Raw genomic sequence first — 57,331 nt, 5'->3', positions numbered from 1 at the left:
TTCCTCGAGCAGCTTGAGCGTGTCTTGCGGGAGGATGCCGCGATCCCACAGCGAGCCGCGGTAGGTCGAGTAGCGGCCGCGCTCGGCTGCCAGCTCCGTCGACGCCCAGTACGCGTAGTAGCAGACGGCTTCCATCGAGCGGTCGGCGAACTCCACGGCCTCTTGCGAAGCAAACGGCGTGCGCAGAACGTGCAGGCAGTCCTGGAAGCCCATGATGCCCATGCCCACCGGACGGTGCTTCAGGTTCGAGTTGCGCGCCTTCGACACAGCGTAGTAGTTGATGTCGATGACGTTGTCGAGCATGCGCATCGCGACGCTGATGGTGCGCTTGAGCTTCTCGTGGTCGAGCGCGAACGTGCCGTCGGCCTGTTCGACCATGTGCGCGACGAGGTTCACCGAGCCCAGGTTACAGACGGCGATTTCGCTGTCGCTGGTGTTCAGCGTGATTTCCGTGCACAGGTTCGACGAGTGGACGACGCCCACGTGCTGCTGCGGCGAACGGACGTTGCACGGATCCTTGAACGTGATCCACGGGTGGCCCGTTTCGAACAGCATGCCCAGCATCTTGCGCCACAGTTGCGCGGCCGGCAGCTTCTTGAACAGCTTGATCTCGCCGCGCGCGGCCTTGTCTTCGTAAGCGACGTAAGCCTTTTCGAAATCGGCGCCGAACAGGTCGTGCAGATCCGGGCAGGTCGACGGCGAGAACAGCGTCCAGTCACCGCCTTCCATCACGCGCTTCATGAACAGATCGGGAATCCAGTTCGCCGTGTTCATGTCGTGGGTGCGGCGGCGATCGTCGCCGGTGTTCTTGCGCAGTTCCAGGAACTCTTCGATGTCCAGGTGCCACGTTTCCAGGTACGCGCAGACCGCGCCCTTGCGCTTGCCGCCCTGGTTGACCGCGACGGCCGTGTCGTTCACGACCTTCAGGAACGGGACCACGCCTTGCGACTTGCCGTTCGTGCCCTTGATGTGCGAACCGAGTGCACGCACGCGCGTCCAGTCGTTGCCCAGACCGCCCGCGAACTTCGAGAGCAGCGCGTTGTCCTTGAGCGCTTCGTAGATGCCGTCGAGGTCGTCGGCGACCGTCGTCAGGTAGCACGACGAGAGCTGCGAGCGGTGCGTGCCCGAGTTGAACAGCGTCGGCGTCGACGACATGAAGTCGAACGACGAGAGCACGTTGTAGAACTCGATCGCGCGCGCTTCACGGTCGATCTCGTTGAGCGACAGGCCCATCGCGACGCGCATGAAGAATGCCTGCGGCATTTCGATGCGCGTGCCGTGCACGTGCAGGAAGTAGCGGTCGTACAGCGTCTGCAGGCCGAGGTAGCCGAACTGCAGGTCGCGGTTCGCGTTCAGCGCATTGCCCAGACGCTTGAGGTCGAACTGCTGGAGCTTGTCGTCGAGCAGGCCGGCTTCGACGCCGCGCTTGATGAACTGCGGGAAGTAGTCGGGGTAACGCACGGCCATGTCGGCTTGCGTGACTTCTTCTTCCAGAATTTCGCGACGGATCGTGTGCAGCAGGATGCGCGACGTGACCTGGCTGTACGCCGGGTCCTTTTCGATCATCGTGCGGGCGGCGAGGATGGCCGAGTCGTAGACCTGCGTCATCGGCACGCCGTCGTACAGGTTCTTGATCGTTTCCGCGACGATCGGGTCGGCGTTCACGGCGTCGCCCAGACCTTCACAGGCCGAGACGATCAGCGCGCGCAGTGCGTGCATGTCGAGCGGACGCGTCACGCCGTTGTCGGTGACGTTGATGCCAGGCGCTGCGGGCGCTGCCGTTTCCGGCGCGTGCGCGCGTTCCTGGTTGCGCTTCTCGCGATACAGCACGTAGGCACGCGCGACGTTGTGCTCGCCGCCGCGCATCAGCGCGAGTTCGACCTGATCCTGAATGTCTTCGATGTGGAACGTGCCGCCGTTCGGGCGGCTGCGCACCAGCGCGCGCACCACGTTCTGCGTGAGCTGTTCGACGACTTCGCGAACGCGCGCCGACGCCGCACCCTGTCCGCCATTGACGGCCAGGAACGCCTTGGTCATTGCGATGGCGATCTTCGACGGCTCGAAGCCCACGACACTGCCGTTACGGCGAATGATCTTGTGGTCGGCGTATTGCGCCGCGCTGGCCTGGCCGTCCTGCGACTGACCACCCAGCGTGTGCGCGGCCGGCGCGCCTTCATACCGGGTCGAGACGTTATCGGTCGTTTGCATGTGCAAAGCTCCTGGTCCTGGAAATATGCGAAGGATTTCGCGAATTAATACGGGCGCCGCGCCCCCGTGTGCGCGGACGAATGGGCGGAGACAAAAAGCCAGCCTGGCGAGGCTGCCGGATGCGGCAATGCTGATGAACCACAGAGCGTGACGGTCTTCATCGTGGATGCCGCGATCATTGGCTGTACCTTTTCTCTCGATTACAGCCGGTGCGCCGGTTCTCGCCCGACTGCACCGCACAAAGTTCTTTTCCTATGCCGCTAATGCGTGCGGCGCCGTGCTCGGAGAGCGGGGCGCCGCGGAACAACACAACATATGGTGTAAAGCCGTGCTTCGGGTACGAAGTATAGTGGAACTTGCCGGACGTGCAACGGCTAAATTTCACGACCGAAGTATTGACAAAGAGGGCTGCGGCGCGAAGCCCAGACGGCGCGGGCATTCGGGCGAAACAAGGGTTTCGCTGCGTCAGAAAGCCCGCACGCGACGCAGCGGTTAGCGCGCCGCCGAGGCTTACTGTTTAGTTGCGCTTTGGCGCGTCACGCTGCGTCACGACGACGCTGGCGACGCCGAAACTGCCGCGCGCACATCACGCGCGCGCGTGCAGATAGGGAAAGAACGCGTCGCCCAGTTGCGTCTCGCGCTGCAGACGCGCCCAGTCGAAATGCGGACCCGGATCGGTCTTGCGTCCCGGCGCGATGTCCGAGTGACCGGCGAGCGCGTCGATCGGATAGTGCGCCGCGAGCGCGCGCACGAGCGGAGCGAGCGTGGCGTATTGCGCGGGTTCGAAGGGCTGCGTGTCGCTGCCTTCGAGTTCGATGCCAATCGAGAAGTCATTGCAGCGCTCGCGCCCGAAGAAGTTCGAGAGGCCCGCGTGCCACGCGCGCTCGTCGCAGGAGACGAACTGTTCGAGCGTGCCGTCGCGATGGATCACGAAATGCGCCGAGACGCGCACGCCGCGCAGATGCGTATCGAAGTACGGATGCACGTCGCAGTCGAGGCGATTGAGAAATAAATCGGCGATCTCGGGGCCGCCAAAGGTATCGGGCGGCAAGCTGATGTTGTGCACGACGATGAGCGTCGGCGTCGCGCCTTCAGGACGCGCCTCGAAGTTCGGCGACGGCAGGCGGCGCGCGCCATCGGCCCAACCTTGCGCGTCGATCGCGAAACCCGATGCCAACGCAGACGACGACGCAGGCGATGCAGCAGACTGCGCGTGATCGCTCATCGCGCGGCGCGGTCCTGGCCGGACTTGCGCGCATCATAGACGCGCGCGTGCTCGGCGCTGCAGAACGACTGCGCGCCTACGTTCACCGACTCGCTGCGCGGCGCGTGCACGCCGCACTCGGCGCAACGCACCATCGGCTCGGGCAGCGCGCCCTGGCCGCTTGCGCCATTCGCACCGTTCGCGCCATTCGAACCGTTGGTGCCACCGTTCGAACCATTGGCACCATTCCCGCCGAACGGACCCGCGGCGCCGTTCGTGCGCCACGCGCCGCCCTGCCCGGCCTGACGCGGATCGGCGCCCGGACGCGACTGCGGCGACTGCGTCTGCGCACGGCGCAGCGCCTTGACGAACCACTGCCCGACGACGAACAGCAGGATCAGAAGAAAAATCTGTCTCATGGAATCAATCTGGTTTCAGTGCGCCGCTCCGTGCACGACTCGGGTGCAATCACGGAATGGCGCGGCAACGAAAGCACATCGCACCGCATCGACTCGCCTCACACGGCGTCAAACGATCTGCCGATGCAGCAGCACCTCGAACACAAAGCGGCTGCCCACATACGCGAGCAGCAGCGCGATAAACGACGCGATCACCCAGCGCAGCGCCGAGCGCCCGCGCCAGCCGGAGATCTTGCGCGCGGTGAGCAGCGCGCCGAACATCAGCCACGACAGGAACGCGAACACCGTCTTGTGATCGAGCGACAGCGGACGGTCGATCAACTGCTCGCTGAACACGATGCCCGAAACGAGCGTGGCCGTGAGCAGCACGAAGCCCGCGCCGATCAGACGGAACAGCAGCTTTTCCATCGTCAGCAGCGGCGGCAGCGTCTCGATCCAGTTCGACAGCCAGCCGCCGCCTTTGTTGCCCGCGTTGCGCTGAAAACCCGCGCCCTTGAGCGCGTGCAGGCGGCGCTCGACGGCGAGCATCAGCACGGCGTGCAGCGCGGCGATTGCAAACAGCCCGTAAGCGACGTTGGCGATGACGAAATGCAGCTTGAACATCGGCGCGGCGGCGTAAGGCAGCACCCGCACGCCGCCGAACACGAGCGGCAGGATCGCGGCGAGCGCCGCGAGCGGCAGCAGCAGCAGGCGCAGACCGTCGAGCGCGAAGAAAAAGCTCTCGATCCAGTAGATCACCGCGCCGAGCCAGAACATCGCCGACAACGCGAACGCGAAGCCGAAAATCATCTCGTGGGCGGGGAAGATCGTCATGTGCAGCAAGACGCCGTGCGCCGCGAGCGCGACGAACAGCAGCGAGCGCGAGAGCACGCCGAAGCTGCGCGCGCGCGGGCCGACCGTCACCGGGACCGGCGGCACGCTGCCGAGGAGCGGCGGCGCGCCGGCGCGCCGCAGTGCATGCCAGTCGGCGGCGCACAATCCGCCGTACAGGAGCACGGTGAGGGCATACAGTACAATATCCATGTTCGAAGTTTACTATAGGCCCCCTTTCCACGACGCAGCGTGATAAAGCGGCGACGGAACCCGGCAATTTGCCGCATTCCTGCGCCACGCGCGACGTTCGGGAGCCGCACTGCTCACCGCCTCCCCATGCTCGACAATCTCACTCAACGGATGGCGCGCGTCGTCAAGACGCTGCGCGGCGAAGCCCGGCTGACCGAAGCCAATACGCAGGACATGCTGCGCGAGGTACGTCTCGCGCTGCTGGAAGCGGACGTGGCGCTGCCCGTCGTGCGCGAATTCATCGCCAAGGTGAAGGAAAAGGCGCTCGGCGAGGAAGTGATCAGCAGCCTGTCGCCGGGCCAGGCGCTTGTCGGCGTAGTGCAGCGCGAGCTGACCGCCGTGATCGGCGGCGACTACGAAGGCAAGGCCGCCGAGCTGAACCTCAACGTCACGCCGCCCGCCGTCATCCTGATGGCCGGTTTGCAGGGCGCGGGTAAAACCACCACGACCGGCAAGCTCGCCAAGCTGCTGCGCGAGAAGTACAAAAAGAAGGTCCTGACCGTTTCATGCGACATCTACCGCCCCGCTGCTATCGCGCAGCTGAAGACGGTGACGGAACAGGTCGGCGCCGACTTCTTCCCTTCGCAGCCGGATCAAAAGCCCGTCGAGATCGCCGCTGCGGCGGTCGACTGGGCCAAGCGCCACTATCACGACGTGCTGCTCGTCGACACGGCCGGCCGCCTCGGTATCGACGAGGCCATGATGAACGAGATCAGCGCGCTGCACTCGTACCTCAAGCCCGCTGAAACGCTGTTCGTGGTCGACGCCATGCTCGGCCAGGACGCGGTCAACACCGCGAAGGCGTTCAACGACGCCCTGCCGCTCACCGGCGTCGTGCTCACCAAGCTCGACGGCGACTCGCGCGGCGGCGCGGCGCTCTCCGTGCGCCACATCACCGGCAAGCCGATCAAGTTCGTCGGCGTCGCGGAAAAGCTCGACGGTCTGGAAGTGTTCCACCCCGACCGCATGGCCAACCGTATTCTCGGCATGGGCGACATTCTCGCCCTCGTCGAGGAAGCGCAGCGCGGCGTGGACGTGCAAGCCGCGCAGAAGCTCGCCGACAAGGTCAAGAAAGGCGGCGACTTCGACCTCAACGATTTCCGCGCGCAGCTTTCGCAGATGAAGAAAATGGGCGGCCTCTCGTCGCTCATGGACAAGCTGCCCGCGCAGTTCCAGCAGGCGGCCTCGGGCGCCGACATGGGCGTCGCCGAAAAGCAGATGCGCCGCATGGAAGGCATCATCAATTCGATGACCGCGCAGGAGCGCGCCAAGCCCGATCTGATCAAGGCCACGCGCAAGCGCCGTATCGCGGCGGGCGCGGGCGTGCAGGTGCAGGAAGTCAATCGCCTGCTGAACCAGTACGACCAGATGCGCACCATGATGAAGAAGCTCAAGGGCGGCAATCTGCAGAAGATGATGCGCGGCATGAAGGGCATGATGCCCGGCATGCGCTAATCGAATCGTCACGATTGGCGGGCCGCGCGGCGTAGTGCGCACGCGGCCCAACACGACGCGGCGCGCGAGCTGGACAATGAAGCGCGGGTTTTTGCTGTAGCGCGCGCCGTCGTTATTTTCCACACTGAATAGCTACAGCCACTGCCCCGCCAGAGTCATGAATCGCGAAGAAGCCCTCCATATTTTCCGCCACTCCGAAGAAATCGTTTCGGAGAGCGATGTCAATGCGTCGATCGGCCGGATGGCCGAAGCCATTCGCGCCGATGTCAGCGAGGACTTCCCGCTCGTGCTGTCGGTGATGGGCGGCGCGGCCGTGTTCACCGGCATGCTGCTGCCGCACCTCGACTTCCCGCTCGAGTTCGACTACATCCACCTCACGCGCTACCGCAACGCCATCAAGGGCAGCGCGGAAATGCAGTGGCGCGTGGCGCCGCGTGAGTCGGTCAAGGACCGCGTCGTGCTCGTGCTCGACGACATCCTCGACGAAGGCGAGACCATGGCCGCGATCCGCGACCGCATCATGGACATGGGCGCAAAGCGTTTCCTCTCGGCCGTGCTGTGCGAGAAGATCATTCCGAAGACCAAGCCGCTGCACCCGGACTACTGCGGTTTTTCGGTGCCGGACCGCTATGTGTTCGGCTGCGGCATGGACGCCAAGGGTTACTGGCGCAACCTGCCGACGATTCGCGCGCTGACCGAAGGCGCGTAAGCGCGGGCCACGCCGATAAAAAAAGCCGCTTCGAACGAAGCGGCTTTTTTGTTGCCTGCGACAGCTTGCTGTCGAAGAACGCGGCGTCAGAGGTGATGCACGAACGCGGCGATGCCCGCGAGGATCATCTCGACCGAAATCGCCACCAGCACGAGGCCCATCAAGCGCTCGAAGGCCGTGACCACGCGCTCGCCGAGCAGTTGCTGGATGCGCTCCGCGAGCACCAGCACGAACGCGCAGATCGCCATCGTCACGATCAGCGCGCCGATCCACTCGAACAGTTTGCCCGGCGCCTGCGACGTGAGCAGCATGACGGTCGCGAGCGCCGACGGCCCCGCGAGCGCGGGAATCGCGAGCGGCACGATGAGCGGCTCGCCGCCCTTGTCGCCCGCGCCGAACGGACCGCCCGGATGCGGGAAGATCATGCGCAGCGCGATCAGAAACAGCACGATGCCGCCGCCGATGCGCAGCGACGTGTCCGTGAGCCCCATCATCCGCAGGAAGCCGTTGCCGGCCACCATGAAGACGAGCAGGATCACGAACGCGATCGCCACTTCGCGCAGGATCACCACCGCCCGGCGCTCCCGCGCCACACCGCGCAGACAGCCGATGAACAACGGAATGTTGCCGAGCGGATCGGTGATCAGCAGCAGCAGGACCGTCGCGGACAGGAAACTGTATTCCACGCTCGCGGCGCTCCTTTAGCCGAGGTGAACGACGTCGCGCATCAAACAGCCAGCGCGGCGGCGATCTTCTGCGCCACCGTCTGCGCGGCCTCTTCGGCCGGCAGCAGCGTGGCTTCGGTGTCGCGGCGGCCCTGATACTCGATCTTGCCGTCCTTCAGACCACGATCGCCGATCACGAGACGATGCGGCACGCCGATCAGTTCCCAGTCGGCGAACATCACGCCCGGACGCTCGCCGCGGTCGTCGAGGATCACGTCCACGCCCGCTGCGACCAGTTCGTTATAGACGCGCTCGGCGTGCTCGCGCACGAGTTCGCTGCGGTCCATGCCCATCGGGCACACGACCACCTGGAACGGGGCGATCGATTCCGGCCAGATGATGCCCTTGTCGTCGAAGTTCTGCTCGATCGCGGCGCCCAGGATACGCGTGATGCCGATGCCGTAGCAGCCCATCTGCATCGGCGCGGGCTTGCCGTTTTCGGCGAGGTACGTCGCGCTCATCGCTTCCGAGTACTTGGTGCCGAGCTGGAACACGTGGCCCACTTCGATGCCGCGGCAGATGTCGAGCACGCCTTTGCCGTCCGGCGACGGGTCGCCCTTCTGCACGTTGCGGATGTCGGCGACGACCGGTTCCGGCAGATCGCGGCCCCAGTTCACGCCCGTGGTGTGGAAGTCCACTTCGTTCGAGCCCACGACGAAGTCGCTCATGTTCGCGACCGTCGAGTCGGCGACCACCTTGACCGGCTTCTTCGTGTTGAGCGGACCGAGGTAGCCCGGCGGCGTGCCGAACCACTCGACGATCTCGGCTTCGGTCGCGAAGCGGAAACCCTTCAGGCCTTCGAGCTTGCCGACCTTGATCTCGTTGAGCGAGTGGTCGCCGCGCAGCATCAGCAGCCAGATGGTGGGTTCGGCGCCTTCGTTGTCCGTCGCGAGCACGATCGACTTGATGGTGCGTTCGAGCGGCATGCCGAGCAGTTCGGCCACGGCCTCGCACTTCGCCGCGCCGGGCGTCGAGGTCTTCGTGAGCGCTTCGCTCGCCGCGCCGCGCGTGGCGATCAGCGGCAGCGCGTCGGTCGCTTCGACGTTGGCGGCGAATTCCGAGCTCGGGCAGTAGGCGATGTCGTCTTCGCCGGTTTCCGCGATCACGTGGAATTCGTGCGAACCGCTGCCGCCGATCGAGCCGTTGTCGGCCACGACCGCGCGGAAATCGAGACCGAGGCGCGTGAAGATGCGCACGTAGGCGTCGTACATCTTCTGGTACGAGAGCTTCAGGCCGTCGACGTCCTTATCGAACGAATACGCGTCCTTCATGATGAATTCGCGGCCGCGCATCACGCCGAAACGGGGACGGATTTCGTCGCGGAACTTCGTCTGCACCTGATAGAAGTTCACCGGCAGCTGGCGATAGCTCTTGATCTGATTGCGCGCGATGTCGGTGACGACTTCCTCGTGCGTCGGCCCCATCACGAAATCGCTTTGCTTACGGTCCTTGAAACGCAGCAGTTCTGGCCCGTATTGTTCCCAGCGACCCGATTCCTGCCAGAGCTCGGCCGGCTGCACCGCCGGCATCAGCAGTTCGATGGCGCCCGCGCGGTTCATTTCCTCGCGCACGATCTGCTCGACCTTGCGGATCGAGCGCAGGCCGATCGGCAGATAGTTGTAGATGCCGCCCGCGACGCGGCGGATCATGCCCGCGCGGACCATCAACTTGTGGCTGACGATTTCGGCGTCAGCCGGCGCTTCCTTCAGGGTGCCGATAAAGAAACGGGAGGCTTTCATTCAGATTTTCCAAAAGCGGCGGCCAGTGCGGACCGCCCGAAGAGAGACCAACGGTGGAGTTCAGGAAACCGCCATTATGACAACGCGCCGTGCGCCGCACCGATGACGCCCGCCAGGTTCGGCGCCGATCGCGCCGCCAGGGCGCTTTTGCGCAATCGCGGCAAATCGGTCCGATATTCTGGCCGTCGGGTGCGTGAGGACCGTTATCTGTTTATAATCAAAGCAATTTTAAAGGATTCGAAGGTGGTTGTATGCTGGATCGTGAGGGGTTTCGCCCGAACGTCGGCATCATCCTCTTGAACGCGCGAAACGAGGTGTTTTGGGGCAAACGGGTTCGCGAACATTCCTGGCAGTTTCCGCAAGGGGGCATCAAGTATGGTGAGACCCCCATGCAGGCAATGTTTAGGGAGTTGCACGAAGAAACCGGTCTGCATCCTGAGCACGTCAAGATCATCGGTCGCACACGCGACTGGTTGCGTTATGAGGTGCCGGACAAGTTCATCAAGCGCGAAGTGCGCGGCCATTATCGCGGTCAGAAACAGATCTGGTTTCTGCTGCGCATGGTCGGGCGCGACTGCGATATCTGCCTTCGGGCAACGGAGCATCCTGAGTTCGATGCGTGGCGCTGGAATGAATACTGGGTGCCGCTCGAAGCGGTCATCGAGTTCAAGCGTGACGTCTATCAACTGGCGCTAACGGAGCTGTCGCGTTTTCTGCGGCGGCCCGCTGCGCCGCGTGTGGAACGCAGCGCCGGTCCGCACGGGCATATGCACGAGGTGCGCTACCCGCGCATCGTGACGTCGGCGCACGCCCAGGCGGTGCAGATCGAGCCCTCGTACATCGAGACCGAGGTGGTCGAGGTGCGCGCGGTCATGGAGCGCGACTGCGGCACGGTGGAGGCGGAGAGTATCATCGTGCCTGCGCCGGACGAGCACGAGTAACACAGTCACGCGAATCATCTCTCGTGGCGGCGCACTGAACGCCCGGAACGGCCCTGTTCGCGCTGCGTAAGCCCCTGGCAAAATGCGCAGCGCGCCATCGGCCGGTCCGCATTCGCGGCGCCGCGCATTCGTGCGCCCAGCGCCGGAGCATCGAAGGAAAACCAATTTGAAACGAATGGCTCTTGCCGCGGTGTGCGCCGCGGCCGCAAGTAGCGTCCTGCTGGCCGGTTGCGGCAGCTCCGGCCCCACCAACAAGGACGACAGCGCGTTCACCTATCTGCTCGACCGCAAGGGCGACTGGCAGGAAGACAAGCTCGCAGGATTGCCGGCGTTGCCGCAGGCGGGCACCCAGTTGCTGACGTTCGACGTGTCGAACAACACGCCGCTCAAGTTCGCCATCGACCCGGCTTCGCTCACGGTGGGCAACGACGGCGTGGTGCGCTACACCATCGTCATCACGAGCCAGAGCGGCGCGCGCAACATCAACTACGAAGGCATTCGCTGCGACACCTACGAGTGGCGTCTCTACGCGAGCCTGAACGCCGATCACAACGGCTGGGATCAGACCGTCGCGAACGACTGGTCGCGCATCGAGAACGGCACGCTCAACGCGTACCGCTCGGCGCTGTATCAGGATTACTTCTGCGCGAACAAGATGCCGATCGCGAAGGCCTCGACCATCGTCGAGAACATCCGCTTCGGCCGCACGCAGTCGACGCTCGTGCGCTGATCGCGGCGCCAGACGTCACCATCCTTCGCCCCGCCCGCTCGCCTGAGCGGCGGCGCAAAGAAAAAAGCCGCAAGGGTCGATGATCGTTGCGGCTTTTTTACGTCTTGATGCGCCTCGATGCCGCTTCAGGCGGCAGACGCTCAGATCAGCACGAGATTGTCGCGATGGATCAGTTCGGGCTCCAGCATGTAGCCGAGCACGCCTTCGATCTCGCTGCTCGCGTGACGCTGGATGAGCTTGGTTTCGGCGCTGCTGTAGTTCGTGAGCCCGCGCGCGACCTCGCGGCCTTCGGCGTTCAGACACGCGATGACCTCGCCGCGCGCGAACGCGCCCTGCACGCCGGTCACGCCGATGGGCAGCAGGCTCTTGCCGTCGGCGGTGAGCTTCTGCACCGCGCCGTCGTCGATCACCACGTGGCCGCGCACCTGAAGATGGTCGGCCATCCACTGCTTGCGTGCGGCCATGCGCGCGGTGCGCGCGATGAGTTGCGTGCCGATTGCCTCGCCCGACGCGAGCCGCACCAGCACCTGCTCCTCGCGGCCGCTCGCGATGACCGTGTTCGCGCCGCTATGCGCCGCGCGCTTGGCCGCGAGAATCTTGGTGAGCATGCCGCCGCGCCCGATGCTCGACCCGGCGCCGCCCGCCATGGCTTCGAGTTCGGGCTTGCCCGCGTCGGCTTCCTGCACGAGCGTGGCGGTCGGGTCCTTGCGCGGATCGGCCGTGTAGAGCCCGCTCTGGTCGGTGAGGATGACGAGCGCGTCGCCTTCGATCAGGTTCGCCACGAGCGCGCCCAGCGTGTCGTTGTCGCCGAACTTGATCTCGTCGGTGACCACGGTGTCGTTCTCGTTGATGATCGGCACCACGCCCAGACGCAGCAGCGTGAGCAGCGTGGAGCGCGCGTTCAGATAGCGCTCGCGGTCGGCGAGGTCGGCATGCGTGAGCAGGATCTGCGCGGTGCGGATGTCGTGTTCGGAAAAACGGCTTTCGTAGACCTGCGCGAGCCCCATCTGCCCGACCGCCGCGGCCGCCTGCAATTCGTCGATCTCACGCGGACGCTTGCTCCAGCCGAGACGCTGCATGCCTTCGGCGATCGCGCCCGAACTCACGAGCACGACTTCCTTGCCCTGCGCGCGCAGCGCCGCGATCTGCGCGGCCCAGCGGCCGATGGCCGCATGATCGAGCCCACGGCCGTCGTTGGTGACGAGGCTCGAACCGACTTTCACTACCAGACGCCGGGAATCGGCGATGACGGAACGCATGCTGCGCGGTCTCCCAATTGACTTGATGACGCGTGAAGCGGCCGGCGCGGCCTGCGCGCCGGCTTGAACTGCGAATGACCGCGAATTACTCCTGCGGCTGACCGGCGTCGGGCGCCGCGCCCTCGCTGCCGCGGAAGCGCACGTCGGAGGCGAGATCTTCCGCTTCCTCGGCGCGACGCGCGTCCGAATGCTCGGAGACGTAGTCGTAAATCGCGTAGCAAAGATTCTCGCAGCCCTGCCCCGTGAGCGCCGAAATCTCGAACACCGGGCCATCCCACTCGAAACGTTCCACGAAGTCGGCGATGCGCGCGGCACGCTCGTCTTCCGGCACCATATCGAGCTTGTTGAGCACGAGCCAGCGCGGCTTATCGAACAGCGTCTCGTCGTACTTGCGCAGTTCCTCGACGATGGCCTTCGCTTCCGCGACCGGGTCGACGCTGTCGTCGAACGGCGCCATGTCGACAAGATGCAGCAGCAGGTTCGTGCGCTGCAGATGGCGCAGGAACTGGTGGCCGAGGCCCGCGCCTTCCGCCGCGCCTTCGATCAGGCCCGGAATGTCGGCGATCACGAAGCTCTTGCTCGGACCCACGCGCACCACGCCGAGGTTCGGCGCGAGCGTGGTGAACGGGTAGTCGGCGATCTTCGGCTTGGCGTTCGAGACCGAGGAAATGAACGTGGACTTGCCCGCGTTCGGCATGCCGAGCAGGCCGACGTCGGCCAGCACCTTCAGCTCGAGCTTGAGCATGCGGCGCTCGCCGGGCTTGCCGTCGGTCTTCTGACGCGGCGCGCGGTTCGTGGACGACTTGAAATGCAGGTTGCCGAGGCCGCCCGCGCCACCCTTCGCGACCATGACGCTCTGGTCGTGCTCGGTGAGGTCGGCGATCAGCTCGCCCGTGTCCATGTCGCTGATGACCGTGCCGACCGGCATGCGCAGCGTGATGTCGTCGCCGCCCTTGCCGTAGCAGTCGGCGCCACGGCCGTTTTCGCCGTTGCGCGCCAGATGCTTCTTCGTATAGCGGTAGTCGATCAGCGTATTGATATTGCGGTCGCCGACGGCGTAGACGCTGCCGCCTCGCCCGCCGTCGCCGCCGTCCGGCCCGCCGAACGGGACGAACTTCTCGCGCCGCATCGACGCGCTGCCATCGCCCCCATCGCCGGCGATGACTTCGATCTTCGCTTCGTCAATGAACTTCATGCGTTACTCCGTCCCGTATTCGGTGAGTGTCGTTATTTTGCCAATGTATTGTGCGCGCCGTCGCCGTGCTTGCCCACCTGGCCGAATGGCCGGTGGAAGCCGACAGGCGCCAGGCACGTTCGTGATTGGCGATCTGGATCGAAACCCAGATAAAGCAACAGATAAACAAAAGGCCCCGCAAACTTCGCGGGGCCTTCCTTGCGTCGATTGCGAGCGGACTAGAACTTAGGCCGCTGCCGGAACGACGTTGACCGTGTGCTTGTTCGCAGCGCCCTTGGTCGTGAACGCGACATGGCCGTCGACCAGCGCGAAGAGCGTGTGGTCCTTGCCGATGCCGACGTTCAGGCCCGGGTGCATACGCGTGCCGCGCTGGCGAACGATGATGCCGCCTGCGAGGATCGCCTGGCCGCCGAACACCTTGACGCCAAGTCGTTTCGACTCTGAGTCGCGGCCGTTACGTGACGACCCGCCTGCCTTTTTGTGTGCCATTTGTTTGCTCCTTTACCTGCGTGCGCTTACGCGTTGATCGCGTCGATGCGCAGTTCGGTGTAGTTCTGGCGGTGGCCGCCATGCTTCTGGTAGTGCTTCCGGCGACGCATCTTGAAGATGGTCACTTTGGCGTGTCGGCCTTGCGACACAACGGTGGCCTTGACGGAAGCCCCACTGACCAGCGGCGTACCGAACTTAATCGATTCGCCTTCGCCCACTGCGAGAACCTGGTCGAGCGTGATTTCTGCGTCAATGTCAGCCGGTATCTGTTCTACTTTAAGTTTTTCGCCAACAGCAACCTTGTACTGCTTGCCGCCGGTTTTTATGACCGCGTACATTGAGAACCTCACTCTAAAATATCTTTTCAGACGCACTGCGCGCCCGAAACCTTAGATTATACATAGAGTTAGCTGCACGGTCAAAAGGTTTGACGCGCGCGTTGACAACCCGCCGAAAACCCGCGCGAGCCGCTCCAGCCTTGTCTGAGCGCCGCTTGAACGTCGCCCGCGAGACCCGCCAGCCCCGCCCAGGCGCTCTACCGCATGGGGTCCGAATAGAGGGAAGCATCGACGAAAGCGCGGCCAAAACCCTGGCCGGACGGCAGGGGAGCGTCCGGCATCTGGCCGATTCGCCTTATAATCCGCGGCACTACACCTATTTGCCATCATGTCGTCCACTGCCACCCCCTCCCCCAGCGCAGCCACCCTGCTTGCCCCCATCGCCAGCGACATGGAGCAGGTGAACCGTGTCATCCGGCAGAGTCTGGCGTCCGAGGTGATGCTGATCAATCAGATCTCCGAGTACATCATCAGTGCGGGCGGCAAGCGGCTGCGTCCGGCGCTGCTGCTGCTCGTGGCCGGCGCGCTCGGCGACCGCGGCCCGCAGCGGCATACGCTCGCGGCGGTGGTCGAGTTCATCCATACGGCCACGCTGCTGCACGACGACGTCGTCGACGAATCGGACCTGCGGCGCGGCCGCCAGACGGCCAACGCGCTGTTCGGCAACGCGGCGAGCGTACTGGTGGGCGACTATCTGTATTCGCGCTCGTTCGAGATGATGGTGGGCGTGGGCAAGATGCGCGTGATGGAAATCCTCTCGCAGGCCACCACGATCATTTCCGAAGGGGAAGTGCTGCAACTCCTGAACATGCATGATGCCGACGTGGACACCACGCGCTACATGCAAGTGATCCGCTACAAGACGGCGAAGCTGTTCGAGGCGGCGGCGCAGCTGGGCGCGGTGCTCTCGGGCGCCGACGCGCGCACGGAAGAAGCGGCGGCGGAATACGGCCGACGCATCGGCACGGCGTTCCAGATCATGGACGACTGGCTCGACTACACGGGCACGCCCGAATCGATGGGCAAGAACGCCGGCGACGACCTGCGCGAAGGCAAGCCCACCCTGCCGCTGATCTGGCTGATCGAGCACGGCACGCCCGCGGAAGCGGCGCTCGCGCGCGAGGCGATCGAGCAAGGCGGCACCACGCGCTTCGACGAAATCTTCGCGGCGATCACGCGTTCGGGCGCGCTCGATCACACGCTGCAATGCGCGAAAGCCGAGGCTCAAGCAGCCGCCGATGCAATTTCTTCATTTCCCTCTTCCCAATACAAAGAGAGCCTGCTAGAATTATGTTCTTACTCGACGACGCGCCAGTCTTGAACAAGACGAAGCAGATCGAAGAGTTCTGGCAGTAAAAATTCGGGGTGTAGCTTAGCCTGGTAGAGCGCTACGTTCGGGACGTAGAGGCCGGAGGTTCGAATCCTCTCACCCCGACCAGAATTTCAAAAAAAACCGCACACAACGTTGTGCGGTTTTTTTTCGTCCTTTTTTCGTGCGTGCGCTGCGCACCGGCTGCATCTGGCCACATCGGCCTCGCAGACCGGAACGTCTTATCCCAACGGCCAACGTGGCGACAAGCACCCGCCCCGCGCGAATTTGGCGCGCGCACCCTCTGTTATAGTTTCCCCATCCGCTCCCCTCACTGTCTCCAAGCGTGGACCACCTTCCCTTATGGGCGCAGATTTCCGCCGTTTTCGTCCTGCTCATCTGCTCCAGCTTCTTCTCCATCTCCGAAACGGCGATGATGGCGCTCAACCGCCATCGGCTCAAATATCTCGCGAGCCACGGCGCGCTCGGCGCGAAGACTACCCAGAAGCTGCTCGTCCGCCCTGACCTGCTGCTCTCGGTCATCCTGATCGGCAACAATCTGTTCAACACGATCATTCCGGTGCTCACCACCTCGATCGCGCTGCACACGTTCGGCCACGACAATCTGGTGCTGTCGGTCGCCACCGGCATCGTTGCGTTTCTGATCATCGTGTTCGCGGAAATCACGCCGAAGATCGTCGGCGCCACCTTTCCCGAGAAGATCGCGCTGCCCGCGAGTCTGCTGATCGCGCCGCTGATGCGCGTGACCAAGCCCGTGATCTGGTTCGTGAACGGTTTCGCGAACGCCATCCTGCGCGTGCTGCACATCAACACGCACAAGGCGCGCGACCAGCGCCTCTCGACCGAGGAACTGCGCACCATCGTGCTCGAGTCGGGCAGCTTCATGCCGACCAAGCACCGCAGCATCCTGCTGAATCTGTTCGACCTCGAAAACATCACCGTCGACGACGTGATGATTCCGCGCCGGCGTATCGAAGCGCTCGACTACGACGCGCCGCTCGAAGACATCCTGCATCAGCTCGAGACCTGCTATCACAACAAGCTGATCGTCTATCAAGGCGACATCGACCGCGTGCTCGGCGTGCTGCACGTGCGCAAGACGCTCGCCGCGCTGCATAACCAGGATTTCGAGCGCGAGACGCTGCGCGAACTGCTCGCCGAGCCCTACTTCGTGCCGACCGGCACGGCCGTGTTCCAGCAACTTCAGTACTTCCAGGAAAGCCGTCACCGCATCGCGCTGGTCGTGAACGAGTACGGCGAGCTCGAAGGACTCGTCACGCCGGAAGACATCATCGAAGAATTGATCGGCGAATTCACGACGACGATGCCGCGCAGCGGCACCGGGCGCGGCGGCTGGAACGACGAAGGCGAATGCATCGTGCCGGGCAGCATGCCGCTGCGCGAACTCAACCGCTGGCTGCAGATCAAGCTGCCGACCGACGGCCCGAAGACGCTCAACGGGCTGATCCTCGAAGTGCTCGAAGAGATTCCCGAAGGCGACGTGTGCCTGCAGATCGGCGACGTCAAGCTCGAAGTGCTGCGCAGCGACGATCAGGCGGTGCGCACCGTCAAACTCTTCAAGCCGGGCACCAAACCCAGCAAGGGCCGCGCGGGCCCGCTCGACAAGGCGAAGAAGCTGCTGCCCGGACGTTAGCCGTTCGGATGAGTGGCGCGCGCGGTCGCGCCAGCCGATCATGAAGCCGTCACACTCACGGCGGCTTCGGGCCGGTTCTCGATGTTTTCCATTCCTGATCGTTCGCACGCACTGGCCGCCGAAGGCTTATCCAGCAGCAACAGCGGCGGCGGCGGCGCGCGTGCATCGCTGAACACGCCGTCTCCCGCCGCCGCGCTCGACGACGCGCCCGCCGTACGCCTGCTCGCCGACACGCTGCGCGAAGCCGCGCGGCGCAACGCCTCCGATCTGCACGTCGAGCCGCTCGAACAGGGCTGGCGCATTCGCGTGCGCATCGACGGCGTCCTGCACGACATCGCCAGGCCGCCCGCGCATCTGCGCGACGCGTTCATCACGCGCGTGAAAGTGCTCGCGCGCATGGACATCGCCGAGCGGCGCATTCCCCAGGATGGCAGGCTCAGGCTTGCACCGCTCGCACAGCACGCGTCCGCCGAGGACTATCGCGTGAATTCGCTGCCTACGCTCCACGGAGAAAAGCTGGTGCTGCGGCGGCTCGAAGCGCTGCCCGCCGATCTCTCGCTCGCCGCGCTCGGTCTCGACGAGGCGCAGCAGCGCACACTTGGCGCGGCCATCGCCGCACCGCATGGACTCGTGCTGGTGACCGGCCCCACGGGCAGCGGCAAGACGCTGTCGCTCTACTGCTTTCTGCAACGGCTCAACGACGCTTCGCGCAATCTGTGCTCCGTGGAAGATCCCGCCGAGATCCAGCTCGCGGGCATCAATCAGGTCAACGTGCGCGAGAAAGCCGGACTGACCTTCGCGCTTGCGCTGCGCGCGCTGCTGCGGCAAGACCCGGACGTGATCATGATCGGCGAGATCCGCGACGAGGAGACCGCCAGCGTCGCGGTGAAAGCGGCGCAGACCGGCCACCTCGTACTCTCCACGCTGCATACGAACGACGCGCCCGCCGCCGCCGCACGGCTCATCGACATCGGCGTGGAACCATACAACCTCGCCGCCGCGCTGCGGCTCGTCACGGCGCAGCGGCTCGTGCGGCGGCTGTGTCCGCAGTGCCGCGTGCCATCGGACGAGTCCGCAGCGGCGTTGCGCGCGGCCGGTCTCGAAGACGATGCGCGCGCATCGAATTCTCCCTTGAGTTCGTCGGTATTCGTGGCGCGCGGTTGCGAGGCGTGTCACGGCATCGGTTATCGCGGGCGCGTGGGCATTCACGAAGTCATGCCGGTGAGCGCGGCCATGCGCGAGATGATCGTGGCGAAGCGCAGCGCGCACGACATTGCACGTCAGGCGCGCGCCGAAGGCGTCGCCACGTTGCGCGACGCCGCGCTCGCACGCGTGCGCGACGGCACCACGAGTCTCGCCGAAGCCCTGGCCGCGACGGATACGCCATGAATGCCCGCCACGTCCCTGCGCCTGCGGCCGACTCGCGCTTCGCATGGCGCGGCCTCGACGCACACGGATCGCCTCGGCGCGGCTCGTTGATCGCATTCGATGCCGCCGCCGTGCGTCTCAAGCTCAAGCACGAACGCATCGCCGCGACCGCCATCGTGCGGCGCGGTCCCGCACCGAAGCCGCGCGCGAATCACGCCGACGTCACGCGCTTCACGCGTCAACTCGCGAGTCTGCTGCGCGCGGGCCTGCCGCTTGCAGGCTCGCTCGACCTGCTCGCGCAATCGCCGGGACCGCACGGCATGCCGCGCATCGCCGCCGCGCTCGCGCGCGACATTCTCGCGGGCACGCGTTTCGCCGATTCGCTTGCGCGGCATCCGTCGCGTTTCGGCCAACTGTATTGCCAGCTCGTCGCCGTGGGTGAGGCGTCGGGCGCGCTCGCCGCCGTGCTCGCGCGCATCGCCGACGACCGCGAGCGCGGCGCGGCACAGCGCGCGAAAGTGCGCGCCGCGCTGACCTATCCCGTCGCCGTGCTGCTGTTCGCGGTCGCCATCACCGCCGCGCTGCTGATCTGGGTCGTGCCGACGTTCAAGCAGATCTTCGACGGCTTCGGCGCCGCGCTGCCCGCGCCCACGCAGTTCGTGCTGATGCTCTCGGCCGCCGCCGCGCGCTGGAGCGTGCCCGCCGCCGCGTGTGCATGCGCAGGCGCGTTTGGCACGCACACGCTGTTGCGGCGCTCCGAAGCCGCGCGTCTCGCGTTCGGGCGCATCGTGCTCGGTATGCCGTTCGTCGGCGCGCTGCTCACTACCTTGTGCGCGGCGCGCTGGAGCCGCGCGCTCGGCACCTTGCTCGCCGCCGGCACGCCGCTCGCCGACGCCTTCGACTCGCTCACGCACGCGAGCGGCAACGCCTTCTTCGACCGTGCGAGCGCGGGCATCAGCGCACGTCTGCGGCACGGCGAACGGCTCGCCGCCTCGATGCGCGCAACGGGCTGCTTTCCGCTCGACGTGATTCAGCCGGTCGCGGTCGCCGAAGAATCGGGCGCGCTCGACGCCATGCTGCTCGACGTCGCCGCGCTCGCCGACCGTCAGGTGGACGAAAGAATCGCGCTCGTCGCGAGCCTGTGCGAACCGCTCGTCATCGTCGTGCTCGGCGCGCTGGTCGGCGGCCTCGTGGTCGCGATGTATCTTCCCATCATTCAACTGGGCAACGTGGTGTAGCATCGCTGCCAGATTACGGTTCCCCCACTCATGCCCGTCTCCCTTGCATCCGCCGATGCGGCTTCGTCCGCGCTGCCCTTCACCGCCGCCCTCGCGCTCTTGCCGCAAGGCGTGCTGATGGGCTTCGCGATCGTCATCGGCCTCGTCGTCGGCAGCTTCCTGAACGTCGTGATCCATCGTCTGCCGATCATGCTCGAACGCGCATGGCGCGCCGATGCCGCCGACGCGCTCGGCCACGCTGCAACGTCCACCGAGACATCCGCCGACACATCCGCCGAACTGTTCGCCGACGACGGCCTGCCCGCACGCTACAACCTCTGGCTGCCGCGCAGCGCGTGCCCGCATTGCGGCCACGTCCTGCGCGCGTGGGAGAACATTCCGCTCGTCAGCTGGCTCGCGCTACGCGGCCGCTGCTCGCACTGTCATGCGCGGGTGAGCGCCCGCTATCCGGCCATCGAGATCGCCAGCGCCGCGTGCGCCGTCGCCGCGCTGCTCGCGTTCGGTCCCACGGGCAAGGCGCTTGCGGCGTTCGTGCTGTGCGCGGCGCTGATCGCCATGAGCGCCATCGACCTGGAACATCAGTTGCTGCCCGACGCGCTCACGCTTCCGCTCGTCTGGGCCGGGCTGCTCGTCAATCTCGCGGAAACGTTCACCGATCTGCACGCGGCCGTGATCGGCGCGGTGGCCGGCTACGTCGCGCTCTGGTGCGTCTACTGGCTGTTCAAACTGCTGCGTGGCGTCGAAGGCATGGGACACGGCGACTTCAAGCTGCTCGCGGCGCTCGGCGCGTGGCTCGGCTGGAGCGCGCTGCCGCAGATCGTCGTGATCGCGGCGGTGGCGGGCGCTGTCGTCGGTCTCGTTGCAACGTCGAGCGGGCGCATGCGTTTCGAAGAACCGCTGCCGTTCGGACCTTATCTCGCCGCGGGCGCGCTCATCACGCTGTTCGCGGGCACGCCGCTCTATGCGGCGTTCGCCGCCTTCGCCTGGGGGACCTGATCGATGACTGCAACGATTGATCCTTTCACGCTGGGTCTCACGGGCGGCATCGGCAGCGGCAAGTCCACGGTTGCCGACCTGTTCGCGGCGCGCGGCGTGCCGCTCGTCGATACGGACGTGATCGCGCATCGCATCACCGCGCCCGGCGGCCTGGCGATGGCGCCGATCGCCGCGCAATTCGGCCCCGAATTCGTCGCCGCCGACGGCTCGATGGATCGCGCCCGCATGCGCGCACTCGTGTTCAGCGACGAAGCCGCGCGCAAGCGGCTCGAGGCCATCACGCATCCGCTGATCCGCACGGAAACGGAGCGCGAAACGCGCGAGGCGAACGGGCCGTATGTGATCGTGGTCGTGCCGCTGCTCGTCGAGTCAGGCGCGTGGAAGTCGCGCGTTGCGCGCGTGCTCGTCGTCGATTGCAGCGTGCAAACGCAGATCGGGCGTGTGATGCGCCGCAACGGCTTCAGCCGCGAGCAGGTGGAAGCGATCATCGCGCGCCAGGCCACGCGCGATGCGCGCCTCGCGGCCGCCGACGATGTGATCGTCAACGACGGCGCCACGCTCGACACGCTCGCGCAGGACGTCGAAATACTGCATCGGCGCTATCTCGCGCTTGCGGGCGCGCAAAACACTGCGCGTTAGCAGACGGACGCGGCGCGAACGCATGCTGCAACCACGCGCCATGCTGCGTTCGCCGCGCGCGATCAGGGCCTGAAAATGGCCGGATTGCGCGCCACATCGCGGCGCGACACACAGCTGGAGTAGGGTCTCACGCAATCGCGGGCCGTGTGCGATTGCGACAGTAGTCCCACAGCATTAGAATGTCCTGCAATCCTTCACACCGACCACGTCCGAGGCGAGCGCGCTTGATTCTTTACGAGTATCCCTTCAACGAGCGAATCCGGACGCTGCTGCGCCTTGAGGACCTGTTCGAGCGCTTCACGTTTTTCCTGACCCAGGAAGACCCGAGGGAACATCACGTCGCGCTCACGACGCTGTTCGAAATCGCGGAAGTCGCAGGCCGTGCCGACCTCAAGTCGGACCTGATGAAAGAACTCGAGAGACAGCGTCAGACGCTCGCTCCGTTCCGCGGCAATCCCGGCATCGAACAGAACGCGCTCGAAACCGTCCTCGGCGAAATCGAGCAGACGCTCGCGGGTCTCACGCAGATGCAGGGCAAGACCGGCCAGCATCTCGCGGACAACGAATGGCTCACGAGCATTCGCAGCCGCGCGATCATTCCGGGCGGCACCTGCAAATTCGACCTGCCGTCGTATTACGCGTGGCAACAACTGCACGCCGACCAGCGCCGCCAGGATATCGCCAAATGGGTCACGCCGCTGCTGCCGCTGCGCGACGCCGCGGGCATTGTGCTGCGTCTCGCGCGCGAGTCGGGCCAGGCGTCGAAAGTCATGGCCATGCAGGGCAGCTACCAGCAGATGCTCTCGGGCCGTACGTATCAGCTGATGCAGGTGCGCGTGGCACCGGATTTGCGCGTGATCCCCGAAGCGAGCGCCAACAAGTACATGCTGTGGGTGCGCTTCACGGTGCAGGACGGCGATCTGCGTCCGCGCGCCGTCGATCAGGACGTGCCGTTCCAGCTCACGCTCTGCAGTCTATAAGCACGCTGAGCACGGCCACGGCGCCTGCCACACCTTGCCAACCGCGCCGCCCGTCGGCGGCGCACAGCTACTGAACGTTCGACCGAATGACCACTGTCGTGAAATGTCCGACCTGCGGCAAGGATGTCCGCTGGGTTCCCGAAAACCGCTTCCGCCCTTTCTGCTCCGAACGCTGCAAGCAGATGGATCTGGGCGCCTGGGCCGCCGAAAAGTACCGGATCGGCGGCAACGAGGAAGACACGCCGCCGGACGACGAAGCGCCGCCCACGGATACGCGTCAGTAAGCGCGCCGCCAGATCCAGGCGATCCGCGCCCCAATGAAAAAAGCCGCTGTGCTCATCGCACCGCGGCTTTTGTCTTTACAGCGTCGCGCTTACTCCGCCGCGAGCCACTCCAGCACGGGAATGGTCGCCGGCAGCAGCGGCTCGACGCTGGCCGGCAGCGACTGCCAGACGAACGCTTGGCCCTCGCGGCCATGCGGCTCGCCGGTCCACTCGGTGACCTTGCAGAAGTAGAGCCGCACGTAGGCATGCGGATAATCGTGTTCGAGCGTATGCCAGCGATGGCAAGCCTTCACGTCGATGCCCAGTTCTTCGTGCAGTTCGCGCGCGAGCGCGGCCTCGACCGACTCGCCCTGTTCCAGCTTGCCGCCGGGAAATTCCCAGTAGCCCGCATAAGGCTTGCCCTCGGGACGCTGCGCGAGCAAATAGCGCCCGTCCGGCTGCACCAGCACGCCCACGGCCACCTCGGTGACGGGGCGCGCCTGCGGATTATTGTTCGCGCCGCTCGCGCCATCCTTGCCTTGCTCGCTCATGCCTCTTGCGCCTTCTTGCCCGACCAGTCGCGCGCGAATTGCCACGCCACGCGGCCCGAGCGCGAACCGCGCTCCAGCGCCCAGACGAGCGCGTCGCCGCGCGCCGATTCCACTTCGGCGTCGCTGCATTCGAAGTGACGCAGCCAGTGGCCGACGATCGTCAGATAGTCGTCCTGCTTGAACGGATAGAAGCTGACCCACAGGCCGAAACGTTCCGACAGCGAGATCTTCTCTTCCACCACTTCGCCCGGATGAATCTCACCGTCGGGCATGTGCTTGTAGGACTCGTTGTCGCTCATGTACTCGGGCAGCAGATGGCGGCGGTTCGAGGTCGCGTAGATCAGCACGTTGTCCGACTGCGCGGCCACCGAGCCGTCGAGCGCCACCTTGAGCGCCTTGTAGCCCGACTCGCCGTCCTCGAACGAGAGATCGTCGCAGAACACGATGAAGCGTTCGGGACGCGTCGAAATCAGATCGACGATATCGCCGAGATCGTGCAGATCGTCCTTGTCGACTTCGATCAGGCGCAGGCCGTCGTGCGCGTAGGCGTTCAGGCAGGCCTTGATCAGCGACGACTTGCCGGTGCCGCGCGCGCCCGTCAGCAGCACGTTGTTCGCGGGCTTCTTCTGCACGAACTGGCGCGTGTTGCGGTCGATGAGGTCCTTCTGGCGGTCGATGTTCTGCAGGTCGTCGAGCGCGATCGTCGAGATCGCCGGGACCGCTTGCAGGAAGCCGCGGCCCTGGCGCTTGCGCCAGCGGAACGCGATCGCCGAGTTCCAGTCGACTTCGGGCGTCGCCGGCGGCAGCACGGATTCGAGGCGGCCGAGCAGTGCTTCGGCGCGGGTCAGAAACTGTTCGAGCTTGTCCATTGCGTCTTGCTTAGAAAGATCAGGAACGGATTAAGAACGGTAATCGGCGTTGATGCTCACGTAGTCGTGCGAGAGATCGCAGGTCCAGACCGTGGCTTCGGCGTTACCGCGGCCGAGCACCACGCGGATCAGGATCTCACTCTTCTTCATGACGCGCTGGCCGTCTTCTTCCTTGTATTCAGGATTGCGGCCGCCGGCCTTCGCGACGAGCACGTCGTCGAGATACAGGTCGATCTTGCCGACGTCGAGATCCGTCACGCCCGCGTAGCCGATCGCGGCCAGGATACGGCCGAGGTTGGGGTCCGAGGCGTAGAACGCCGTCTTCACGAGCGGCGAGTGGCCGATCGCGTAGGCGATCTGGCGGCATTCGGCGACGTCCTTGCCGCCTTCCACCTGGATCGTCATGAACTTGGTCGCGCCTTCGCCATCGCGCACGATCAGTTGCGAGAGCGTCTGCGCCACTTCCGTGACGGCGTCGCGCAGCGCGGCGTACGCGGGCGAATCCGTCGACGTGATCGCGGGCAGGCTCGATTTGCCCGAGGCGATCAGGATGAACGAGTCGTTGGTCGAGGTGTCGCCGTCGATCGTGACGCAGTTGAACGAGCGGTCGGCCACGTGCTTCACGAGTTCGTCGAGCACCGGCTGCGCGACGTTCGCGTCGAACGCGAGGAAGCCGAGCATGGTCGCCATGTTCGGCTTGATCATGCCCGCGCCCTTGCTGATGCCCGTGAACGTGATCGTGTGGCCGTCGACGTCGATCTTGCGCGACACGGCCTTCGGCAGCGTGTCCGTGGTCATGATCGCCTGCGCGGCGTCGTACCAGTTGTCGGCCTTGCGGTTCGCCAGCGCGGCCGGCAGACCGGCGACGAGGCGATCGATCGGCAGCGGTTCGAGAATCACGCCCGTCGAGAACGGCAGCACCTGCGACGGTTCGATGCCCGCCAGCTTCGCAAGCGCGTCGCAGGTTTCGCGCGTGTTCGCCATGCCCGGCTCGCCCGTGCCCGCGTTCGCGTTGCCCGTGTTGATCACGAGCGCGCGGATCCCCTTGCCGCCCGCGCGCACGTTCGCGAGATGCTCGCGGCACACCGTGACCGGCGCGGCGCAGAAGCGGTTGAGCGTGAACACGCCCGCAACGCTCGCGCTTTCATCGACGGAAATCACCAGCAAGTCCTTGCGGTTGGGCTTGCGGATATGCGCTTCGGCCCAGCCGAGCGTCACGCCGGCGACCGGATGAAGTTGGGCAGGATCGATCGAGGGGAAATTGACAGCCATGAGGGCGACCTGTCGAAAAGGCAATGCCGGCCCCGGCGTCTGAAGGCCGGGCCGGCATCGAGGATTCATAACGCAAGGCCCGCCTTGATGAGCGGGCCACCGGAATCAACGCGCAAGCACGTCGTGAAGCAGGCGGCGCGAGCGTCGTGCATCTAGCGCGACGGTTGCGCCACGCCGCATCACGCGATCTTGCCGTGGCACTGCTTGTACTTCTTGCCGCTGCCGCACGGGCACGGGTCGTTGCGGCCGACCTTCGGCACGCCGTCGGCGCCGAGCGCTTCGTGGCTCATGGCCGCGCCGACCATCGCCGCGGCGGCGTCCGCCGCGACCGGAGCGGCCGCCGGCACGCCTTCGCCCGCTTCCGCGAACTCGGCATGACGGAACTCGACGTTCTCGAGATGACCGCCCTGTTCTTCCATCTGCTCGGCGGCGTCTTCGAGCTGCTCCTGCGACTGGATCTGCACGTTCATGACGATGCGCGTGACTTCCGTCTTTACGGCGTCGAGCATCGCGGCGAACAGTTCGAACGCTTCGCGCTTGTATTCCTGCTTCGGGTTCTTCTGCGCATAGCCGCGCAGATGGATGCCCTGACGCAGATGGTCGAGCGCCGCGAGGTGTTCGCGCCAGCTACGGTCGAGCGTCTGCAGCATGACCGAGCGCTCGAACCCGCTGAACGATTCGCGGCCCACGAGCGCGACCTTCTGCTCGTACGCTTCGTCGGCGGCGGCGAGCACGGCTTCGAGAATCTCGTCCGCGTCGATCGACGACGACTCGTTGATCATTTCCTGGATCGCGAGGTCGAGCTGCCATTCGTTGCGCAGCACTTCCTCGAGTTCGGGCACGTCCCACTGTTCTTCGATGCTGCCCGCCGGCACGAACTGGCGCACGATCTCGGTGATCACGCCATGACGCATCGCGCCGATGGTTTCGGTGATGTCGTGCGCTTCGAGCAGTTCGTTGCGCTGCTGGTAGATCACCTTGCGCTGGTCGTTCGAGACGTCGTCGTATTCGAGCAGCTGCTTGCGGATGTCGAAGTTACGCGCTTCGACCTTGCGCTGCGCCGACTCGATCGAACGCGTGACGATGCCCGCCTCGATCGCCTCGCCTTCCGGCATCTTCAGGCGATCCATGATCGAGCGCACGCGGTCGCCCGCGAAAATGCGCAGCAGCGGGTCTTCGAGCGACAGATAGAAGCGCGACGAACCCGGATCGCCCTGACGGCCCGCACGGCCGCGCAGCTGGTTGTCGATACGGCGCGACTCGTGACGCTCGGTGCCGATGATGTGCAGACCGCCCGCGGCCTTCACCTGATCGTGCAGCGTCTGCCATTCGTCGTGCAGCTGCTGGATGCGGCGCGCCTTTTCGTCGGCCGGAATCGCCTCGTCGGCCTCGATGAACGCGGCCTGCTTTTCGGCGTTGCCGCCCAGCACGATGTCGGTACCGCGGCCCGCCATGTTGGTGGCGATGGTGATGCGCTTCGGACGGCCGGCTTCGGCGACGATCGCGGCTTCACGGCCGTGCTGCTTCGCGTTGAGCACGTCGTGCGGCAGACCCGCCTGCGTGAGCAGATGCGAGAGCAGTTCCGAGTTTTCGATCGACGTCGTGCCGACCAGCACCGGCTGACCCCGCTCGAAGCATTCGCGGATGTCGCGAATCACGGCGTCGTAGCGCTCCTTGGCCGTCTTGTAGATCTGATCCTGCTTGTCGATCCGCTTCGGCACGCGGTTGGTCGGGACCACGACCGTTTCGAGACCGTAGATCTCGTTGAATTCGTACGCTTCCGTGTCCGCCGTACCCGTCATGCCCGAGAGCTTGGCGTACATGCGGAAGTAGTTCTGGAACGTGATCGACGCGAGCGTCTGGTTCTCGCTCTGGATCTTGACGTGTTCCTTCGCTTCCACGGCCTGATGCAAGCCATCCGACCAGCGGCGGCCGGCCATCAGACGGCCCGTGAATTCGTCGACGATCACGACTTCGCCGTTCTGCACGACGTAATGCTGATCCTTGAAGAACAGCGTGTGCGCGCGCAGTGCGGCGTACACGTGGTGCATCAGCGTGATGTTCTGCGGCGCGTAGAGGCTTTCGCCCTGGCCGATCAGGCCCCACTCGGCGAGCATGCGCTCGGCCTTTTCGTGGCCCGATTCCGTGAGGAACACCTGGCGCGCCTTTTCGTCGAGCGTGTAATCGCCCGGCTTTTCGACGCCCGTGCCGTCGGCCTTCTCTTCGCCGATCTGGCGTTCGAGCAGCGGCGGCAGCGCGTTCATGCGCACGTAGAGTTCGGTGTGGTCCTCGGCCTGGCCCGAGATGATGAGCGGCGTACGCGCTTCGTCGATCAGGATCGAGTCCACTTCGTCGACCACGGCGAAATTCAGCGCGCGCTGCACGCGCGCCTCGGTCTCGTAGACCATGTTGTCGCGCAGATAGTCGAAGCCGAACTCGTTGTTCGTACCGTAGGTGATGTCGGCGCCGTAGGCTTCCTGCTTCATGCCGTGGTCCATCTGCGACAGATTGATGCCGACGGAAAGACCGAGGAAGTTATAGAGGCGCGCCATCCACTCGGCGTCGCGCTGGGCCAGGTAGTCGTTCACCGTGACGACGTGCACGCCGCGGCCCGAGAGCGCATTGAGGTACACGGGCAGCGTGGCGACGAGCGTCTTGCCCTCGCCCGTGCGCATTTCGGCGATCTTGCCGTAGTGCAGCACCATGCCGCCGATCAGCTGCACGTCGAAGTGACGCATCTTCAGCACGCGCTTGCTGGCCTCACGGCAGACGGCGAACGCTTCGGGCAGCAGGTCGTCGAGCGACGTGCCCTTGGCGACGCGCTCGCGGAATTCGGTGGTCTTGGCGCGCAGTTGCTCGTCGGTGTACTGCTCGATCGTCGGTTCGAGCGCGTTGATCGCCGCGACCGTCTTCTGATATTGCTTGATCAGGCGCTGATTGCGGCTGCCAAAGATTTTCTGTAAGAAACCGGTGGTCATCGGATCGGTGTCTGCGTCGCGGCTTCGGCCGGGATTCCTGCGCGGCTCGTGTGCGCCCGGATTGCGCCAGGTTTGCATACGACTCGCGCCACGCACCCGGATCGGAAAGACCTCGGCGGCTTAAGCCCAAATTGGTGGATTCGAATCGGGCATTTTAGCACGCACCCTTGACGCCGCCTGTGTCAGCGCCGTGATCGGTGCAGCGCGCCATGCCCGCGCTGACGCGGCCCCTGCAGCGGCACGCGACGCGCAACGGCCACTCCACGGGACGCGTGGACGGAAAGCGCGCAGCCTACGTCAGGCTACAATCACGACATCGCCGCGCAGCCCGCGCGCGCTCCCATTCCTGCCACATGAGCCGTTTCACGCCGATTTCAAGGCCTGGCGCCCCGCGAGCCCCCGGCGCTGCACGTCCCGCCGGCGGTTCGCGCAAGCCCGGCGGCCCGCGCGCACCGCAGCTGCTCACCGAAGTGCTGAGCCGCACCGACGCGTTCGCGCCGCTGCGCGCGGGCGTCGAGCAGATCTCGGCGATCCAGCGCGATCTGAACGCCCTGCTGCCCGACTATCTCGCGTCGAGCGTGGAGCCCGGCTTCATCAAGGAGGGCAAGCTCGCGCTGTTCGCCGCTCACAACGCGCTCGCGGCGCGCCTGCGCCATCTGGAGCCGCGCCTCGTCGCCGATTTGCAGGCGCGCGGCTGGCCGATCGACGGCGTGCGCATCCGCGTGCGTCCGCAGGCCGTGAAGGAGCCGCCGCAGCCCAAGCAGGCGCGCATGACGCCCGTGGGCGCCGCCGCGCTCGCCACGCTCAGCGAGAACCTGCCGCCCTCGCCGCTTCAGGAAGCGCTCGCGAAGATGGCGGCGCGGCATCTGAAGCGCCGCTAGGCGGTCCGCGGCACCACGCCGCAGGCGCGTGACAATCCAGCGAAGACCGCGCGAAAAACAAAAAAGGGTGGCTTATCGCCACCCTTTTTCATGTCTGCGCATTGCGCGCCGAGCATCAGGCAAATGCCGTCTGCGCCTCGTAACCGAAGCCGCGCGGCGCCTTCTGCGTATCGTCGAAGGTGACGATTTCATAAGCGTCTTCATGCGCGAGCAGCTCGCGCAGCAGCGCGTTGTTCAGGCCGTGCCCCGACTTGTACGCGTCGTACGCCGCCAGCAGCGGATGGCCGACCACGTAGAGGTCGCCGATCGCGTCGAGCATCTTGTGCTTCACGAACTCGTCGTCGTAACGCAGGCCGTCGTTGTTCAGGATGCGGTACTCGTCGAGCACGATCGCGTTGTCCATGCTGCCGCCGCGGGCGAGGCCCAGTTCGCGCATCATTTCCACTTCATGCGCGAAGCCGAACGTACGCGCACGTGCGATTTCACGCACATACGAGGTGTTCGCGAAGTCGACTTCGAGCGCCTGACCGGTCTTGTCCACGGCCGGGTGACGGAAGTCGATGGTGAACTTGAGCTTGAAGCCGAAGAACGGATCGAGGCGCGCGAATTTGTCGCCGTCGCGCACTTCCACGGTCTTCTTCACCTTGATGAACTTCTTCGGTGCGTTCTGTTCCTCGATGCCCGCCGACTGGATCAGGAACACGAACGACGAGGCGCTGCCGTCCATGATCGGGATCTCTTCAGCCGTGACGTCGACGTAGAGATTGTCGATACCGAGACCCGCGCACGCGGACATCAAGTGCTCGACCGTCGAAACGCGCGCACCGTCCTTCTGCAGCACCGAGGCGAGACGCGTGTCGCCGATCGACATCGCCGATGCGGGGATGTCCACCGGAGTCGGCAAATCCACGCGCGAAAACAAGATGCCCGTGTCCGGCGCCGCCGGGCGGAGCGTCAGATTGACTTTGCGGCCCGAGTGCAGGCCGATGCCAACCGTTTTCACGATCGATTTGATGGTTCGCTGCTTCAACATAGTGTTCTGCTCATTGAAAATCCCAATCGGGACTTTTTAACTCATAGCGCCAATTATACTCCAAGTCTGCAGAAACCGCCGTCGTCCCGGGCGTGACAATCTGTTTCCCGTTGTTACGCTGCGGGGATGGACGACGGGCCGATGACCGGAACGGAGGCGTTCCCGGCCATCGGCCCGCACGGCTTGAAGTAAACACCCGTCACATTTGCGGTGCCGGCCCGTTGCGCGAGGGCAACGCTGACACGGCCAACGCGCTCATGCGGGGCTCAGCGCAGCCAGGATGCTCGCGGCATCGCTGACTTCGAATTTGCCGGGCGCCTCGACGTTCAGCGTCTTGACCACGCCGTCGTCGATCACCATGGCGTAGCGCTGGGACCGAATGCCCATGCCACGCGCCGACAAATCCTGCTCCAGACCGAGCGCACGGGTGAACGCCGCGCTGCCGTCGGCCATCATGCGTACCTTGCCCGAGGTCCGCTGATCGCGCCCCCACGCGCCCATCACGAACGCGTCGTTGACGGACACACACCAGATTTCGTCGACGCCCGCCGCGCGCAGCGCGTCGAACTGTTCGACATAACCCGGCACGTGTTTCGCCGAGCAGGTGGGCGTGAAAGCGCCGGGCAATCCGAAGATCACCACGCGCTTGCCCGCCGTCTGCTCGCGCACGCCGAAGCTGTTAGGCCCCAGCGTGCAGCCCGCGCGCTCGTCTTCGATGAACTCGAAGAGGGTCGCATCGGGCAGCGTATCACCCTGTTTAATCATGGCTCGTCCTTCACATCGATGCGCAAAGCACTCCGGCACGCCGCATCGGGCCATCATACGCCCGGCCGCAAGTGCCCGAGGAATCCGCCGGCGCGCGGCTCACGCACCAGACATGCGTGCTCGCGACACCTGCCAGCAACACCTTTCACAACGCCTGACGGCAGCCTGGACAACACGCCGTGCGTCGAAACGCAGCGGGCAAGCGTCCGTGCCGGGCATCCACGCGGATGCGGCGTTGCGGATTCTTCCTCGTCTTCTCGCGACTTGCAGCCTGCCTGACCGTCCGCGGGCGGGGCGCAACTCAATGCGCCACGCCGCAGCCGGATCTGAGCAGTGCGCAGTCCGCCTTAGTCCGCCTGCTTACGCAGGAACGCCGGGATGTCGTACGTGTCGACGCCCTTTTCCTGCAGCGCCTGCACGTGCGAAGCCGCGGTGTCGCGCGACGTGCGCCACACAGCCGGCGTGTCCAGCGCGCCGTAGTCGGCGGTGTTCGGCGGCGGTGCGTACGAATGCGGCGCGGCGGCAACCGGATGGTTGTCCGTGCCCGTACGCAGCAGCGTCATCGGCGCGGCTTGCTGCTTCGATGCGGCAGCGCGGCCGAGGCCCGTTGCCACCACCGTCACGCGCAGCGCGTCGCCCATCGCGTCGTCGTACACGGCACCGAAGATCACCGTGGCGTCTTCCGCCGCGTAGCTCTTGATGGTGTTCATGACTTCACGCGTTTCCGACAGCCGCAGCGAACGGCTCGACGTGATGTTGACCAGCACGCCACGCGCGCCCGACAGATCGACGCCTTCGAGCAGCGGGCTTGCGACCGCCTGTTCGGCAGCGAGGCGCGCGCGATCGACGCCGGCCACCGTGGCCGTGCCCATCATCGCCTTGCCCTGCTCGCCCATCACCGTCTTCACGTCTTCGAAGTCGACGTTCACCAGACCGTCGACGTTGATGATTTCGGCGATGCCTGCGACTGCGTTGTTCAGAACGTCGTCCGCGCACTGGAAGCACTTGTCCATCTCGGCGTCATCGCCCATCACGTCGAACAGCTTGTCGTTCAGGACGACGATCAGCGAGTCGACGTGATCCTCCAGTTGCTGCGAGCCGGCTTCCGCCACGCGCATGCGCTTGCCACCTTCGAATTCAAACGGCTTGCTCACGACACCGACCGTGAGAATGCCCATTTCCTTGGCGATCTGCGCGACCACCGGCGCTGCGCCCGTGCCCGTGCCGCCGCCCATGCCGGCGGTGATGAACACCATGTGCGCGCCACGCAGCGAGTCGGCGATGCGCTCACGCGCTTCTTCCGCTGCCGCACGGCCCATCTCCGGCTTCGCGCCGGCGCCAAGGCCGGTCACGCCGAGCTGGATCACGGCCGGCGCGCGCGAACGCGAGAGCGCCTGGGCGTCCGTGTTCATCACGATGAAGTCGACGCCTTGCACGCCGCGGTTGATCATGTGCTGAACGGCATTGCCGCCAGCGCCACCGACGCCCACCACCTTGATGATGGTGCCGTTGGTTTCCGTTTCCAGCATCTGGAATTCCATGTTGCCTCCGTCAAGAAAAAGATTCCGCTCCTCGGCAGTTATTCAGGGAGAGTCGGGCAACCCTCCACTGCGCGCCAGCCGCCGTCACCAGCGCTACTCGGTCTCTGCTTTAACCCTTGCTGCTGCGTTACCTGCTTCAACCTGTCGGCGCGGTATCAGAAGTTGCCGAGAAACCAGTCCTTCATACGCGTGAAGACCTGGCCCATCGATCCCGACTGCACCGCTACCTTGCGGCCGCGCATACGCTGCGCGCGGCCTTCCGCCAGCAGACCCATCGCCGTCGAATAGCGCGGATTGCGCACGACGTCGGCGAGACCGCCCGCGTACTCCGGCACGCCAATGCGCACCGGCTTCAAAAAGATGTCTTCGCCCAGCTCGACCATGCCCGGCATCATCGCCGCGCCGCCCGTGAGGACCACGCCCGAGCTCAGCAGTTCTTCGTAACCCGACTCGCGCACGACCTGCTGCACGAGCGAGAACAGTTCTTCGACGCGCGGCTCGATCACGGCCGCCAGCGCCTGGCGCGACAGCGTGCGCGGACCGCGCTCGCCCAGCCCCGGCACTTCGATCATCTCGTCCGGGTCGGCGAGCGCCTGCTTCGCGATGCCGTAGCTCACCTTGATGTCTTCCGCGTCCGGCGTGGGCGTGCGCAGCGCCATGGCGATGTCGCTCGTCACCTGGTCGCCTGCGATCGGAATCACCGCCGTGTGACGGATCGCGCCTTCGCTGAAGATCGCGATGTCGGTCGTGCCGCCGCCCACGTCAACCAGCACCACGCCGAGTTCCTTCTCGTCGTCGGTGAGCACCGCCAGCGACGACGCCAGCGGTTGCAGGATCAGGTCGTTCACTTCGAGACCGCAACGGCGCACGCACTTCACGATGTTCTGCGCCGCGCTCACCGCGCCGGTGACGATATGCACCTTCACTTCGAGGCGGATGCCGCTCATGCCGATCGGCTCGCGCACATCTTCCTGACCGTCGATGATGAATTCCTGCGTGAGGATATGCAGCACCTGTTGATCGGTCGGGATGTTGATCGCCTTCGCGGTTTCGATCACGCGCGCAACGTCTGTCTGCGTGACTTCCTTCTCCTTGATGGCGACCATGCCGCTCGAGTTGAAGCTGCGGATATGGCTGCCTGCGATGCCGGTGAACACATTAGTGATCTTGCAGTCGGCCATGAGTTCCGCTTCTTCGAGCGCACGCTGGATAGACTGCACCGTGGCCTCGATGTTCACCACCACGCCCTTCTTGAGACCTTTCGATTCGCTCTGGCCGAGGCCGATCACCTCGTAGTGGCCTTCGCCCTTCAATTCGGCGACGACGGCCACCACCTTCGACGTCCCGATGTCGAGGCTGACCAGCAGATCCTTATAGTCTTTACTCATATCGTGCTCGTTGCGTGTGATGTGCTGTTACTTCTTGCCGGGGCCCGGCGTGTCGTTGATGAACCGCATACCGGCGGCCCGAATCGCGAAACCGTTCGGATAGCGCAAGTCCGCATACTCGATATCTTTCCCCCAGCGTTGCGTGACCGCTGACCACGCGGCGATGAGGCGATGCGAGCGCTCGCCGAGCGTGTCGGCGTTGCGCTCGCGGCCAAGCTCCACTTCCGTGCCGTTCGACAGCTTCACCGTCCACGCGTAGCGCGACGACAGCGTCACTTCGTCGGGCTCGAGGCCAAGCGGCGCGAACCACTTCTGCAGATCGCGATAGCGCGCGACCACTTCGGGCGCGGTGCCATCGGGACCGTCGAACGCGGGCAGGTCTTCGTCGAGTTCGCCCTGGTTCGCCGTGAACAGTTCGCCGTCGGTGCTCACGAGCTGATCGCTGCCCCACGTGCCGAGCGGCTTGTACTCTTCGAGCGACACCGCCAGCGCATTCGGCCAGACGCGGCGCACGCTCGCATGGCGCACCCACGGCATCTGCTCGAACGCGGCGCGCGCCGTATCGAGATCGACGGTGAAGAAGTTGCCCTTCAGACGGCCGACCACACTCGCACGCACCGTGGGCGAGTTGATGTGCTCGGTGTCGCCCTCGATGCGGATCTCGCGCAGCGCGAAGTTCGGACGCTGCACGAGCCAGTAGCAGCCAGCCGCCAGAAGCGCGAGCGCGAGCAGCGCGTGCAACGCGTTGGCGGCAAGGTTGAGCTGGCGTACGTTATTCCACATGTCGAGATTGTCGATTCAATGCGCGGACAGCAATTCGTCGGTCAGAGATTAATTAAGGGTTCAATCTTTCAGCGTGAGCGCCAGCACGCGCACCACGAGTTCGGGATACTCGATGCCCACCGAGCGCGCGGCCTTCGGCGGCAGCGAGTGATCGGTCATGCCGGGCGCCGTGTTCACTTCCAGGAAATACGGGTTGCCTGCGCGGTCCATCATGAAATCGGCGCGGCCCCAGTCGGTGCAGCCGAGCACGTCGAACGCGCGGCGCGCGAGCTTCTTCAGTTCCGCTTCCTTCTCCGGCGCGACGCCGCACGGGATCAGATACTGCGTCGTGTCGAGGATGTACTTCGCGTCGTAGTCGTAGAACTCGCCAGCCGGCACGATCTTGATGATCGGCAGATCGAGGTCGCCCGCGATGCACGCGGTGTACTCGCCGCCGCCTTCGATGCTCTTCTCCACCAGCACGATCTTGTCGTGCTTCGCGGCTTCTTCGAGCGCGGGCACCAGTTCGGCGACCTGCTTCACCTTGATGACGGCCACGCTCGAGCCTTCGCTCGCGGGCTTCACGAACAGCGGCAGACCGAGCTTCGCGACGATCTGCGGCGCGCGCGCCGCGAAGTCGTCGCCGCGCAGCACGGCTTCGAACGCCGGCGTGGGAATGCCCAGTTGCTGCCACACGAGCTTGCTGCGGAATTTGTCGAGGCCGAGCGCCGAACCGAGCACGCCCGTGCCCGTGTAGCGGATGCCGTAGAAGTCGAGCGCGCCCTGGATCTGGCCGTTCTCGCCGTAGCCGCCATGCAGCGCGTTGAACGCGCGCACGAAGCCTTCTTCCTTGAGCGCCGACAGCGGACGCTCGGACGGATCGAACGCGTGCGCGTCGATGCCCGCGCTCAGCAGCGCCTGCAGCACGAGCGAGCCCGACTTGAGCGAGACTTCGCGCTCGGCGGACACGCCGCCCAGCAGCACGGCCACCTTGCCGAACTGCTTCGGGTCGAACTTCTCGGATTGGATTTCGATACTGCTCATGTCGCTCACGCCTTTTGTTCCTGTTGCGCGATCCGGCCCGGCACACCGCCGATCGAACCCGCGCCCATCGTAATCACCACATCGCCGTCGCGGACCACCGCGGCCAGCGCGTCCGGCATCTCATCCACCGTTTCGATAAACACCGGCTCGACCTTGCCCGCCACGCGGATCGCGCGCGCGAGCGCACGGCCGTCGGCCGCGACGATCGGCGCTTCGCCCGCCGCGTAGACGTCGGTGAGCACGAGCGCGTCGGTCGTCGACAGCACGCGCACGAAGTCTTCGAAGCAATCGCGCGTGCGCGTGTAGCGGTGCGGCTGGAACGCCAGCACGAGACGGCGGCCCGGAAACGCGCCGCGCGCGGCCGCAATTGTCGCCGCCATTTCGACCGGATGGTGACCGTAATCGTCGATCAACGTGTAAGTACCGCCGCCGTTGACGGGAATTTCGCCGTAACGCTGAAAACGGCGGCCCACGCCGTTGAATTCGGCCAGCGCGCTCTGGATGAATTCGTCCTTCACTTCGAGCTCGGTCGCGATCGCGATGGCCGCGAGCGCGTTCTGCACGTTGTGATCGCCCGGCAGGTTCAGCACGATGTCGAGCGACGGCGCATCTTCGCGCATCGCCGTGAAATACATTTTTCCGTCGCGCGGAACCACGTTCACGGCACGCACCTGCGCGTCCGGCGCGAAGCCGTAACGGATGATCGGCTTCGACACGAACGGCAGGATTTCCTTCACGTTCGGGTCGTCGACGCACAGCACCGCGATGCCGTAGAACGGCAGGCGATGCGTGAATTCGATGAACGCCTGCTTCAGGCGCGCGAAGTCGTGCCCGTAGGTGTCCATGTGATCGGCGTCGATGTTCGTGATGACTTCGATCACCGGGAAGAGATTCAGGAACGAGGCGTCCGACTCGTCGGCTTCCGCGACGATGAAGTCGCCCGTGCCCAGACGCGCGTTCGCGCCCGCGCTGTTCAGGCGGCCGCCGATCACGAAGGTCGGATCGAGCCCGCCCGCCGCCAGCACGCTCGCGACCAGCGACGTGGTGGTGGTCTTGCCGTGCGTGCCCGCGATCGCGATGCCCTGCTTCAGGCGCATGAGTTCCGCGAGCATAACGGCGCGCGGCACGATGGGAATGCGGCGATGGCGCGCGGCCAGCACTTCGGGGTTGTCGCTGCGCACGGCCGTGGACACGACCACGGCGTTCGCGCCTTCGATGTTCGCTGCGTCGTGGCCGATCGCGATGCGCGCGCCGAGCGCGGCGAGGCGGTCGGTGACCGCGTTCTTCGCGAGGTCCGAGCCGCTCACGTGATAGCCGAGGTTCACGAGCACTTCGGCGATGCCGCTCATGCCCGCGCCGCCGATGCCGACGAAATGGATGTGTTTGACGATGTGTTTCATTGCTTTCCTCCCGCGCTTACGCCCGCCACGGCCGCGCAGATGCGCGCGACCTGATCGGCGGCGTCGGGTTTCGCGAGCGCGCGTGCGCGCTCTGCCATTTCCGCCAGCGAGTCTCTGGTTTGTTGCTTGAGCCAATCTGCGAGCGCCTCTGCCGAGAGCTCGCGCTGCTGCACCACGCGCGCCGCGCCCTGCTCCGCGAGGAACGCCGCGTTGGTGGTTTGATGGTCGTCGACCGCGTAGGGGAACGGCACGAACAGCGCCGCCACGCCCACCGCCGCGATCTCGGCCACGGTCATCGCGCCCGAACGGCAGATCACGAGATCCGCCTGCTCATAGGCGCTCGCCATGTCGTCGATGAACGGTACGAGCTGCGCCGCTTCGCCCGGTTCGATACCGGCGTCGCGATAGTTCTGGCGCAGCGCGTCGATATGCTTCGCGCCCGCCTGATGCACGACCTGCGGACGCTCGCCCGGCGCGAGCATCGACAGCGCGCGCGGCACGACTTCGTTGAGCGCCGCAGCACCAAGGCTGCCGCCCACGACGAGCACGCGCAGCGGACCGCTGCGCTGCGCGTAACGGTCCTTCGGCTGCACCACGTGTTCGAGTTCCTCGCGGATCGGATTGCCGGTCCACTCGGCGTGCGGCAGCGCGCCGGGGAACGCCACGAGCACGCGCTTCGCAAGTTTCGCGAGCACCTTGTTCGCGAGACCCGCGATCGAGTTCTGTTCGTGCAGCACGAGCGGACGGCCCGACAGTGCGCTCATCACGCCCGCCGGGAACGTGATGTAGCCGCCCATGCCGAGCACGACATCCGGCTTCACGCGGCGCAGCGCCGCGAGACTTTGCGTGCAGGCGCGCAGCAGGTTCAGCGGCAGCATCAGCTTGGTCTTGATGCCCTTGCCGCGCACGCCGCCGAAACGCACGTATTCCATCGCGATGCCGTGCTTCGGCACGAGCGTCGCTTCCATGCCTGCGGGATTGCCGAGCCACACCACGCGCCAGCCCCACTGCTCCATGCGATGCGCGACGGCGAGCCCCGGGAACACGTGTCCCCCGGTGCCGCCGGCCATCACCATGAGCGTGCGCGTTGCAGCGGTCATACCTTGCCTCCGCGCATCAGCACACGATTTTCATAGTCGACGCGCAGCAGCAGCGCCACCGCGATGCAGTTCAGCAAGATGCCCGAGCCGCCGTAGCTCACGAGCGGCAGCGTGAGACCCTTGGTCGGCAGCAAGCCGAGATTCACGCCCATGTTGATGAAGGCCTGCGCGCCGAACCACACGCCCAGACCCTTCGCGACCAGACCCGCGAACGTGCGGTCGAGCGCGAGCGCCTGGCGGCCGATCTCGAACGAGCGGCGCACGATCCAATAGAACAGCAGGATCACGACCAGCACGCCGACGAAACCGAGTTCCTCGCCGATCACGGCGAGAATGAAGTCGGTGTGCGCTTCGGGCAGATAGTTGAGCTTTTCGACGCTGCCGCCGAGACCCACGCCGAACCATTCGCCACGGCCGAACGCGATCAGCGAGTGCGTGAGCTGATACGCCTTGCCCTGCGCGTAGCGGTCGTCCCACGGATCGAGGTAGGCGAAGATCCGCTCGCGACGCCACGGCGACGCCCACACGAGCAGCGTGAAGGTGCCGACCGCCGTGGCCACGAGGCCGCCGAACAGCTTGCCGTTCACTCCGCCGAGAAACAGCACGCCCATCGCAATCGCGGCGATCACCATGAACGCGCCCATGTCGGGTTCGAGCAGCAGCAGCGCGCCCACCACGCCCACCGCGAACGCCATCGGCAAGAAGCCCTTGGCGAAGCTGTGCATGTATTCCTGCTTGCGCACCGTGTAGTTCGCGGCGTAGACCGTGACCGCGAGCTTCATGATTTCCGACGGCTGCATATTGGTGATGCCGAGCGGAATCCAGCGGCGCGCGCCGTTCACGCCCTTGCCGATGTGCGGAATCAGCACGACGACGAGCATCGCCAGCGAGATCAGAAAGAGCTTGGGCGCGTAGCGCTCCCAGACGGAAACCGGAATGCGGAACGCCACCAGCGCCGCGATCGTGGCGATCGTGAGCGACACGATATGGCGCACGAGGAAGGCCCAGTCGCGGTACGCGGCGTACTTCGGCGAATCGGGCATGGCGATCGAGGCCGAATAGACCATCACCACGCCCAGACCGAGCAGCGCGATCACGGCCCACAGCAGCGAATGATCGTAGTCGAGCATGCGCGAGCGCGCCGGACGCACGCCGTTGACGACGCTCGACAAACCGCTCGTGCGTGCGCCGCTGTCTGACGCGCCGCCGCTCGCCTCGCGCGACAGACGCGCGCCGAATCGTTCGGACCAGCTCATATCATCGTCCCCCGTTCAGCGGCGATTTCTTCCACGGTGTCGTGGAACACGGCCGCGCGATGGGCGTAGCCCTTGAACATGTCGAAGCTCGCGCAGGCCGGCGACAACAGCACGACGTCGCCCGGTTCGGCGAGCGCAGTGGCCGCACGCGCGGCCTCTTCGAGCGTGGCGTGGTCGCTCAGCGCGACGCCGGTGTTTTCCAGCGCGGCGCGAATCTTGGGTGCGTCGCGGCCGATCAGCATGACCGCGCGGCACCAGCGCTCCACGGGCGCGGCCAGCGGGTCGAAGTCCTGGCCCTTGCCGTCGCCGCCCGCGATCAGCACCGCGCGCTGCGCGAGGCCGTCGAGCGCCGCGACCGTCGCGCCGACGTTGGTGCCCTTGCTGTCGTCGACGAAATCGATGCCGTCGATCGAAGCGATCAGTTCGACGCGATGCGGCTCGCCGCGATACTCGCGCAGACCGTGCAGCAGGCGCGCGGGCGCGAGATCGATCGCGCGGGCGAGCGCAAACGCCGCGAGCGCGTTCGCCGCGTTATGCAGGCCGCGGATGCGCAGCGCGTCGGCGGGCATCAGGCGCTTCATCGCGAGATTCACGGGCGCCGCTTCCTGCTGCTTGCGGCGGCGCGGCGAAACCGGTTCGTCGCTCGCGTCGAGGTCGTGCGCCTGCACGAGCCAGAGCATGCCGTTCTCGCGCTGCACGCCGAGGTCGCCCGCGCGCTGCGGCTCGTTCACGCCGAAGGTCACGACCTTCGCCTCGCCGGCATTCGCCACGTTCGCGAGCGACATCACGCGCGCGTCCTCGCGGTTCAGTACGCGCGTGGTCTGCGCGCCGAAAATGCGGCCCTTCGCGGCCGCGTAGGCGTCGAGCCCGCCGTGCCAGTCGAGGTGGTCCTGCGTGATGTTGAGGATCGCGGCCGCGTCGGGCGCAAACGTATGCGCGGTCTCCAGCTGGAAGCTCGACAGTTCGAGCACCCAGACGTCGGGCAGCGCCGTGTTGTCGATCGCCTCGGTGAGCTTGTCGAGCATCGCCGGGCTGATGTTGCCCGCCACCGCGACGGTCTTGCCCGCGCGCTCGCAGAGCAGGCCCGTGAGGCTCGTGGTGGTGGTCTTGCCGTTCGTGCCGGTGATCGCCAGCACCTTCGGGTTGTAGCCGTTTTCGCCGAGATGGCGCAGCGCCTGGGCGAACAGTTCGAGCTCGCCCCAGACTTCGATACCGCGTTCGCGCGCGGCGGCGATCAGCGGCACGAGGTCTTCGGCCAGCGGCGAGAGTCCGGGGCTGATGGCGACCAGCTCCACGCCGTCGAGCAGCGCGGGCGTGAACGGGCCGCCGACGAAGTCGGTCTCCAGATTGCGCGCGGCGAGTTCGGGCGCGAGCGTGGCGAGCCCCGGCGGCGTTTCGCGCGTGTCGGCGATGCGCAGGCGGCAACCATGCCGCACGCACCAGCGCGCCATCGCGAGACCCGATTCGCCAAGTCCCAGCACGAGCACCATCGGCTTTTGCCGATCCCGAAACTTCTCGCCAAACATCGCTTGCTTTCCTAAGTAACCAACCAGATGACCAAAGAGTGTTGCGTCCTGCTGCTGCCGATCAGCGCAGCTTGAGCGTCGACAGACCGATCAGGCACAGCATCAGCGTAATGACCCAGAAACGCACGACAACCTGTGTCTCTTTCCAGCCCGACAGCTCGAAATGGTGATGCAGTGGCGCCATCTTGAAGATGCGGCGGCCTTCGCCATAACGCTTTTTCGTGTACTTGAACCAGGTGACCTGCAACATCACGGAGAGCGTTTCCGCGACGAAGATGCCGCCCATGATGAACAGCACGATTTCCTGACGCACGATCACGGCGACCGTGCCGAGCGCGCCGCCGAGCGCGAGCGCGCCGACGTCGCCCATGAACACCTGCGCGGGATACGTGTTGAACCAGAGGAATGCGAGCCCTGCTCCGCCCATCGCCGAGCAGAAGATCAGCAGTTCGCCCGCGCCCGCAATGTGCGGGAACAGCAGGTATTTCGAGTAGACCGAGCTGCCCATCACGTAGGCGAACACGCCGAGCGACGCGCCCACGAGCACGACCGGCATGATCACGAGGCCGTCGAGGCCGTCGGTGAGATTGACGGCGTTACTCGCGCCGACGATCACGAAGTACGTGAGCGCGATGAAGCCCCACACGCCGAGCGGATAGCTGATCGACTTGAGGAACGGCAGCAGCAGGTCGGCGCGTGCGGGCAGGCCCATCGAAAGGCCGCTGCGCACCCACGCCATGAAGAGGTCGAACACGCGCACGTTGCTCGCTTCGGACACGCTGAACGCGAGATACACCGCCGCGAACAGGCCGATCACCGACTGCCAGAAATACTTCTCGCGCGAGGACATGCCGCGCGGGTCCTTGTAGACGACCTTGCGATAGTCGTCGACCCAGCCGATCGCGCCGAAGCCGAACGTCACGAGCATCACGATCCAGATGAAGCGGTTCGTGAGGTCGCCCCACAGCAGCGTGGACACCGCAATGCCGATGAGGATCAGCACGCCGCCCATGGTGGGCGTGCCCGACTTCACGAGGTGAGTCTGCGGGCCGTCCTTGCGCACCGCCTGACCGACCTTCATGGCCGTGAGCTTGCGGATCACGTACGGGCCGAAGAACAAACCAATACCCATTGCGGTGATGGTCGCCATCACCGCACGGAACGTCAGATAACTGAACACGCGCAAGAAGCTTGCGTCATTCTGCAGCCATTGCGCCAGCGCCAGTAGCATGCCTTGTATTCCTTCGTATTTCAGTGCGCGCCGGACGCTGCGTCCGGTGCAGGGGTTTGCGGATTCGTGAGTGCGGCCACCACGCGCTCCATCTGCATGAAGCGCGAGCCTTTCACGAGGATCGTGGCGCCCGGGCCGTAGCCCGCGCCCACGAGTGCGCTCACGAGCGCGTTCGCGTCGGCGGCGTGCAGCGCGCCTGCGCCGAATGCCGCCGTGATGTCGCGCGCCGCGTCGCCGAGCGTGTAGAGCGCGTCGATGCCGCGCTCTTTCGCGTAAGCGCCCACCTCGCGGTGAAACGCCGGGCCGTCGTCGCCGACTTCGCCCATGTCGCCGAGCACCAGCACGCGCGGCGCGGCCTGCGCCGCCAGCACGTCGATGGCCGCGCGCACGGAATCGGGATTCGCGTTGTAGGTGTCGTCGATCACGACGGCGCCCGCGAGATTGCCCGCGACGTGACCCGCCGCGCGCTTGACCTGCAGACGGCCCTTCACGGGCTCGAACGCTTCGAGGCCGCGCCGGATCGCGTCGAACGACACGCCAGACGCGAGCGCCGCCGCTGTGGCCGCGAGCGCGTTGTGCGCGTTGTGCGCGCCGAGCACCTGCAATTCGACTTCGAGATGACCGTCGGGCGTGGCGATAGCGAGACGCGACGCGCTCACCAGCTTGCCTGTGACCGCGGCATCGACCGCGCGTTCATCGGTATGCAGTGCGAAATCGAGAATCTTCGAGCCCGTAGCCGCCACGCGCCAGATGCCTGCGTAAGCGTCGTCGGCGGGAAACACGGCCGTGCCTTCGGGCTTGAGCGCGTGAATCACGCTCGCGTGTTCGAGCGCGACGGCTTCCACCGTCGCCATGAATTCCTGGTGCTCGCGCTGCGCGTTGTTCACCACGGCGACGGTCGGCTCCGCGAACTTCGCGAGCAGCTCGGTTTCACCCGGATGATTCATGCCCAGCTCGACCACCGCCAGCTTGTGCGAGGCGTTCAGGCGCAGCAGCGTGAGCGGCACGCCAATGTCGTTGTTCAGATTGCCCGCGGTCGCCAGACGCGCCTCGGCGCCAACCGCCGCCGCGAAGATCGACGCGATCATTTCCTTGACCGTGGTCTTGCCGTTGCTGCCCGTGACCGCGACGAGCGGCAGCGTGAAGCGACGACGCCAGCCGAGCGCGAGCGCGCCCAGCGCCGTGCGCGTGTCGTCCACGCGCAGCGCCGGAATGCGCCAGTCGCCGGGGCTGCGCGAGACGAGCGCCGCGCTCACGTGACGGCCCGCCACTTCGGGCAGGAAGTCGTGCGCGTCGAAGCGGTCGCCCTTGAGCGCCACGAAAAGGTCGCCGGGACCGGTCGTGCGGCTGTCGGTCGAGATGCGCGCAAACGTGGCGTTCTCGTCGCCGAGCACACTCGCGCCGGGAATCAGCGCTGCCGCTTCGCGCAGGGAAAGCATTGTCATTCACCACCTCCGCGCCCATGCCGATCGGAAGTCGGACGGGCTGCGAGCGCAAGGCGCGCGTGGTCCTGGTCGGAGAACGCGCGCTTCTTGCCCATGATTTCCTGAGTTGCCTCGTGCCCCTTGCCGGCCAGCACGATGACGTCTTCCTTCGCCGCGCCGCGCACCGCTTGCAGGATCGCGCTCGCGCGGTCCTCGATGCGGCGCGCCTTCGCGGCCTCGCGCATGCCGCCGACGATCTGGTCGATGATCGCCGTGGGCGATTCGCTGCGCGGGTTGTCGCTCGTCACCACCACCTGATCGGCGAGACGCTCGGCGATCGCGCCCATCAGCGGACGCTTGGTGGCGTCGCGGTCGCCGCCGCAGCCGAACATGCAGACGAGCTGGCCGCCGCGCGCCGCTGCGATCGGGCGCAGCGCGTCGAGCGTTTTTTCGAGCGCGTCGGGCGTGTGCGCGTAGTCGATCACCACGAGCGGTTCGTCGTGATCGGTGCGTCCGCCGAGGCGTTCCATGCGGCCGTTCACCGGCTGCAGCTTCGTGATTTCGTTGAGCGCCGCGATGAGCGGCACGTTCGCCGCCAGCAGCGCGCCGAGCACGCCGAGCAGATTGCTGACGTTGAAGAGACCGAGCGTCTGCACTTCGACGTTGGCCTCGCCCCAGTCGGACGTTTCCAGATGGAACGCGGTGCCCGTGGCGGTCGCGCGCACGTTCGTGGCGCGCAGCCAGGCGTCGGCGACCGGCGCATCGGCGGCGGGCGTTTCCACGCCGTACGCGATCGTGCGCGCCGCGCCGCGCGTGGCGGCGATCAGGCGGCGGCCCGCCGCGTCGTCGGCGTTGATGACGGCCGCGCGCAGACCCGGCCACGCGAACAGACGCGCCTTCGCGGCTTCGTACGCCTCGAAGGTGTGGTGATAATCGAGATGATCCTGCGTGAGATTCGTGAACACGGCGACGTCGAACGACGTGCCGTTCACGCGGCCCTGATGCAGCGCGTGCGACGACACTTCCATCGCGACGGCCTTCGCACCCGACTGTTGCAGTTGCGCGAGCGAGCGCTGCAATTGCGGCGCGTCGGGCGTCGTGAAACCGGTATGCACGAGCTGGCCGACGAAGCCGCTGCCGAGCGTGCCGACGATCGCGCACTTCTGGCCGATGGCCGTGAGCGCCGAAGCGATCCACTGGCTGCACGAGGTCTTGCCGTTGGTGCCGGTCACGCCGACCACGAGCATGGCGTCGCTCGGATCGCCGTACCAGCCGCTCGCGATCTCGCCCGCGAGCGCGTCGAGCTGCGGCACGGCGAGCGCGTTCGGCGCCTGCGAAAAATCGAACGCGCCGGCATAGCCTTCCGGCTGATAGACGACCGCCGCCGCGCCGCGCGCGAGCGCGTTTTCGACGTGCGAGCGGTTGTCCGCGCCTTCGACGGCGTAGGCGAGGAACACGTCGCCCGGCTGGAGCGAACGCGTGTCGGCGTGCAGATTGGCAGCGGGCGCGACGCGCGCACGCAGCCAGGCGAGCGCGTCCGCGATCTGCCGGTGCGCGGGATGCTGATTGCGCGTGGCGCTCATCGGACGACTCCGGGACGGTTTTTCGCGTTGTCGGCGACAGTCATGTGATGCGCGCCGACAGGGGTTTTCATGGCAGGCGCCGCACTCGCGACGCGCTTCGTGGGACCGGCGGGCGCGTTCGAGGCGGCCGGCGCGGAGGCGCTATCATCCGAGACCACGAGCTGCTTGACCGGCATATCCGGCGGGACGTTGAGCGAGCGCAAGGTGTCGCCGACGATGCCCGAGAACACCGGACCCGACACCGCGCCGCCGAAGTGGCTGCCCGCCGTCGGCTCGTCGACCGTGACCGCCACCACGATGCGCGGATTCGGCATCGGCGCCATGCCGACGAACGACGCGCGGTACTTCGAGTGGTCGTAGCCGTGCGGGCCGTGCTTGTACGCCGTGCCGGACTTGCCGCCCACGCGATAGCCGGGCACCGCTGCGTCCGGCGAGGTGCCGTCTTTCGACACGACGCTTTCGAGCATCGTGCGCACTTCGCGCGCGGTGGTGGGCGCGAACACCTGGGTGCCGACCACGGGCTGATCGTCGCCCGGATGGCGGAAGATCGTCACGGGCAGGATCTGGCCGTCGTGCGCGATGGCCGTGTAGGCGCGCGCGAGCTGGAACAGCGACACCGACAGACCATAGCCGTAGGACATGGTCGCCTGCTCGATGCGGCGCCAGCTTTTCCACGGACGCAGGCGGCCAGGCGCCGCGCCGGGGAACCCGACCTTCGGCGCTTGCCCGAGACCGATGCTGGTGTACATGTTCCACATTTCTTCGGGCCGCAGCGTCATCGCGATCTTGGTCGCGCCGATGTTCGACGACTTCTGGATCACGCCGCCCACCGTCAAAACGCCGAAACCGGCGTCGTCCGTGATGGTCGCGCCGTCGAGCGTGAAGTGGCCCGCGCCCGTATCCACCAGTGTAGTCGGCGAGACGCGGTGCAAATCGAGGGCCAGCGACACCGTGAACGGCTTCATGATCGAGCCCGGCTCGAACACGTCGGTGAGAATGCGGTTGCGCAGCTGCTCGCCCGTGAGGTGCGAGCGGTCGTTCGGGTTGTACGTGGGGTAATTGACGAGCGCGAGCACTTCGCCCGTGCGCACGTCCACCACCATCGCCGCGCCGGCCTTGGCCTTGAACTTCTCCACCGCCGCCTTCAGGTTCGAATAGGCGATGAACTGGATCTTGCTGTCGATCGACAGTTCGACGTCCGTGCCATCGTGGGGCACGACCGTTTCGTCGACGTCTTCGACGATATGGCCCATGCGGTCCTTGATGACGTGACGAATGCCGGGCATGCCGGCAAGAATTTTCTGATCGCTAAGCTCGACGCCTTCCTGCCCTTCGTCTTCCACATTGGTGAAGCCGATCAAGTGGGCCGTGACGTCGCCTTCCGGGTAGAAACGTTTGTATTCGTTGCGCTGATAGATGCCGGGGATGTCGAGCGCCGTGACCTGCTGCGCGACGTCGAGCGGCACCTGACGCTTCACGTAGACGAAGGTCTTGTCTTCCGAGAGCTTCTTGCGCAGTTCCTGCTGCGTCATGCCGAGCAGCTTGCCGAGCTGGGCGAGCTTGTCGGCGCCGAGGTCGTCGGGCACGGCTTCGGGAATCGCCCAGATCGCGCGCACGGGCAGGCTCGTGGCGAGCACGAGGCCATTGCGGTCGAGAATCTTGCCGCGCGTGGCGGGCAGTTCGATGGTGCGCTGATAGCGGCTTTCGCCCTGCTTCTGATAGAAGGCGTTGCCCGGACCCTGGATCCAGAACGCGCGCGCGGCGAGCGCGACGAACGCCATGAACAGCATGAAGACGACGAGCTTCGAGCGCCACATCGGCAGGCGCACGGAGAGAATGGGATTCGCGGTGAAGGCGACGCTCTTGCGGCTGTTGCCCTTTTTCATCGCGCGCCTCCGCGGCGGTTGGCGGCCGCAGCCGCACCCTGCGCCGGCGCGGACGTCGGCACGGGCGCGTCCACAGCGGTGGCCGCGCCCGGTGCGAGCGTCAGGTATTGCGTGCGTCCGGTCGTCACGGGCTGCATCTTGAGCGAATCGGTAGCGATCTGTTCGACGCGCGACGTTCTGGACAGCGCGCTCTGCTGATACTGAAGTTGTGCGTAGTCCTGCTGGAGCTGACGCTCCTGCGACTGCGCGCGTTGCAACTGAATGAAGATCTGACGCTGCTGATTGGTGGCGTTGACGACCGACAACGCGCAACCCGTGACGACGATCAGCAGGAAGATGTTCAGGCGGTTCATGGCGTGACGCGCTCCGCGATGCGCATCACGGCCGAGCGGGAACGCGGGTTCGCGGCGACTTCCTCGTCGCTCGCGAACACGCGGCCGAGCAGCTTCAACGGCGGGCTGGGCAGGTCGACGGCGCGGATCGGCAAGCGGCGATCGATCGCGGGCGCGGTGGCGTGCGCCTGCATGAACCGCTTCACGATTCGGTCTTCCAGCGAATGGAAGCTGATGACCACGAGCCGCCCTCCCTGCTCCAGCAACGACAGCGCTGCTTCTAGAACGACCTGCAGCTCCGCAAGCTCTTGATTGACGTGAATCCGTATAGCTTGAAAGGTGCGGGTTGCCGGGTCCTTACCCTTCTCACGGGTTTTGACGGCGTTAGCCACGATTTGGGCAAGCTCGCCCGTGCTGTCGAGAGGCCCGAGACGGTCGGACTCTGCCCGGCGAGCAACAAGCGCCTTTGCAATCTGAAAAGCAAACCGTTCTTCCCCATAATCTCGAATCACCTCCGTCAGTTCCTGCAACGTGGCCCGCGCGAGCCAGTCAGCGGCAGACTCGCCGCGCGTCGGGTCCATCCGCATGTCGAGCGGGCCATTGGCGCGGAAACTGAAACCGCGCTCCGGGTCGTCGATTTGCGGCGACGACACGCCCAGGTCCAGCAAAATCCCCGACACACGCCCTACCCCGCGCTCCGCCATCGCGTCGCGCAGTGAAGCAAAACTCTCGTGCACGATCGAGAACCGCGCGTCGCCCACCTGTTCGGCAGTGGCGATCGCCAGCGGGTCTTTGTCGAACGCGATCAGGCGCCCGGCTTCGGAAAGCCGGCCGAGAACCGCGCGACTGTGCCCGCCGCGACCGAACGTGCCGTCCACATAGACGCCGTCCGCGCGCGTCACGAGCGCATCGACCGCTTCATCGAGCAGCACCGTGCGATGCTGCAATCCTTGTCCCATCGCAGATGCCATAGCGTTTTAAACCGCGATCAGAACGTGAAATTCTTCAAGGCGTCGGGCATGCCTTGGGCCATGGCCGCCTGTTCCTTGGCGGCGTAGGTTTGCGCATCCCACAACTCAAAATGACTACCCATGCCAAGCAGCATGACTTCCTTTTCCATACCTGCTGCGAGACGTAATTCGGGAGAGACGAGCACGCGGCCCGCGCTGTCGAGGTCGACGTCGGACGCATTACCGAGAAAAATACGACGCCACCAGTGAGCGTCCATCGGCAATCCGGCGACTTTGGCGCGGAAGACTTCCCATTCGGGGCGCGGAAATAGCAACAGGCAGCCGTCCGGGTGCTTGGTGATCGTCACCCGGCCTTCTGCCTGTTGTTGCAGCGCGTCCCGATAGCGAGACGGAATCGACATCCGTCCTTTCGCATCGAGTGTCAGCGCCGACGCCCCCTGGAACAATTTGCTCCCCCTCGCGCGGCGCCGATCGCCGCCCGTCTAAATCTCAGGAAATTTACCCGAATACGTATCTGGAATCACACAAAAATACACTTTCTCACACTGTCTCCCACTTTAGAGGAAGGCCCCACGAGGGTCAAGGTGGCTGGCGCGTTTTTTGACGAAATTTATCCGCTAGAACAAGGACTTAGCGGTACTTGTTCAAGTCAGGCGCAAAGCCAAAAACCGTTATGAATGAATGAGCTAACGCAGGTTGTGAAGGTGATACGTGAAATACGCGGTGAAAATCCAGGTGGTGCGGGGAGTTGGCGGGAATTAAAGCCGAGGGCGTAAAGCGCTAAAGGGGCGGAAATCGCGCGGACCGGTGTCTCCCACCCGCCCGCGCAAAAAGACTAGATATAGTAGGCCGTGCGCGTCATGACTTTCGATGCGGCGCGCATCAGCGAGCGCATCGGCAACGGCAGTTCGATGCCGCCGAGGTCGGTGGCCGAGCGGGCGTGCGCGATTTCGTCGATGCGCATCTGCTCGACGATGGCACGCGATTCGAGATCGGCGGGCGGCAAGGCGTCGAGGTGGCTGTCCAGGTGATGCTCGACCTGGCGCTCGGTTTCGGCCATGAAGCCGAGGCTGATCTTGTCGCCCAGACGGCCCGCCGCAAAACCGATCGCGAGCGCGCCCGCATACCAGAGCGGATTGAGCAGGCTCGGACGCGAATCGAGCGCTTCGAGGCGGCGCGCGGTCCAGGCGAGGTGATCTTCCTCTTCCTGCGCGGCGTGGTCGAAGGCGGCCTTCAGCGACGGCGAGCGCGTGGCGATCTTCTGCGCCTGATAGAGCGCCTGCGCGCACACCTCGCCGACGTGGTTCACGCGCATGAGGCCCGCGGCATGCGAGCGCTCGGCGGCCGTGAGTTCGGTCGGCGCGACGGGGACGACCGGCACGCCGGCGACTTCGGATTCGTCGCCGGCTGCGTGCGCGACGTCTTGCGCGGCCGTGCCGGAGTTTGCGGCAGCGAGGGACGCGGCCGAAGGCTGGGGAATCGGCCGCGACATGCGCGACACGCCAGTAATCGAGCGCAGGCCACGATCGAATTCGGTAATCAACTCGTCAAGCGTCATCCAACCTTCCTCCTTGCGCGCCACAGAATGCACGAAAACACGAACCAGTTGATCGGCGACATGGCGCGAAACGCCCAAAAAACGCCTCTCGCATAAGCCGACCGACCGGCCGTTATAAAGCCCTACAGGAACTCGCGCAGCGCCGTCAATCGGGGGCTGCGCCGATACCCGGCGCATATTCTAAGCCATGTTGTGTAAACGAAACAGGTACTTAGAAGCGTCCCGGCTTTTCCTTTGTCACCCATATCCCTTTTGTTACATTAGCCCCAACTTCTCGCGAAGTTAGACAGCAAGGCCCCAGCAAGACAAATCGCACTACATAAGAATCGGCCTTGTAAAAAGACGCATAAAAGATTCATAAATACTGGAGATCATTCAATGAAGAAGTCGCTTCTCGCGCTGGCTGCGCTGGGCGCGTTCGCGGGTGTTGCTCACGCACAGAGCAGCGTCACGCTGTACGGCATCATCGACGAAGGTTTCAACCTCAACACGAACTCGGGTGGCAAGCACCTGTACAACCTCTCGAGCGGCGTGTTGCAAGGCAGCCGTTTCGGCCTGCGCGGCGCTGAAGATCTCGGCGGCGGCCTGAAGGCGGTCTTCGTGCTCGAAAACGGTTTCGACGTGAACAACGGCAAGCTCGGTCAAGGTGGCCTGATGTTCGGCCGTCAAGCCTACGTCGGCCTGAGCAACTCGCAGTTCGGCACGGTCACGCTGGGCCGTCAGTACGACTCCGTCGTCGACTATGTCGGTCCGCTCGAAGCGGGCGACCAGTGGGGCGGCTACATCGCCGCTCACCCGGGCGACATCGACAACTTCAACAACGCGTACCGCACCAACAACACGATCAAGTTCACCAGCACGAACTACTCGGGTCTGACCTTCGGCGGCACGTACAGCTTCGGCGGTACGGCGGGCGACTTCACGCACAACCAGATCTGGTCGCTGGGCGCCGGCTACAACAACGGCCCGCTGTCCCTCGGCGTCGGCTATTTGAACGCACGCACGCCGGCAGCTTCGGGCGGCCTGTTCAACAACGGCGGCACGATCGCCGCGAACACCGGCGCCGCGGCGTCGGGCTACGCCGTGACCTCGGCGGTCTACTCGGGCTTCGCTTCGGCCAACACGTACCAGGTCGTCGGTGCGGGCGGTGCGTACACGTTCGGCGCGGCCACCTTCGGCCTGACGTATTCGAACATCCGCTTCGCGAACCTCGGCTCGTCGTACACCAACGCGGCCATCAACGCGTACCGCGGCCAGTCGGCGACGTTCAACAACGTCGAAGCGAACTTCAAGTACCAGCTCACGCCGGCTCTGCTGGTGGGCGCAGCGTACGACTACACGCGCGGCGCGTCGATCAACGGCGCATCGCGTGCCCAGTATCATCAGGGCGCGGTCGGCGTCGACTACTTCCTGTCGAAGCGCACCGACGTCTACCTGATCGGCGTGTACCAGCACGCGCTGGGCGAGACGCTGAACTACGCAGGTCAGACCGTCGACGCGACGGCCAACATCAACGGCCTGACGGGTTCGTCGAACCAGAACCAGTTCACGGCCCGCGTCGGTATCCGTCACAAGTTCTAAGAGGAAAAGCCGTAGTAGTCTCGAAGGCGCCTCCGGGCGCCTTTTTTCTTTTGGCGCGCGAGCCAAAAGAAAAAGGCCCGCCGTTTCGGGCAGGCCTTTGTCACGACAAAGTCTCGACGAATTACACGCGCGCGTCCCGCAGTTCGCGGCGCAGGATCTTGCCGACGTTACTCTTCGGCAGATCGGTGCGGAACTCGATCAGCTTCGGACGCTTGTAGCCCGTGAGCTGCGTCTTGCAGTAATCGAACACCTCCTTGTCGGTGAGTGCCGGGTCCTTCTTCACGATATAGAGCTTCACCGCCTCGCCCGAGTGCTGATCGGGCACGCCCACGGCCGCCACTTCGAACACGCCCGGCAGCTTCGCGACCACGTCCTCGACTTCGTTCGGATAGACGTTGAAGCCCGAGACCAGAATCATGTCCTTCTTGCGGTCGACAAGCTTGATATAGCCGCGCGTGTTCATCACGCCGACGTCGCCCGACTTGAAGAAGCCGTCGGCCGTCATGACCTTCGCGGTTTCTTCGGGACGCTGCCAGTAGCCCGCCATCACCTGCGGCCCGCGAATGCAGATCTCGCCCGCCTCGCCGATCGGCAGTTCGTTGCCGTCGTCGTCGCGAATCGAGATTTCCGTGGACGGCAGCGGCAGCCCGATCGTGCCCGTGTACTCGGTGGCCGTGGTCGGATTGCAGGTCACGCTCGGCGATGTTTCGGACAACCCATAACCTTCGACGATCGGCGTCTGCGTGCGCTCGTACCAGCGCTTCGCCACCGCTTCCTGCACGGCCATGCCGCCGCCGTTCGCGACCAGCAGATGCGAGAAGTCGAGCTTGTCGAAATCGGGATGATTGAGGATCGCGTTATAGAGCGTGTTGACCGCCGGGAACGTCGTGATCGCGTAGCCGTGCAGTTCCTTGATCATGCCCGCGATGTCGCGCGGATTCGGAATCAGGATCGCGAGGCCGCCCGTGCGCATCGTCAGCAGACCGCAGACGGTCAGCGCGAACACGTGATAAAGCGGCAGCGCCGCGACCGTCACCGGCTGCGCGCCCGCGGGCAGGCGCGAGAGCGCGGGCTCGGTCCACGCGGCCGATTGCAGCACGTTGGCGATGAGGTTGCGATGCAGCAGCGTCGCGCCCTTCGACACACCGGTCGTGCCGCCCGTGTACTGGAGGAACGCGATGTCGTCGGGCTTCTGCTCGACGGGCTTGAAGGTCTGACGCGCGCCGGCCGCGAGCGCGGCGTTGAACGGCACGTGGCCCGGCAGGCTCCACTCGGGCACCATCTTCTTCACGTTGCGCACGACGAAGTTGACGATGAAGCCCTTCGCCGCGCCGAGCAGATCGCCCATCGACGCCACCACGACGTGCTTCACGCGCGTTTGCGCGATCACGGCCTGGAGCGTGTTGGCGAAGTTCTCGAGGATGATGATTGCTTCGGCGCCGCTGTCCTTGAGCTGATGCTCGAGTTCGCGCGGCGTGTAGAGCGGATTGACGTTCACGACCACGTAGCCCGCGCGCAGGATCGCGGCGAGCGCGACCGGATACTGCAGCACGTTGGGCATCATGATGGCGATGCGCGCGCCGGGCGCGATGCCGCGCGACTGGAACCAGGCGGCGAGCCGCTTCGACAGCTCGTCGAGCTGCCCGTAGGTGATGGCCTTGCCCATGCAGGCGAACGCGGGCTTCGCACGGTTCGCGTTGAAACTCTCCGCGAGCAGCGCCGTGATGGACGCGTATTGGCTCGCGTCGATCTCGGCGGGCACGCCCGGCGGGTACGATTTCAGCCAGACCTTTTCCATGCGGCGTCTCCTCCTCTATATTTTCGAATGGTCGTGCTAAAAAATGGATCGTAGCACGGAGACCGTGTTTTTCTTACGGGAATCAGCGAGTTAGAAAGTGCACTCGAACCCTGCCGGCCAGGGTTTACGCGCGTTCGACTTCGACGAGGCAGTCGTAGAACGTCGCCGAATTGCCGAGGTCGGTGAGCGCCTGGCTCGTCACCTCGTTGGCGTTGCGGCCGTCGGGCGCGAGCTTCTTCCACCAGATCGACAGACCAACCACGAGACCTTCGCGCGCGCGTTCGGACACGCGTGCGCGCGCCTGCATCGAACCGCGATCGTTGAAGACGCGGATCTGATCGCCATCGGCGATATTGCGCAGACCGGCGTCGGCGGGATTGAGATCGACGTGCGGTTCGCCTTCGGTCGCGCGCAGACTTTCGACGTTCACGAACGTGCTGTTGAGGAAGTTGCGCGCGGGCGGCGAGATCATCGCCAACGGATAACGCGCCGCGAGTTCCGGCGCGCCGTCGGCCGATTCGTGCGGCGGCAGATAGTCAGGCAGCGGATCGAGGCCGGCTTGCGCGAGCGCCTCGCTATAGAACTCGCATTTGCCCGTGGGCGTGCGGAAACCGCCGTTCGCGAACGGCGCGTCGGCGATATCGAGCTTGATCCACGCGTTCTGCTTGAGCGTGTCCCAGGTCGCGCCGTCGAAGGCCGGATCGCGCCAGTCGAAGGCGCGCGACGCCACCTCTTCGTCGCTCTCGAACAGCGCGGGCTCGGTCAGGCCCATCGCGCGCGCGATCGAGCGGAAGATTTCCGTGTTCGGGCGGGCGTCGCCCACCGGCGCAATCGCGGGCAGATTCGCCATCACGTGCGTGTGGCCGTAGGACTTGTGGACGTCGAGGTGTTCGAGCTGCGTGGTCGCGGGCAGCAGCAGATCGGCGTAATCCGCGGTATCGGTCTGGAACTGTTCGAGCACGATCGTGAACAGATCCTCGCGCGCGAAACCGGCCGCGACCTTCGCGGAGTCCGGCGCAACAGCGACCGGATTCGAGTTATAGACGACCACCGCTTCGATCTTCGGACCGAATGCGGCGTCGCCCGGGTGCGTGAGCGCGTCGCCGATCTGGTTCATGTTGACGATGCGCGGCTGATGCTTCGGCCAACCAGGGATCAGGTCGGGACGCTGGAGCGCGTTCGCATCGACCGGCGCCCAACCCGACGACGACAGCAGCACGCCGCCCGCGCGCTCGCGCCACGCACCGGTGAGCGCGGGCAGACAAGCGATCGCGCGCACCGCATTGCCGCCGCCGCGCACCCGTTGCAGGCCGTAGTTCATGCGGATCGCCACCTTGCGCGTCGATGCATAGAGACGCGCGAGATCGACAATCGTCTGTTCCTCGATGCCGCAAATCTGCGCGACGCGCGCGGGCGTATAGGCCAGCGCGCGCGCCTTCAGTTGCTCGTAGCCATGCGTGTGCGCGGCGATGTAGTCGTGATCGAGGCGGTCTTCGGTGATCAGCACGTGCATCATGCCGAGCGCGAGCGCGCCATCGGTGCCGGGCTTCAGCGCGATGTGCTGATGGCACTTTTCGGCGGTGAGCGAGCGGTACGGATCGATCGCGATCAGCTTCGCGCCGTTGCGCTTCGCTTCCTGCGCGCGGGTCCAGAAATGCAGATTCGACGCGATCGGATTCGCGCCCCAGATCAGGATGACTTCGCTTTCGGCAAAATGCTCGGTGAGCATGCCGAGGCTCGAACCGTACGTGTAGCGCAGGCCCGCCGCGCCCGCCGCCGCGCAAATCGCGCGATCGAGCCGCGATGCGCCGAGCTTGTGAAAGAAGCGTTGCGCGATGCTGTCGCCTTGCACGAGCCCCATCGTTCCTGCGTAGCTGTACGGCAGGATGGCCTCGGGCGCACGCTGCGCGATCTCGCCGAGGCGCGCCGCCGCGATGGCGCTCGCCTCGTCCCAGCTGATCGGCTCGAAACGCCCCTCGCCCTTGGCGCCGACACGCTTCATCGGCTGCGTCAGACGCTTCGGATGGTGCACGCGCTCGGCATAGCGCGTGACCTTCGTGCACAGCACGCCTTGCGTCGGCGCGTGATCGGGATCGCCGCTCACCTTGATCGCCTTGCCGTTCTCGACGGTTACGCGCATCGCGCAGGTGTCGGGACAGTCGTGGGGACAGACTGCGCGGGCAAATTCGGCTCGGGCGTTCATGAAAAATTCCGTGGGTGCAACGAGGTGTCGAGACTGCGATTTTATTATGCGCGGCGCGTCCAACTGCGGCGCGCCGGGTACGGAAACGCGAAAAAAACGCTTCGGCGTAGAATGGTTCGTCTAGACCCGGCCCTGGTGCCGGGCGCCCACTTTTCGAGCACTACCCGCCATGAAACTGATCCCGGAAATCCAGGCCGCCCAAGGCGAAATCCAGGGCCTACGACGAACGATCCACGCCCATCCTGAATTGCGCTACGAAGAAAGCCAGACCGCCGATCTCGTGGCGTCGAAACTGGCCGAATGGGGCATCGACGTGCATCGGGGTTTGGGCAAAACGGGCGTGGTCGGCGTGCTCAAGCGCGGCAACGGCACACGCGCGATCGGCCTGCGCGCCGATATGGACGCGTTGCCGATTCAGGAGCTCAACACCTTCGATCATCGCTCGCGCAACGACGGCAAGATGCACGCGTGCGGCCATGACGGACATACGGCGATGCTGCTCGGCGCCGCTCAATATTTCGCCCAGCACGGCGAATTCGACGGCACTATCGTCTTTATTTTTCAGCCTGCCGAAGAAGGCGGCGCGGGCGCGAAAGCGATGATCGACGATGGTCTTTTCACGCGCTTTCCCGTCGATGCCGTGTTCGGCATTCATAACTGGCCCGGTATGCCTGCTGGTTTCTTCGGCGTGACCGAAGGACCGATCATGGCATCGAGCAACGAATTTCGCATCGAAATCAAAGGCGTAGGCTCGCACGCCGCCCTGCCGCACAACGGACGCGATCCGGTGTTCACCGCGGTGCAGATCGCCAACGGCCTGCAAAGCGTCATCACGCGCAACAAGAAGCCGCTCGATACCGCCGTGCTGTCGATCACGCAGATTCATGCCGGCGATGCCGTGAACGTGGTGCCGAATACGGCGTGGATCGCCGGCACGGTGCGCACGTTCACGACGGAAACGCTCGATCTGATCGAGTCGCGGCTGCGCAAGATCGCCGAAAGCACAGCCGATGCGTACGAGTGCTCGGTCGATATCACGTTCCATCGCAACTATCCGCCGACAGTGAACAGCAGCGCGGAAACGCAATTCGCCGCCGACGTGATGCGCGAGGTGGTGGGCGCGGACCGCGTCGACGCGAACGTGGAACCGACCATGGGCGCCGAGGACTTCTCGTTCATGCTGCTGGAAAAGCCGGGCTGCTACGCGTTTCTCGGCAACGGCGACGGCGGCCATCGCGAGTCTGGACATGGCGCCGGCCCGTGCATGCTGCACAACGCGAGTTATGACTTCAACGACCAGTTGCTGCCGGTCGGATCGTCGTACTGGGTGCAGTTAGCGACGAAATTTATCGCGCAGAAGTGAGCGATGAGGTGAGGTGTCAGCGTGTAAAGCAAAAAGCCGCCTTGGTGGGCGGCTTTTTTGTTTTTGCTTTCTGTATTCACACGCCCAAACGCCA

General features: G+C 65.3%; 49 protein-coding genes and 1 tRNA gene (1 of these 50 cut by a window edge). 16 read left to right on the top strand and 34 right to left on the bottom strand.

The window, feature by feature from the left end; all coding sequences use genetic code 11:
* From LDO54_RS11215 to LDO54_RS11200, 4 genes are all read right to left on the bottom strand, one after another.
* Positions 1–2,208, bottom strand: partial view of a ribonucleoside-diphosphate reductase subunit alpha gene (locus LDO54_RS11215; protein WP_224010224.1) — the 5' portion only. The gene continues 786 nt to the left of window position 1, outside the view; 2,208 of the gene's 2,994 nt are visible here — the first part of the coding sequence; the start codon lies at positions 2,206–2,208; its stop codon lies beyond the left edge, outside the window.
* Positions 2,209–2,794: 586 nt separating this feature from the next.
* Positions 2,795–3,433 (bottom strand): 1,6-anhydro-N-acetylmuramyl-L-alanine amidase AmpD, encoded by a 639-nt coding sequence (ampD, locus tag LDO54_RS11210; protein WP_436975552.1) that lies wholly within the window; start codon positions 3,431–3,433, stop codon positions 2,795–2,797.
* Positions 3,430–3,831, bottom strand: a complete 402-nt coding sequence (locus LDO54_RS11205; RefSeq protein WP_224010222.1) for a PP0621 family protein — start codon at positions 3,829–3,831, stop codon at positions 3,430–3,432. Before LDO54_RS11205 ends, ampD begins: the two co-directional genes overlap by 4 nt.
* A 108-nt stretch (positions 3,832–3,939) precedes the next feature.
* Complete coding sequence (locus LDO54_RS11200) at positions 3,940–4,854, bottom strand: cytochrome C assembly family protein (RefSeq protein ID WP_224010220.1); 915 nt, start codon at positions 4,852–4,854, stop codon at positions 3,940–3,942.
* Between the two features lie 126 nt (positions 4,855–4,980).
* On the opposite strand from LDO54_RS11200, the gene ffh reads away from it, so the two are divergent.
* Both ffh and LDO54_RS11190 read left to right on the top strand, forming a co-directional pair.
* Positions 4,981–6,348, top strand: coding sequence for a signal recognition particle protein (gene ffh / locus LDO54_RS11195; RefSeq protein ID WP_224010211.1), 1,368 nt, complete (start codon positions 4,981–4,983; stop codon positions 6,346–6,348).
* Between the two features lie 157 nt (positions 6,349–6,505).
* Complete coding sequence (locus LDO54_RS11190) at positions 6,506–7,057, top strand: hypoxanthine-guanine phosphoribosyltransferase (protein ID WP_224010209.1); 552 nt, start codon at positions 6,506–6,508, stop codon at positions 7,055–7,057.
* An 86-nt stretch (positions 7,058–7,143) separates the two neighbouring features.
* Here LDO54_RS11190 and LDO54_RS11185 read toward each other — a convergent pair whose 3' ends face one another.
* Both LDO54_RS11185 and LDO54_RS11180 read right to left on the bottom strand, forming a co-directional pair.
* The gene (locus LDO54_RS11185) at positions 7,144–7,743 is read right to left on the bottom strand and encodes a MarC family protein (RefSeq protein WP_224010207.1); all 600 of its coding nucleotides are present in this window, start codon (positions 7,741–7,743) and stop codon (positions 7,144–7,146) included.
* A 41-nt stretch (positions 7,744–7,784) separates the two neighbouring features.
* Positions 7,785–9,521, bottom strand: a complete 1,737-nt coding sequence (locus LDO54_RS11180; protein WP_224010205.1) for a proline--tRNA ligase — start codon at positions 9,519–9,521, stop codon at positions 7,785–7,787.
* Positions 9,522–9,772: 251 nt separating this feature from the next.
* Between LDO54_RS11180 and LDO54_RS11175 the strand changes: the two genes are divergently transcribed.
* Positions 9,773–10,462: an RNA pyrophosphohydrolase gene (locus tag LDO54_RS11175; RefSeq protein ID WP_224010203.1), complete on the top strand. Its 690-nt coding sequence runs from the start codon at positions 9,773–9,775 to the stop codon at positions 10,460–10,462.
* Positions 10,463–10,637: 175 nt separating this feature from the next.
* Entirely contained in the window at positions 10,638–11,192 is a 555-nt protein-coding gene (locus tag LDO54_RS11170; protein WP_224010249.1) for a CNP1-like family protein, read from the top strand.
* A gap of 140 nt (positions 11,193–11,332) precedes the next feature.
* On the opposite strand, the gene proB is transcribed toward LDO54_RS11170, so the two are convergent.
* The 4 genes from proB to rplU all read right to left on the bottom strand — a co-directional run bounded on the left by proB (position 11,333) and on the right by rplU (position 14,473).
* Complete coding sequence (proB, locus tag LDO54_RS11165) at positions 11,333–12,451, bottom strand: glutamate 5-kinase (RefSeq protein ID WP_224010202.1); 1,119 nt, start codon at positions 12,449–12,451, stop codon at positions 11,333–11,335.
* A gap of 85 nt (positions 12,452–12,536) precedes the next feature.
* Positions 12,537–13,646 (bottom strand): Obg family GTPase CgtA, encoded by a 1,110-nt coding sequence (gene cgtA / locus LDO54_RS11160; protein ID WP_224010200.1) that lies wholly within the window; start codon positions 13,644–13,646, stop codon positions 12,537–12,539.
* Positions 13,647–13,871: 225 nt separating this feature from the next.
* Entirely contained in the window at positions 13,872–14,135 is a 264-nt protein-coding gene (rpmA, locus tag LDO54_RS11155; protein WP_065060410.1) for a 50S ribosomal protein L27, read from the bottom strand.
* 26 nt (positions 14,136–14,161) lie between these two features.
* On the bottom strand, positions 14,162–14,473 hold the full coding sequence (gene rplU / locus LDO54_RS11150) for a 50S ribosomal protein L21 (protein ID WP_007180329.1): 312 nt from the start codon (positions 14,471–14,473) through the stop codon (positions 14,162–14,164).
* 328 nt (positions 14,474–14,801) lie between these two features.
* Between rplU and LDO54_RS11145 the strand changes: the two genes are divergently transcribed.
* The 9 genes from LDO54_RS11145 to LDO54_RS11105 all read left to right on the top strand — a co-directional run bounded on the left by LDO54_RS11145 (position 14,802) and on the right by LDO54_RS11105 (position 22,962).
* Complete coding sequence (locus LDO54_RS11145; protein ID WP_224010198.1) at positions 14,802–15,794, top strand: polyprenyl synthetase family protein; 993 nt, start codon at positions 14,802–14,804, stop codon at positions 15,792–15,794.
* 40 nt (positions 15,795–15,834) lie between these two features.
* Positions 15,835–15,911: transfer RNA gene (locus tag LDO54_RS11140), tRNA-Pro, on the top strand.
* Between the two features lie 217 nt (positions 15,912–16,128).
* Positions 16,129–17,457 carry an HlyC/CorC family transporter gene (locus tag LDO54_RS11135; protein ID WP_224010196.1) on the top strand — a complete coding sequence of 443 codons (1,329 nt, stop codon included), beginning with the start codon at positions 16,129–16,131 and terminating at the stop codon, positions 17,455–17,457.
* Between the two features lie 81 nt (positions 17,458–17,538).
* Positions 17,539–18,846 carry a GspE/PulE family protein gene (locus LDO54_RS11130; protein ID WP_224010194.1) on the top strand — a complete coding sequence of 436 codons (1,308 nt, stop codon included), beginning with the start codon at positions 17,539–17,541 and terminating at the stop codon, positions 18,844–18,846.
* A complete protein-coding gene (locus tag LDO54_RS11125) occupies positions 18,843–20,063 on the top strand; it encodes a type II secretion system F family protein (protein ID WP_224010193.1) in 1,221 nt (406 codons plus the stop codon). Before LDO54_RS11130 ends, LDO54_RS11125 begins: the two co-directional genes overlap by 4 nt.
* A gap of 30 nt (positions 20,064–20,093) precedes the next feature.
* Complete coding sequence (locus LDO54_RS11120; RefSeq protein WP_224010191.1) at positions 20,094–21,059, top strand: prepilin peptidase; 966 nt, start codon at positions 20,094–20,096, stop codon at positions 21,057–21,059.
* Between the two features lie 3 nt (positions 21,060–21,062).
* The gene (gene coaE / locus LDO54_RS11115; RefSeq protein ID WP_224010189.1) at positions 21,063–21,698 is read left to right on the top strand and encodes a dephospho-CoA kinase; all 636 of its coding nucleotides are present in this window, start codon (positions 21,063–21,065) and stop codon (positions 21,696–21,698) included.
* A 224-nt stretch (positions 21,699–21,922) separates the two neighbouring features.
* Entirely contained in the window at positions 21,923–22,678 is a 756-nt protein-coding gene (zapD, locus tag LDO54_RS11110; RefSeq protein WP_224010187.1) for a cell division protein ZapD, read from the top strand.
* Between the two features lie 86 nt (positions 22,679–22,764).
* Entirely contained in the window at positions 22,765–22,962 is a 198-nt protein-coding gene (locus LDO54_RS11105) for a DNA gyrase inhibitor YacG (RefSeq protein WP_027817984.1), read from the top strand.
* Between the two features lie 89 nt (positions 22,963–23,051).
* Here LDO54_RS11105 and LDO54_RS11100 read toward each other — a convergent pair whose 3' ends face one another.
* The 4 genes from LDO54_RS11100 to secA form a co-directional block, all read right to left on the bottom strand.
* Positions 23,052–23,492 (bottom strand): NUDIX domain-containing protein, encoded by a 441-nt coding sequence (locus LDO54_RS11100; RefSeq protein ID WP_224010185.1) that lies wholly within the window; start codon positions 23,490–23,492, stop codon positions 23,052–23,054.
* Positions 23,489–24,361 (bottom strand): ATP-binding protein, encoded by an 873-nt coding sequence (locus LDO54_RS11095; protein ID WP_224010183.1) that lies wholly within the window; start codon positions 24,359–24,361, stop codon positions 23,489–23,491. Before LDO54_RS11095 ends, LDO54_RS11100 begins: the two co-directional genes overlap by 4 nt.
* A 30-nt stretch (positions 24,362–24,391) precedes the next feature.
* A complete protein-coding gene (gene argJ / locus LDO54_RS11090; protein WP_224010181.1) occupies positions 24,392–25,633 on the bottom strand; it encodes a bifunctional glutamate N-acetyltransferase/amino-acid acetyltransferase ArgJ in 1,242 nt (413 codons plus the stop codon).
* A gap of 179 nt (positions 25,634–25,812) precedes the next feature.
* Positions 25,813–28,611: a preprotein translocase subunit SecA gene (gene secA / locus LDO54_RS11085; RefSeq protein WP_224010179.1), complete on the bottom strand. Its 2,799-nt coding sequence runs from the start codon at positions 28,609–28,611 to the stop codon at positions 25,813–25,815.
* Positions 28,612–28,964: 353 nt separating this feature from the next.
* On the opposite strand from secA, the gene LDO54_RS11080 reads away from it, so the two are divergent.
* Positions 28,965–29,492 carry a DciA family protein gene (locus LDO54_RS11080; RefSeq protein ID WP_224010177.1) on the top strand — a complete coding sequence of 176 codons (528 nt, stop codon included), beginning with the start codon at positions 28,965–28,967 and terminating at the stop codon, positions 29,490–29,492.
* Between the two features lie 115 nt (positions 29,493–29,607).
* Here the strand turns inward: LDO54_RS11080 and lpxC are convergent, their stop codons facing one another.
* The 18 genes from lpxC to coq7 form a co-directional block, all read right to left on the bottom strand.
* Entirely contained in the window at positions 29,608–30,525 is a 918-nt protein-coding gene (lpxC, locus tag LDO54_RS11075) for a UDP-3-O-acyl-N-acetylglucosamine deacetylase (RefSeq protein ID WP_224010175.1), read from the bottom strand.
* Between the two features lie 255 nt (positions 30,526–30,780).
* Positions 30,781–31,290, bottom strand: coding sequence for a peroxiredoxin (locus LDO54_RS11070; protein ID WP_224010173.1), 510 nt, complete (start codon positions 31,288–31,290; stop codon positions 30,781–30,783).
* Positions 31,291–31,637: 347 nt separating this feature from the next.
* On the bottom strand, positions 31,638–32,831 hold the full coding sequence (gene ftsZ / locus LDO54_RS11065) for a cell division protein FtsZ (RefSeq protein ID WP_224010171.1): 1,194 nt from the start codon (positions 32,829–32,831) through the stop codon (positions 31,638–31,640).
* Between the two features lie 155 nt (positions 32,832–32,986).
* Entirely contained in the window at positions 32,987–34,219 is a 1,233-nt protein-coding gene (gene ftsA / locus LDO54_RS11060; protein ID WP_065060424.1) for a cell division protein FtsA, read from the bottom strand.
* A gap of 27 nt (positions 34,220–34,246) precedes the next feature.
* Positions 34,247–35,002: a cell division protein FtsQ/DivIB gene (locus LDO54_RS11055; RefSeq protein WP_224010169.1), complete on the bottom strand. Its 756-nt coding sequence runs from the start codon at positions 35,000–35,002 to the stop codon at positions 34,247–34,249.
* 60 nt (positions 35,003–35,062) lie between these two features.
* Positions 35,063–36,025, bottom strand: a complete 963-nt coding sequence (locus tag LDO54_RS11050) for a D-alanine--D-alanine ligase (RefSeq protein ID WP_224010168.1) — start codon at positions 36,023–36,025, stop codon at positions 35,063–35,065.
* A 5-nt stretch (positions 36,026–36,030) separates the two neighbouring features.
* Entirely contained in the window at positions 36,031–37,425 is a 1,395-nt protein-coding gene (gene murC / locus LDO54_RS11045) for a UDP-N-acetylmuramate--L-alanine ligase (RefSeq protein WP_224010166.1), read from the bottom strand.
* Positions 37,422–38,525, bottom strand: a complete 1,104-nt coding sequence (gene murG, locus LDO54_RS11040; protein ID WP_224010164.1) for an undecaprenyldiphospho-muramoylpentapeptide beta-N-acetylglucosaminyltransferase — start codon at positions 38,523–38,525, stop codon at positions 37,422–37,424. Before murG ends, murC begins: the two co-directional genes overlap by 4 nt.
* A complete protein-coding gene (gene ftsW / locus LDO54_RS11035) occupies positions 38,522–39,781 on the bottom strand; it encodes a putative lipid II flippase FtsW (protein ID WP_224010162.1) in 1,260 nt (419 codons plus the stop codon). The genes murG and ftsW overlap by 4 nt, the downstream gene beginning before the upstream one ends.
* Entirely contained in the window at positions 39,778–41,307 is a 1,530-nt protein-coding gene (gene murD / locus LDO54_RS11030) for a UDP-N-acetylmuramoyl-L-alanine--D-glutamate ligase (RefSeq protein WP_224010160.1), read from the bottom strand. The genes ftsW and murD overlap by 4 nt, the downstream gene beginning before the upstream one ends.
* Before the next feature lie 61 nt (positions 41,308–41,368).
* The gene (mraY, locus tag LDO54_RS11025; RefSeq protein WP_065060430.1) at positions 41,369–42,538 is read right to left on the bottom strand and encodes a phospho-N-acetylmuramoyl-pentapeptide-transferase; all 1,170 of its coding nucleotides are present in this window, start codon (positions 42,536–42,538) and stop codon (positions 41,369–41,371) included.
* Positions 42,539–42,558: 20 nt separating this feature from the next.
* Complete coding sequence (locus LDO54_RS11020; protein WP_224010158.1) at positions 42,559–43,983, bottom strand: UDP-N-acetylmuramoyl-tripeptide--D-alanyl-D-alanine ligase; 1,425 nt, start codon at positions 43,981–43,983, stop codon at positions 42,559–42,561.
* Positions 43,980–45,545, bottom strand: coding sequence for a UDP-N-acetylmuramoyl-L-alanyl-D-glutamate--2,6-diaminopimelate ligase (locus LDO54_RS11015; RefSeq protein ID WP_224010156.1), 1,566 nt, complete (start codon positions 45,543–45,545; stop codon positions 43,980–43,982). The genes LDO54_RS11020 and LDO54_RS11015 overlap by 4 nt, the downstream gene beginning before the upstream one ends.
* Positions 45,542–47,431, bottom strand: coding sequence for a peptidoglycan D,D-transpeptidase FtsI family protein (locus tag LDO54_RS11010; protein ID WP_224010155.1), 1,890 nt, complete (start codon positions 47,429–47,431; stop codon positions 45,542–45,544). The genes LDO54_RS11015 and LDO54_RS11010 overlap by 4 nt, the downstream gene beginning before the upstream one ends.
* Entirely contained in the window at positions 47,428–47,784 is a 357-nt protein-coding gene (gene ftsL, locus LDO54_RS11005; protein WP_224010153.1) for a cell division protein FtsL, read from the bottom strand. The genes LDO54_RS11010 and ftsL overlap by 4 nt, the downstream gene beginning before the upstream one ends.
* Complete coding sequence (rsmH, locus tag LDO54_RS11000; RefSeq protein WP_224010150.1) at positions 47,781–48,734, bottom strand: 16S rRNA (cytosine(1402)-N(4))-methyltransferase RsmH; 954 nt, start codon at positions 48,732–48,734, stop codon at positions 47,781–47,783. The genes ftsL and rsmH overlap by 4 nt, the downstream gene beginning before the upstream one ends.
* Before the next feature lie 17 nt (positions 48,735–48,751).
* On the bottom strand, positions 48,752–49,180 hold the full coding sequence (gene mraZ, locus LDO54_RS10995; protein WP_224010148.1) for a division/cell wall cluster transcriptional repressor MraZ: 429 nt from the start codon (positions 49,178–49,180) through the stop codon (positions 48,752–48,754).
* Between the two features lie 389 nt (positions 49,181–49,569).
* Complete coding sequence (gene coq7 / locus LDO54_RS10990) at positions 49,570–50,292, bottom strand: 2-polyprenyl-3-methyl-6-methoxy-1,4-benzoquinone monooxygenase (RefSeq protein WP_224010146.1); 723 nt, start codon at positions 50,290–50,292, stop codon at positions 49,570–49,572.
* Between the two features lie 378 nt (positions 50,293–50,670).
* On the opposite strand from coq7, the gene LDO54_RS10985 reads away from it, so the two are divergent.
* Positions 50,671–51,873 (top strand): porin, encoded by a 1,203-nt coding sequence (locus LDO54_RS10985; protein ID WP_224010144.1) that lies wholly within the window; start codon positions 50,671–50,673, stop codon positions 51,871–51,873.
* Positions 51,874–51,994: 121 nt separating this feature from the next.
* Here the strand turns inward: LDO54_RS10985 and LDO54_RS10980 are convergent, their stop codons facing one another.
* Complete coding sequence (locus LDO54_RS10980) at positions 51,995–53,671, bottom strand: long-chain fatty acid--CoA ligase (protein ID WP_224010142.1); 1,677 nt, start codon at positions 53,669–53,671, stop codon at positions 51,995–51,997.
* A gap of 124 nt (positions 53,672–53,795) precedes the next feature.
* Complete coding sequence (locus LDO54_RS10975; protein WP_224010140.1) at positions 53,796–55,874, bottom strand: molybdopterin-containing oxidoreductase family protein; 2,079 nt, start codon at positions 55,872–55,874, stop codon at positions 53,796–53,798.
* A gap of 169 nt (positions 55,875–56,043) precedes the next feature.
* Between LDO54_RS10975 and LDO54_RS10970 the strand changes: the two genes are divergently transcribed.
* Positions 56,044–57,237: a M20 aminoacylase family protein gene (locus LDO54_RS10970; RefSeq protein WP_224010138.1), complete on the top strand. Its 1,194-nt coding sequence runs from the start codon at positions 56,044–56,046 to the stop codon at positions 57,235–57,237.
* Positions 57,238–57,331: the final 94 nt, after the last annotated feature.

The organism is Paraburkholderia tropica (assembly GCF_914484835.1).
GTDB classification, from domain to species: Bacteria; Pseudomonadota; Gammaproteobacteria; order Burkholderiales; family Burkholderiaceae; genus Paraburkholderia; species Paraburkholderia tropica_A.
The sequence above is the reverse complement of the archived record's forward strand: the minus strand, read 5'-3'. Positions and strand labels throughout refer to the sequence as shown.

What these genes read in the sequence shown, in the direction of transcription:
- LDO54_RS11120 (WP_224010191.1), top strand. Translation starts at nt 20,094, where the DNA reads ATGCCCGTCTCCCTTGCATCCGCCGATGCGGCTTCGTCCGCGCTGCCC.
- LDO54_RS11190 (WP_224010209.1), top strand. Translation starts at nt 6,506, where the DNA reads ATGAATCGCGAAGAAGCCCTCCATATTTTCCGCCACTCCGAAGAAATC.
- LDO54_RS11080 (WP_224010177.1), top strand. Translation starts at nt 28,965, where the DNA reads ATGAGCCGTTTCACGCCGATTTCAAGGCCTGGCGCCCCGCGAGCCCCC.
- coq7 (WP_224010146.1), bottom strand. Translation starts at nt 50,292, where the DNA reads ATGACGCTTGACGAGTTGATTACCGAATTCGATCGTGGCCTGCGCTCG.
- LDO54_RS11070 (WP_224010173.1), bottom strand. Translation starts at nt 31,290, where the DNA reads ATGATTAAACAGGGTGATACGCTGCCCGATGCGACCCTCTTCGAGTTC.
- ampD (WP_436975552.1), bottom strand. Translation starts at nt 3,433, where the DNA reads ATGAGCGATCACGCGCAGTCTGCTGCATCGCCTGCGTCGTCGTCTGCG.
- murD (WP_224010160.1), bottom strand. Translation starts at nt 41,307, where the DNA reads ATGTTTGGCGAGAAGTTTCGGGATCGGCAAAAGCCGATGGTGCTCGTG.
- lpxC (WP_224010175.1), bottom strand. Translation starts at nt 30,525, where the DNA reads ATGTTGAAGCAGCGAACCATCAAATCGATCGTGAAAACGGTTGGCATC.
- LDO54_RS11105 (WP_027817984.1), top strand. Translation starts at nt 22,765, where the DNA reads ATGACCACTGTCGTGAAATGTCCGACCTGCGGCAAGGATGTCCGCTGG.
- LDO54_RS11180 (WP_224010205.1), bottom strand. Translation starts at nt 9,521, where the DNA reads ATGAAAGCCTCCCGTTTCTTTATCGGCACCCTGAAGGAAGCGCCGGCT.
- LDO54_RS11175 (WP_224010203.1), top strand. Translation starts at nt 9,773, where the DNA reads ATGCTGGATCGTGAGGGGTTTCGCCCGAACGTCGGCATCATCCTCTTG.
- ftsW (WP_224010162.1), bottom strand. Translation starts at nt 39,781, where the DNA reads ATGAGCTGGTCCGAACGATTCGGCGCGCGTCTGTCGCGCGAGGCGAGC.
- LDO54_RS11010 (WP_224010155.1), bottom strand. Translation starts at nt 47,431, where the DNA reads ATGAAAAAGGGCAACAGCCGCAAGAGCGTCGCCTTCACCGCGAATCCC.
- ftsZ (WP_224010171.1), bottom strand. Translation starts at nt 32,831, where the DNA reads ATGGAATTCCAGATGCTGGAAACGGAAACCAACGGCACCATCATCAAG.
- mraY (WP_065060430.1), bottom strand. Translation starts at nt 42,538, where the DNA reads ATGCTACTGGCGCTGGCGCAATGGCTGCAGAATGACGCAAGCTTCTTG.
- LDO54_RS11095 (WP_224010183.1), bottom strand. Translation starts at nt 24,361, where the DNA reads ATGGACAAGCTCGAACAGTTTCTGACCCGCGCCGAAGCACTGCTCGGC.
- LDO54_RS10980 (WP_224010142.1), bottom strand. Translation starts at nt 53,671, where the DNA reads ATGGAAAAGGTCTGGCTGAAATCGTACCCGCCGGGCGTGCCCGCCGAG.
- LDO54_RS11205 (WP_224010222.1), bottom strand. Translation starts at nt 3,831, where the DNA reads ATGAGACAGATTTTTCTTCTGATCCTGCTGTTCGTCGTCGGGCAGTGG.
- rplU (WP_007180329.1), bottom strand. Translation starts at nt 14,473, where the DNA reads ATGTACGCGGTCATAAAAACCGGCGGCAAGCAGTACAAGGTTGCTGTT.
- secA (WP_224010179.1), bottom strand. Translation starts at nt 28,611, where the DNA reads ATGACCACCGGTTTCTTACAGAAAATCTTTGGCAGCCGCAATCAGCGC.
- rsmH (WP_224010150.1), bottom strand. Translation starts at nt 48,734, where the DNA reads ATGGCATCTGCGATGGGACAAGGATTGCAGCATCGCACGGTGCTGCTC.
- LDO54_RS11055 (WP_224010169.1), bottom strand. Translation starts at nt 35,002, where the DNA reads ATGTGGAATAACGTACGCCAGCTCAACCTTGCCGCCAACGCGTTGCAC.
- LDO54_RS10975 (WP_224010140.1), bottom strand. Translation starts at nt 55,874, where the DNA reads ATGAACGCCCGAGCCGAATTTGCCCGCGCAGTCTGTCCCCACGACTGT.
- murG (WP_224010164.1), bottom strand. Translation starts at nt 38,525, where the DNA reads ATGACCGCTGCAACGCGCACGCTCATGGTGATGGCCGGCGGCACCGGG.
- murC (WP_224010166.1), bottom strand. Translation starts at nt 37,425, where the DNA reads ATGAAACACATCGTCAAACACATCCATTTCGTCGGCATCGGCGGCGCG.
- LDO54_RS11170 (WP_224010249.1), top strand. Translation starts at nt 10,638, where the DNA reads ATGGCTCTTGCCGCGGTGTGCGCCGCGGCCGCAAGTAGCGTCCTGCTG.
- LDO54_RS11125 (WP_224010193.1), top strand. Translation starts at nt 18,843, where the DNA reads ATGAATGCCCGCCACGTCCCTGCGCCTGCGGCCGACTCGCGCTTCGCA.
- LDO54_RS11200 (WP_224010220.1), bottom strand. Translation starts at nt 4,854, where the DNA reads ATGGATATTGTACTGTATGCCCTCACCGTGCTCCTGTACGGCGGATTG.
- LDO54_RS11050 (WP_224010168.1), bottom strand. Translation starts at nt 36,025, where the DNA reads ATGAGCAGTATCGAAATCCAATCCGAGAAGTTCGACCCGAAGCAGTTC.
- coaE (WP_224010189.1), top strand. Translation starts at nt 21,063, where the DNA reads ATGACTGCAACGATTGATCCTTTCACGCTGGGTCTCACGGGCGGCATC.
- ftsL (WP_224010153.1), bottom strand. Translation starts at nt 47,784, where the DNA reads ATGAACCGCCTGAACATCTTCCTGCTGATCGTCGTCACGGGTTGCGCG.
- LDO54_RS10970 (WP_224010138.1), top strand. Translation starts at nt 56,044, where the DNA reads ATGAAACTGATCCCGGAAATCCAGGCCGCCCAAGGCGAAATCCAGGGC.
- proB (WP_224010202.1), bottom strand. Translation starts at nt 12,451, where the DNA reads ATGCGTTCCGTCATCGCCGATTCCCGGCGTCTGGTAGTGAAAGTCGGT.
- ftsA (WP_065060424.1), bottom strand. Translation starts at nt 34,219, where the DNA reads ATGAGTAAAGACTATAAGGATCTGCTGGTCAGCCTCGACATCGGGACG.
- LDO54_RS11020 (WP_224010158.1), bottom strand. Translation starts at nt 43,983, where the DNA reads ATGACAATGCTTTCCCTGCGCGAAGCGGCAGCGCTGATTCCCGGCGCG.
- LDO54_RS11145 (WP_224010198.1), top strand. Translation starts at nt 14,802, where the DNA reads ATGTCGTCCACTGCCACCCCCTCCCCCAGCGCAGCCACCCTGCTTGCC.
- cgtA (WP_224010200.1), bottom strand. Translation starts at nt 13,646, where the DNA reads ATGAAGTTCATTGACGAAGCGAAGATCGAAGTCATCGCCGGCGATGGG.
- argJ (WP_224010181.1), bottom strand. Translation starts at nt 25,633, where the DNA reads ATGGCTGTCAATTTCCCCTCGATCGATCCTGCCCAACTTCATCCGGTC.
- LDO54_RS10985 (WP_224010144.1), top strand. Translation starts at nt 50,671, where the DNA reads ATGAAGAAGTCGCTTCTCGCGCTGGCTGCGCTGGGCGCGTTCGCGGGT.
- LDO54_RS11015 (WP_224010156.1), bottom strand. Translation starts at nt 45,545, where the DNA reads ATGAGCGCCACGCGCAATCAGCATCCCGCGCACCGGCAGATCGCGGAC.
- LDO54_RS11130 (WP_224010194.1), top strand. Translation starts at nt 17,539, where the DNA reads ATGTTTTCCATTCCTGATCGTTCGCACGCACTGGCCGCCGAAGGCTTA.
- LDO54_RS11100 (WP_224010185.1), bottom strand. Translation starts at nt 23,492, where the DNA reads ATGAGCGAGCAAGGCAAGGATGGCGCGAGCGGCGCGAACAATAATCCG.
- rpmA (WP_065060410.1), bottom strand. Translation starts at nt 14,135, where the DNA reads ATGGCACACAAAAAGGCAGGCGGGTCGTCACGTAACGGCCGCGACTCA.
- ffh (WP_224010211.1), top strand. Translation starts at nt 4,981, where the DNA reads ATGCTCGACAATCTCACTCAACGGATGGCGCGCGTCGTCAAGACGCTG.